This window comes from Candidatus Dependentiae bacterium (genome assembly GCA_013821315.1).
GTDB lineage: Bacteria > Babelota > Babeliae > Babelales > Babelaceae > JACDHA01.
Map to the genome: position 1 here is coordinate 1 of JACDHA010000001.1, position 57671 is coordinate 57671.

The 57671-nt window shown below is 35.8% G+C and carries 60 protein-coding genes (1 of these 60 running past the window's edge); 34 read left to right on the plus strand and 26 right to left on the minus strand.

What is annotated here, in order from left to right; genetic code table 11:
• A partial coding sequence (locus H0X48_00005; GenBank protein MBA3953688.1) for an ABC transporter permease occupies positions 1 to 1012 on the minus strand: 1012 nt, incomplete at its 3' end.
• A gap of 83 nt (positions 1013 to 1095) precedes the next feature.
• Here H0X48_00005 and H0X48_00010 point away from each other — a divergent pair.
• Both H0X48_00010 and H0X48_00015 read left to right on the plus strand, forming a co-directional pair.
• Positions 1096 to 1548 (plus strand): RpiB/LacA/LacB family sugar-phosphate isomerase, encoded by a 453-nt coding sequence (locus H0X48_00010; GenBank protein MBA3953689.1) that lies wholly within the window; start codon positions 1096 to 1098, stop codon positions 1546 to 1548.
• Positions 1549 to 1622: 74 nt separating this feature from the next.
• Positions 1623 to 1853: a hypothetical protein gene (locus tag H0X48_00015; GenBank protein ID MBA3953690.1), complete on the plus strand. Its 231-nt coding sequence runs from the start codon at positions 1623 to 1625 to the stop codon at positions 1851 to 1853.
• A 68-nt stretch (positions 1854 to 1921) separates the two neighbouring features.
• Here the strand turns inward: H0X48_00015 and H0X48_00020 are convergent, their stop codons facing one another.
• Positions 1922 to 4399: an AAA family ATPase gene (locus tag H0X48_00020; protein ID MBA3953691.1), complete on the minus strand. Its 2478-nt coding sequence runs from the start codon at positions 4397 to 4399 to the stop codon at positions 1922 to 1924.
• Positions 4400 to 4487: 88 nt separating this feature from the next.
• Positions 4488 to 6905 (minus strand): AAA family ATPase, encoded by a 2418-nt coding sequence (locus tag H0X48_00025; protein MBA3953692.1) that lies wholly within the window; start codon positions 6903 to 6905, stop codon positions 4488 to 4490.
• A 145-nt stretch (positions 6906 to 7050) separates the two neighbouring features.
• Between H0X48_00025 and H0X48_00030 the strand changes: the two genes are divergently transcribed.
• From H0X48_00030 to H0X48_00065, 8 genes are all read left to right on the plus strand, one after another.
• Positions 7051 to 8541, plus strand: coding sequence for an FAD-dependent oxidoreductase (locus tag H0X48_00030; GenBank protein ID MBA3953693.1), 1491 nt, complete (start codon positions 7051 to 7053; stop codon positions 8539 to 8541).
• Positions 8542 to 8668: 127 nt separating this feature from the next.
• Complete coding sequence (locus tag H0X48_00035) at positions 8669 to 9247, plus strand: glycoside hydrolase family 104 protein (protein ID MBA3953694.1); 579 nt, start codon at positions 8669 to 8671, stop codon at positions 9245 to 9247.
• A 129-nt stretch (positions 9248 to 9376) separates the two neighbouring features.
• A complete protein-coding gene (locus tag H0X48_00040; protein MBA3953695.1) occupies positions 9377 to 10426 on the plus strand; it encodes an alpha/beta hydrolase in 1050 nt (349 codons plus the stop codon).
• Between the two features lie 11 nt (positions 10427 to 10437).
• Positions 10438 to 10704 carry a hypothetical protein gene (locus tag H0X48_00045; GenBank protein ID MBA3953696.1) on the plus strand — a complete coding sequence of 89 codons (267 nt, stop codon included), beginning with the start codon at positions 10438 to 10440 and terminating at the stop codon, positions 10702 to 10704.
• A gap of 202 nt (positions 10705 to 10906) precedes the next feature.
• Positions 10907 to 11194 (plus strand): hypothetical protein, encoded by a 288-nt coding sequence (locus tag H0X48_00050; GenBank protein MBA3953697.1) that lies wholly within the window; start codon positions 10907 to 10909, stop codon positions 11192 to 11194.
• A 153-nt stretch (positions 11195 to 11347) separates the two neighbouring features.
• Positions 11348 to 12916: a WD40 repeat domain-containing protein gene (locus H0X48_00055; GenBank protein MBA3953698.1), complete on the plus strand. Its 1569-nt coding sequence runs from the start codon at positions 11348 to 11350 to the stop codon at positions 12914 to 12916.
• A gap of 30 nt (positions 12917 to 12946) precedes the next feature.
• Positions 12947 to 13171, plus strand: a complete 225-nt coding sequence (locus H0X48_00060; protein ID MBA3953699.1) for a hypothetical protein — start codon at positions 12947 to 12949, stop codon at positions 13169 to 13171.
• Positions 13172 to 13212: 41 nt separating this feature from the next.
• Complete coding sequence (locus H0X48_00065) at positions 13213 to 14643, plus strand: WD40 repeat domain-containing protein (protein MBA3953700.1); 1431 nt, start codon at positions 13213 to 13215, stop codon at positions 14641 to 14643.
• Between the two features lie 100 nt (positions 14644 to 14743).
• Here H0X48_00065 and H0X48_00070 read toward each other — a convergent pair whose 3' ends face one another.
• The 3 genes from H0X48_00070 to H0X48_00080 all read right to left on the minus strand — a co-directional run bounded on the left by H0X48_00070 (position 14744) and on the right by H0X48_00080 (position 17378).
• The gene (locus H0X48_00070; GenBank protein MBA3953701.1) at positions 14744 to 15541 is read right to left on the minus strand and encodes a J domain-containing protein; all 798 of its coding nucleotides are present in this window, start codon (positions 15539 to 15541) and stop codon (positions 14744 to 14746) included.
• A gap of 89 nt (positions 15542 to 15630) precedes the next feature.
• Entirely contained in the window at positions 15631 to 16602 is a 972-nt protein-coding gene (locus tag H0X48_00075; protein MBA3953702.1) for a hypothetical protein, read from the minus strand.
• A gap of 263 nt (positions 16603 to 16865) precedes the next feature.
• Entirely contained in the window at positions 16866 to 17378 is a 513-nt protein-coding gene (locus H0X48_00080) for a MepB family protein (protein MBA3953703.1), read from the minus strand.
• A 178-nt stretch (positions 17379 to 17556) separates the two neighbouring features.
• On the opposite strand from H0X48_00080, the gene H0X48_00085 reads away from it, so the two are divergent.
• Positions 17557 to 19068 carry a leucyl aminopeptidase gene (locus H0X48_00085; protein MBA3953704.1) on the plus strand — a complete coding sequence of 504 codons (1512 nt, stop codon included), beginning with the start codon at positions 17557 to 17559 and terminating at the stop codon, positions 19066 to 19068.
• Positions 19069 to 19260: 192 nt separating this feature from the next.
• Positions 19261 to 20100: an ankyrin repeat domain-containing protein gene (locus H0X48_00090; GenBank protein MBA3953705.1), complete on the plus strand. Its 840-nt coding sequence runs from the start codon at positions 19261 to 19263 to the stop codon at positions 20098 to 20100.
• A 75-nt stretch (positions 20101 to 20175) separates the two neighbouring features.
• On the opposite strand, the gene H0X48_00095 is transcribed toward H0X48_00090, so the two are convergent.
• Complete coding sequence (locus tag H0X48_00095; protein MBA3953706.1) at positions 20176 to 21105, minus strand: hypothetical protein; 930 nt, start codon at positions 21103 to 21105, stop codon at positions 20176 to 20178.
• A 132-nt stretch (positions 21106 to 21237) separates the two neighbouring features.
• On the opposite strand from H0X48_00095, the gene H0X48_00100 reads away from it, so the two are divergent.
• The 3 genes from H0X48_00100 to H0X48_00110 all read left to right on the plus strand — a co-directional run bounded on the left by H0X48_00100 (position 21238) and on the right by H0X48_00110 (position 23071).
• Positions 21238 to 22398, plus strand: coding sequence for a hypothetical protein (locus tag H0X48_00100; protein ID MBA3953707.1), 1161 nt, complete (start codon positions 21238 to 21240; stop codon positions 22396 to 22398).
• A 145-nt stretch (positions 22399 to 22543) separates the two neighbouring features.
• Complete coding sequence (locus H0X48_00105; protein ID MBA3953708.1) at positions 22544 to 22804, plus strand: hypothetical protein; 261 nt, start codon at positions 22544 to 22546, stop codon at positions 22802 to 22804.
• The gene (locus H0X48_00110) at positions 22805 to 23071 is read left to right on the plus strand and encodes a type II toxin-antitoxin system YafQ family toxin (protein MBA3953709.1); all 267 of its coding nucleotides are present in this window, start codon (positions 22805 to 22807) and stop codon (positions 23069 to 23071) included.
• Here H0X48_00110 and H0X48_00115 read toward each other — a convergent pair.
• Positions 23068 to 24072, minus strand: coding sequence for a hypothetical protein (locus H0X48_00115; protein ID MBA3953710.1), 1005 nt, complete (start codon positions 24070 to 24072; stop codon positions 23068 to 23070). The two genes, H0X48_00110 and H0X48_00115, sit on opposite strands and share 4 nt — an antisense overlap.
• Before the next feature lie 217 nt (positions 24073 to 24289).
• Between H0X48_00115 and H0X48_00120 the strand changes: the two genes are divergently transcribed.
• The gene (locus H0X48_00120; protein ID MBA3953711.1) at positions 24290 to 25810 is read left to right on the plus strand and encodes an ankyrin repeat domain-containing protein; all 1521 of its coding nucleotides are present in this window, start codon (positions 24290 to 24292) and stop codon (positions 25808 to 25810) included.
• 6 nt (positions 25811 to 25816) lie between these two features.
• On the opposite strand, the gene ftsW is transcribed toward H0X48_00120, so the two are convergent.
• On the minus strand, positions 25817 to 26932 hold the full coding sequence (gene ftsW, locus H0X48_00125; protein MBA3953712.1) for a putative lipid II flippase FtsW: 1116 nt from the start codon (positions 26930 to 26932) through the stop codon (positions 25817 to 25819).
• Positions 26933 to 27024: 92 nt separating this feature from the next.
• Here ftsW and H0X48_00130 point away from each other — a divergent pair, with 92 nt between their 5' ends.
• Together H0X48_00130 and H0X48_00135 are read left to right on the plus strand one after the other, a co-directional pair.
• Entirely contained in the window at positions 27025 to 27936 is a 912-nt protein-coding gene (locus H0X48_00130) for an ankyrin repeat domain-containing protein (GenBank protein MBA3953713.1), read from the plus strand.
• A 20-nt stretch (positions 27937 to 27956) separates the two neighbouring features.
• Positions 27957 to 28535 (plus strand): hypothetical protein, encoded by a 579-nt coding sequence (locus tag H0X48_00135; GenBank protein MBA3953714.1) that lies wholly within the window; start codon positions 27957 to 27959, stop codon positions 28533 to 28535.
• A gap of 113 nt (positions 28536 to 28648) precedes the next feature.
• Here the strand turns inward: H0X48_00135 and H0X48_00140 are convergent, their stop codons facing one another.
• The 4 genes from H0X48_00140 to H0X48_00155 form a co-directional block, all read right to left on the minus strand.
• Entirely contained in the window at positions 28649 to 29155 is a 507-nt protein-coding gene (locus H0X48_00140) for a hypothetical protein (protein MBA3953715.1), read from the minus strand.
• Positions 29156 to 29174: 19 nt separating this feature from the next.
• Positions 29175 to 29558, minus strand: a complete 384-nt coding sequence (locus H0X48_00145) for a hypothetical protein (protein MBA3953716.1) — start codon at positions 29556 to 29558, stop codon at positions 29175 to 29177.
• Between the two features lie 101 nt (positions 29559 to 29659).
• Positions 29660 to 30964: a WD40 repeat domain-containing protein gene (locus tag H0X48_00150; GenBank protein ID MBA3953717.1), complete on the minus strand. Its 1305-nt coding sequence runs from the start codon at positions 30962 to 30964 to the stop codon at positions 29660 to 29662.
• Positions 30965 to 31098: 134 nt separating this feature from the next.
• Entirely contained in the window at positions 31099 to 31314 is a 216-nt protein-coding gene (locus H0X48_00155) for a hypothetical protein (GenBank protein MBA3953718.1), read from the minus strand.
• Between the two features lie 206 nt (positions 31315 to 31520).
• On the opposite strand from H0X48_00155, the gene H0X48_00160 reads away from it, so the two are divergent.
• A complete protein-coding gene (locus H0X48_00160) occupies positions 31521 to 32225 on the plus strand; it encodes a Fic family protein (GenBank protein ID MBA3953719.1) in 705 nt (234 codons plus the stop codon).
• A 57-nt stretch (positions 32226 to 32282) separates the two neighbouring features.
• Here the strand turns inward: H0X48_00160 and H0X48_00165 are convergent, their stop codons facing one another.
• Entirely contained in the window at positions 32283 to 33683 is a 1401-nt protein-coding gene (locus H0X48_00165; GenBank protein ID MBA3953720.1) for a hypothetical protein, read from the minus strand.
• A gap of 406 nt (positions 33684 to 34089) precedes the next feature.
• On the opposite strand from H0X48_00165, the gene H0X48_00170 reads away from it, so the two are divergent.
• The gene (locus H0X48_00170; protein MBA3953721.1) at positions 34090 to 35361 is read left to right on the plus strand and encodes a TolC family protein; all 1272 of its coding nucleotides are present in this window, start codon (positions 34090 to 34092) and stop codon (positions 35359 to 35361) included.
• Between the two features lie 86 nt (positions 35362 to 35447).
• Complete coding sequence (locus H0X48_00175; protein MBA3953722.1) at positions 35448 to 36833, plus strand: hypothetical protein; 1386 nt, start codon at positions 35448 to 35450, stop codon at positions 36831 to 36833.
• A 74-nt stretch (positions 36834 to 36907) separates the two neighbouring features.
• On the opposite strand, the gene H0X48_00180 is transcribed toward H0X48_00175, so the two are convergent.
• On the minus strand, positions 36908 to 37987 hold the full coding sequence (locus H0X48_00180) for a hypothetical protein (GenBank protein ID MBA3953723.1): 1080 nt from the start codon (positions 37985 to 37987) through the stop codon (positions 36908 to 36910).
• A 423-nt stretch (positions 37988 to 38410) separates the two neighbouring features.
• Between H0X48_00180 and H0X48_00185 the strand changes: the two genes are divergently transcribed.
• The 3 genes from H0X48_00185 to H0X48_00195 all read left to right on the plus strand — a co-directional run bounded on the left by H0X48_00185 (position 38411) and on the right by H0X48_00195 (position 40898).
• Entirely contained in the window at positions 38411 to 39346 is a 936-nt protein-coding gene (locus tag H0X48_00185) for a tyrosine-type recombinase/integrase (GenBank protein MBA3953724.1), read from the plus strand.
• Positions 39347 to 39420: 74 nt separating this feature from the next.
• Positions 39421 to 40185, plus strand: coding sequence for a recombinase RecT (locus H0X48_00190; protein ID MBA3953725.1), 765 nt, complete (start codon positions 39421 to 39423; stop codon positions 40183 to 40185).
• Between the two features lie 26 nt (positions 40186 to 40211).
• The gene (locus tag H0X48_00195; GenBank protein MBA3953726.1) at positions 40212 to 40898 is read left to right on the plus strand and encodes an ankyrin repeat domain-containing protein; all 687 of its coding nucleotides are present in this window, start codon (positions 40212 to 40214) and stop codon (positions 40896 to 40898) included.
• Between the two features lie 43 nt (positions 40899 to 40941).
• Here the strand turns inward: H0X48_00195 and H0X48_00200 are convergent, their stop codons facing one another.
• Complete coding sequence (locus H0X48_00200) at positions 40942 to 41679, minus strand: ABC transporter permease (protein ID MBA3953727.1); 738 nt, start codon at positions 41677 to 41679, stop codon at positions 40942 to 40944.
• Entirely contained in the window at positions 41672 to 42523 is an 852-nt protein-coding gene (locus tag H0X48_00205) for an ABC transporter ATP-binding protein (GenBank protein ID MBA3953728.1), read from the minus strand. The genes H0X48_00200 and H0X48_00205 overlap by 8 nt, the downstream gene beginning before the upstream one ends.
• A 194-nt stretch (positions 42524 to 42717) precedes the next feature.
• Between H0X48_00205 and H0X48_00210 the strand changes: the two genes are divergently transcribed.
• On the plus strand, positions 42718 to 43128 hold the full coding sequence (locus tag H0X48_00210; GenBank protein MBA3953729.1) for a hypothetical protein: 411 nt from the start codon (positions 42718 to 42720) through the stop codon (positions 43126 to 43128).
• A gap of 10 nt (positions 43129 to 43138) precedes the next feature.
• On the plus strand, positions 43139 to 43855 hold the full coding sequence (locus H0X48_00215; GenBank protein MBA3953730.1) for a M48 family metalloprotease: 717 nt from the start codon (positions 43139 to 43141) through the stop codon (positions 43853 to 43855).
• Positions 43856 to 43858: 3 nt separating this feature from the next.
• On the opposite strand, the gene H0X48_00220 is transcribed toward H0X48_00215, so the two are convergent.
• The 3 genes from H0X48_00220 to H0X48_00230 form a co-directional block, all read right to left on the minus strand.
• On the minus strand, positions 43859 to 44146 hold the full coding sequence (locus H0X48_00220) for a hypothetical protein (protein MBA3953731.1): 288 nt from the start codon (positions 44144 to 44146) through the stop codon (positions 43859 to 43861).
• Between the two features lie 166 nt (positions 44147 to 44312).
• Entirely contained in the window at positions 44313 to 46169 is a 1857-nt protein-coding gene (locus H0X48_00225; protein ID MBA3953732.1) for a vanadium-dependent haloperoxidase, read from the minus strand.
• A gap of 143 nt (positions 46170 to 46312) precedes the next feature.
• Positions 46313 to 46528, minus strand: a complete 216-nt coding sequence (locus H0X48_00230) for a hypothetical protein (protein MBA3953733.1) — start codon at positions 46526 to 46528, stop codon at positions 46313 to 46315.
• Positions 46529 to 46606: 78 nt separating this feature from the next.
• Between H0X48_00230 and H0X48_00235 the strand changes: the two genes are divergently transcribed.
• On the plus strand, positions 46607 to 46813 hold the full coding sequence (locus H0X48_00235; protein ID MBA3953734.1) for a hypothetical protein: 207 nt from the start codon (positions 46607 to 46609) through the stop codon (positions 46811 to 46813).
• Positions 46814 to 46816: 3 nt separating this feature from the next.
• Here H0X48_00235 and H0X48_00240 read toward each other — a convergent pair whose 3' ends face one another.
• Both H0X48_00240 and H0X48_00245 read right to left on the minus strand, forming a co-directional pair.
• Positions 46817 to 47818 (minus strand): hypothetical protein, encoded by a 1002-nt coding sequence (locus H0X48_00240; GenBank protein MBA3953735.1) that lies wholly within the window; start codon positions 47816 to 47818, stop codon positions 46817 to 46819.
• Positions 47819 to 47875: 57 nt separating this feature from the next.
• Positions 47876 to 50158, minus strand: a complete 2283-nt coding sequence (locus H0X48_00245; GenBank protein ID MBA3953736.1) for a protein phosphatase 2C domain-containing protein — start codon at positions 50156 to 50158, stop codon at positions 47876 to 47878.
• Positions 50159 to 50334: 176 nt separating this feature from the next.
• Between H0X48_00245 and H0X48_00250 the strand changes: the two genes are divergently transcribed.
• Positions 50335 to 50883: an ankyrin repeat domain-containing protein gene (locus tag H0X48_00250; GenBank protein ID MBA3953737.1), complete on the plus strand. Its 549-nt coding sequence runs from the start codon at positions 50335 to 50337 to the stop codon at positions 50881 to 50883.
• 87 nt (positions 50884 to 50970) lie between these two features.
• Here H0X48_00250 and H0X48_00255 read toward each other — a convergent pair whose 3' ends face one another.
• Positions 50971 to 51606 carry a leucine-rich repeat domain-containing protein gene (locus H0X48_00255; GenBank protein ID MBA3953738.1) on the minus strand — a complete coding sequence of 212 codons (636 nt, stop codon included), beginning with the start codon at positions 51604 to 51606 and terminating at the stop codon, positions 50971 to 50973.
• Between the two features lie 197 nt (positions 51607 to 51803).
• Between H0X48_00255 and H0X48_00260 the strand changes: the two genes are divergently transcribed.
• Positions 51804 to 52676 carry an ankyrin repeat domain-containing protein gene (locus tag H0X48_00260; GenBank protein MBA3953739.1) on the plus strand — a complete coding sequence of 291 codons (873 nt, stop codon included), beginning with the start codon at positions 51804 to 51806 and terminating at the stop codon, positions 52674 to 52676.
• 19 nt (positions 52677 to 52695) lie between these two features.
• Here H0X48_00260 and H0X48_00265 read toward each other — a convergent pair whose 3' ends face one another.
• Positions 52696 to 53442 (minus strand): hypothetical protein, encoded by a 747-nt coding sequence (locus H0X48_00265; protein MBA3953740.1) that lies wholly within the window; start codon positions 53440 to 53442, stop codon positions 52696 to 52698.
• A 226-nt stretch (positions 53443 to 53668) separates the two neighbouring features.
• On the opposite strand from H0X48_00265, the gene H0X48_00270 reads away from it, so the two are divergent.
• The 3 genes from H0X48_00270 to H0X48_00280 all read left to right on the plus strand — a co-directional run bounded on the left by H0X48_00270 (position 53669) and on the right by H0X48_00280 (position 55131).
• Positions 53669 to 53875, plus strand: coding sequence for a hypothetical protein (locus H0X48_00270; protein ID MBA3953741.1), 207 nt, complete (start codon positions 53669 to 53671; stop codon positions 53873 to 53875).
• Positions 53876 to 54013: 138 nt separating this feature from the next.
• Complete coding sequence (locus H0X48_00275) at positions 54014 to 54211, plus strand: hypothetical protein (protein MBA3953742.1); 198 nt, start codon at positions 54014 to 54016, stop codon at positions 54209 to 54211.
• Entirely contained in the window at positions 54208 to 55131 is a 924-nt protein-coding gene (locus H0X48_00280) for an NADP-dependent phosphogluconate dehydrogenase (GenBank protein MBA3953743.1), read from the plus strand. Before H0X48_00275 ends, H0X48_00280 begins: the two co-directional genes overlap by 4 nt.
• Before the next feature lie 11 nt (positions 55132 to 55142).
• Here the strand turns inward: H0X48_00280 and H0X48_00285 are convergent, their stop codons facing one another.
• Entirely contained in the window at positions 55143 to 55832 is a 690-nt protein-coding gene (locus tag H0X48_00285) for a TVP38/TMEM64 family protein (GenBank protein MBA3953744.1), read from the minus strand.
• A gap of 166 nt (positions 55833 to 55998) precedes the next feature.
• On the opposite strand from H0X48_00285, the gene H0X48_00290 reads away from it, so the two are divergent.
• On the plus strand, positions 55999 to 56535 hold the full coding sequence (locus H0X48_00290; GenBank protein ID MBA3953745.1) for a DUF308 domain-containing protein: 537 nt from the start codon (positions 55999 to 56001) through the stop codon (positions 56533 to 56535).
• Positions 56536 to 56670: 135 nt separating this feature from the next.
• On the opposite strand, the gene H0X48_00295 is transcribed toward H0X48_00290, so the two are convergent.
• Positions 56671 to 57132: an ankyrin repeat domain-containing protein gene (locus tag H0X48_00295; protein ID MBA3953746.1), complete on the minus strand. Its 462-nt coding sequence runs from the start codon at positions 57130 to 57132 to the stop codon at positions 56671 to 56673.
• 179 nt (positions 57133 to 57311) lie between these two features.
• Here H0X48_00295 and H0X48_00300 point away from each other — a divergent pair, with 179 nt between their 5' ends.
• A protein-coding gene (locus tag H0X48_00300; GenBank protein MBA3953747.1) for a hypothetical protein crosses the window boundary here: on the plus strand, positions 57312 to 57671 show its 5' portion. The gene runs 99 nt beyond the window's last position; the window shows 360 of its 459 coding nt (coding positions 1-360); the start codon lies at positions 57312 to 57314; the stop codon falls past the right edge of the window.

Consider the following 57671-nt stretch of genomic DNA (forward strand, 5'->3'; position numbering starts at 1 on the left):
AGGTAGTAGCAGTAAGTGTAATACCCATGCCTAAAATTATAAACACTAACTGTAGAGAGCTTCTGTGCATACCCATAGCTTTTAAAATAGCTATATCTCGTTGTTTTTGGGTTATATACATAAATAGCAATGCCACTATATTCATGCTTGCTACAATGGTAACAAGTGTTAAAATTACCCACATAGCATACTTTTCTAAGGTCAATGCTGACACTAAGGCAGGATAGAGATCTTTCCAGGAGTAAGCTTCAAGGCCTAAACGTTTTGTAAGCGCTTGTAAAACTAGATTTTCGTTTTTATGATCTGCTAATGCCAGATTTACTTGCGTAATACCTGTATTAAAAAGCTGCTTAAAAAAATCAAGTGAACAATAAGCTACATGCTCATCAAACTCATTAATACCTGTTTTAAATATATTAGTTATGGTAGCTTCTTTGGTTGAGAGCGTAATTTTAGTACTTTCAACTTGATCATCTTCAGGCAGCAGTAAAATGACTGTGTCTCCTAATGTAACGCCAAGCTGTTGTGCAAGTTCGTTGCCTATAACTAATCCATGAGAGCTAAAGCTAGAAATCCACGTAGGCTTAGAGTGTAAAAGCATAGTATGCAGCGTGCTTACTTGAGCTTCGAGTGTAGCATCAATACCTTTAAGCGCTATGAGCTGTGGTGTAGCATGCTTAGTAGTAGCTTTAATTAACAGTTGTCCAAAGGCAACGGGGCTTGCAGCTAGAATACTGTCTTTAAACTCTTGTTTGAGTACCTGAGAAAGTTTAGAATAATCAAGAGCATGACCACGTGAGGTAAGTGTTCCATCTGCATGAATGCTTTTTAATTTTGCATGAGTAGCTTTTTCAAAGCCATTCATAATAGCTGCTACTAAGGTTAAAGCAAAAGTAGCAACTAAAATACTTATAAAACAGACTCGAATCATAAGAGAGAGGCTTTTTTCGTTAGATGAGCTTCGTATAAAACGAGTGGCTAGTAGTAAGGGAAAAAACTTTTGATAATGCATAAGACCTACTATGGTAAAAGGTAAGTAAAAAAGTATACAAAAGAGTAGTAAGACTTCAATAAGTGTAAACTAAAAAGGGTTATATGCATAGTAAGATAGCCATTGGCTCAGATCACCGCGGGTTTTTAATTAAAGAATTTTTACTGTCGTGCACTGCTTTTGATAACTGGACTGTTGAGTGGGTTGATGTAGGAGCTTACACTAGAGAAAGATCAGATTATCCCACCTTTGGTGCTCAAGTTGCACAACTTATGCTCTCTAATACCGTAGATGCTGGAGTGCTACTTTGTGGCAATGGCGTTGGTATGGCTATAGTAGCCAATAGATTTAAACATATTAGAGCAGGGCTTGTTTGGACAGAAGGCCTAGCGCGTATGGCAAAAGAAGATGATAATATAAATGTGCTCGTGCTTCCAGCTGATTGTATGACTCAAGAAGAAGCTGAGCAGTGTGTATTTGCTTGGCTTACGGGTAAGTTTAAAGGTGGTCGCTATGCTGAACGGCTAGCTCTCATAGAGTCACTTACAAATAGTTAATTTAATTATTGACTATTATGCATAAATAATTTTATACTTAGTACTAAACCTATAATTAAAAATAAAGGAGAGTTATGAAATTATTTACTAAGTTACTATTAAGTCTTATTGTTGGATTAAGCTATACTCAGTTAGCTTTCAGTTTTCTTGATAGAGCAGAACCATCAGATTGGTGGGCAGAGTCAGAGCCAAGAGATGTAAAGCCTGGAGATCCTAGACTAACAAATGAAGATTGGATGAAATACGTTGATCCTAAAGTTTTCAACTCAGGCGCTAACACTACAAAAACAGCACCAAGAGTCTAAGAATTATTAAAGAGGCGAGATCGTAATCTCGCCTCTTTTTATGCACTTAACTGTACTAGGTACTACTATTAGTTGTTATAGTATACACTAATGGTTTGTTCAGTTTCTAGTTGTTTAGCTACTTTTTCAAGTATTTCTTTATTTTCATGCAGAGAGTTTTTTGCACGTTGCGTGTACTCTTCCATAAGATGCCATATTTGAGCAAGCTTGGTGTTTTTTAGCTCTTTTGGCATATCTTGTTCGTTAATACCTTCAAATACAATCTCTTTTAGTTGAGCAAATACTTTTTGCTTTGTCTCTTGAGCAACAGCATGTGACACTGAGCCAAGCAATACTTCTTGAGCTGCAAGACCTGCAAGTTCTATAATAACTGCTTTTTCTTTATCTTGTTGCGTAGTTGTTAATGCTCTGTGATCAGGAGCATAAGTAAAGAGCGCACCTTGACGTATACCAGTTTTAGTAGTTACTGGTAATATCGTTGCTTTAACTAATTGTTCTGGCATATCAAGCGTATTATGAGCTACTATTTTACCAGCGTAATGTGCTGCAAGTACCTGTTTTTCCAGAGCCAGTGGACTGCGATGCTGAGCGCTAATGCCATACACTAAAGTATTAATACTTTGTTCAATGTCATCATGGGTTAGTGTTCTTTGAGCTATATGGGCTCTATTTAAAGCATGTTTTACTACAGCACCTAAAGTAGTCAGTGAACTGCCACTCGTCTGACGAGCTAATTCAGCTATATTAAATTCTGCTTTTGAAACACCATAATTAGCAAGTTCACGGGTAAAGAACACTGCTCTGTCTTCGTCGCTTGGTTGTCCAAAAGTAATCGTTACTCCTAGCTGAGCTGAACTGCCTAAAGCATTGGTAAGAGCTTGAGCATCTTGAGCTGTTGCTATAATAATCACGGGCTTTTTAGGATTTTTGATAGCCCCTGTCATAGTAGTAACAATGTCACCCCATACTTTAGCGTCAATTTCTTGATGGGTAAGCCAGTCAAGCTCATTTATAACAACAATAGCAGGTGTTGCTTTGTCAGCTTCTTTGATAACGTCGCCTAGCTCTTTTTTAAGCAGCGCTGAAGCATGAATATCATAGATGCCGCATTTATCGGTTTTACCTTGAGCTTTAAGTTCTTTGGTAATTTCTCCTGCAAGAGCATGAGCAAGAGCCTTACCTGCATCAACGGGACCTACAAGTAAGTAACCACGTTCTATAGCAGCACCTGTTCTATCTAAGCTAGCTTTATGTTTAAAATAGCTCGCTATTTTACCTAGTTCAGCTTTTGCTTGAGATAGTCCAATAACGTCATTAAAAGTGCTACGAGATGATTTAACGGGAGAACCAGTATCAAAACTTTCACCCTTTAGATAAGCGATACTTTTCATAGTCTGAGTTGACGCCCAACCAGCTAATTCTTTGGCATCTTTCATAATAATAGGAGCAAAGATAGCTGCAGGAGTAATGGTATAGAATGGTTTTGATGTATCAACGTTTATAAATCTACCTAAAGGATTAATCATGTTGCCAATTAAACCACTACCATTACTGGTAGTATGCGTTTGTACAGTAGTTTGATTACCTATTTGAGCACCAATAATTACCAAATCTTCACCTATTTGCTCTAGACTTCTAGAAGAGGTACTTGAAGCACCCTGTGCTAATGGAATACCTACTGGTAATTTAGGTCTGCTTTCTATTTCTTTTTTAGGCAATGAACCTATTAAATTCTTTAAATTTTGAAAAAAGTTGCCAATAGGGCTTATTGTTTTAATAGGATTGTCTTTCGTGATTTCCAAAGTATGCTTTTCTCTTTCCCCTTTTGTATTAATTATGTCTGGCAGTGGTGTACGAGTAGTAACAGTCGGTTCTGGATAATCAGGTAGTTTGTTTGGGGGTGTTATAAGCACATAATAAGCACCTAAACCAATATACGGTAGAGCACGTTTTGCAATGGTTGGTAAATTCCACTCATTAGCAATTTGTGTTGTTCTTTTGGTAAAACGGTTTAATGGCGTTGAACCAACAAATGCGTAATTTTTAGCGATATTTTTTAACTCAGCTTCATTGTGGTCTAAAGCTCTTTTAACCATGCTTGCTTTAAGCGGTGTTGCTTGATAAGAGCGGTTAACAAATTCTTGAGTTTTTAAAGTAGGAATCTGCTTAAGTCCGTTAACAAGAGAGCTATTAACCTGTTCTAAAATTGATTTATTAACGTCAAGAATTAACGGTATAGTAGCATGGCTAAGTTCAAATTGCTTGCCTTGACGTACTTCTAAAATAAAGCTTCTTAAGCTTGTAACATAATCGCGTATAGCTTTTTTGTCATCTACTTTAATACTGTTATTGTTAACTGATTGGGCAAGCTCTTCTAAAGCTTTATCTGTTGTTGCAAGTTGTTTAAGAACGCGTTGCAAGAGAGCTTCAAGAAATTTTGGATCTTGAGTTGTTGTTTGTACTGCTGGCTCTGTTAGTTGTCCATAAGTACTTATGCCTGTACTAAGAGCAAACAATAAACTAAGTGGTAACATTTTTAATCCCATGGGATTCCTTTCTTTTAAATTACAATAAGAGTTTTGGTAAAGAGTAGCAGATACTAGCTACTACTCTATTTTACCGATTTTTTGCTATTTATCTATGAGTATCTATAAGTTTTTTAAGAGACTCTGCATCAAGCGTATGTTTTTCTTCTAATTCTTGAGCTACAGAAACAAGAGCATTTTTATTATCTTTAAGTAGTTGCTCTGTTTCTAATTCAAGTTTTTGTAACATACTATAAGCTTGTTGCTTAATATCCTGTTGTGCTTGTTTTGAAAGATCTTCCAGTAATAGTCCGTCAAGTAGCACCTCTTGTGCATACTTAAGAGCTTTTTGCTTATCTTTTGTATGATGGTGCGATCCAGATGAACCAAGTACTATTTTTTCTGCTAAAGGCCCAGCAAGTTGGATCATACATTGCTTTGTTTTCTCTTGAGCATCTTGAAGCTTAAGTGCTTCTGAATAATTATAGGTAAACAAGCCGCCAAACTTTGTTGTTTGAGTTTTGTGTTGAGCTTCTTGCTTATCTGTCCATAGACGCTTTTCTATAATTTTACGATGTCTAGGGAGTATCGTTACCGATTCTAATTTGTTTTCAGGGTTAAGCAGTATGCTTGCTAGAGCGTGGCCTGCTTGGTGTAATGCAAGTATGTTTTTTTCTTGAGCAGTAAGCGGCAGTAGTGTTTTAAAACTACGTACATGAATATTAACCTGTTCTTGTAAATGCTCTTGGCTTACCCCTTTAGCTTGTGTACGAGCTACAAAGCGGGCTTGTTTTATTATAAACTCTAAGTCACCGTATGAGCATTGCTCTGTTTGGCGAGCCAGTGTATCGATACAAATTCCTTCTGTATCAATAGCATTATGCTTAAAGAGTACTTCAAAATACTTTTTACGATTTTCGTAGGATGGTTTTTCAAAATGTATTATAGTACCAAAGCGCCCTGGTTGCAGTAAGGCAAAATCAAGCATTTCAGGATGATTAGTCGCTCCAAGTAGTATAACTTGATGCTTTGCATCGCTTTCACTGTTAATGCCGCTCATGCCGGTTAAAAATTGACCTAGCACGTCGCCTCCCCACTCTTTTGTTTGCAGTGGCAACGTATGAATTTCATCTATAAACAGTACACAAGGGGCATTGTTTTTAGCTTCTTCTAAGATCTTTTGAACACCATCTTTTTTCCATACAATGTCGCTCCACTTAAGCTCTCTAAAGCCAAATTTAGTGGCAGCGTTTTTTTCTGCAAGTGCTTTGTTTATACTTCCATGGAGTGCACGTGCTGCAAAAGTTTTACCGCTACGTGATGGGCCAACAAGTAAAAGTCCTTTTTCTAAGTTAGCGTTTGAGCGATCGTATATTTCTGGTGCAGTAATATATTTTACTAATTTGCGTAACTCAGCTGTTTGACTTTCAAGTCCTACTAATTTTTCGTCATCGAGTGTCATCTTAATAGCATAATCGTAGCCTCTTTTAGTTGAGTTGCTATCAAAACCTTTAAGTTGCTCCCATTTACTACGTATTTTTCCTTTTATATCATTTTTTACTGTTTCTAGTTGATCGGGCAATGGTATTTTACTAAATGTCCACATACCTACGCCTGCAACTATAGTTCCTAATTTGTAGGTTTCTTTGTCATTATATGCTTCAGCTAAAATACCTATAATGCCACGAGTTGGTGCTGCTGTTTTGAGTTGCCGACTTAAACGTCTACATTCACGTCGTGCTGCGGGAGTTAAACGAGTACTCTTTGCTGTCTGATTTCCTGGTATATTTTCCTGTGTGTATAAGTAAGAAGTACCCATAAAGGACTTGATATCACGTAATGTACCAGTTTGAGGAAACCAATTGTTTGGCATAAAGTGAATAGCTGTTGCAGCAGTGATTGTTGCTAGCGGTATATATTTTAAAGAATTAGTAATATAAAATCTATCATTAAAAGCATCAAGCTTGCGCGCTACTATGTTTATCGTAGTAAGGCCTGCTTTATCAGCTTTTTGTTTAAGTAGATTAATAAGGAGATCATTAGAACAAGTTAGTTTTGAAATAGATTCTAAACTTGTATACTGAGCTACGCGTGTTGGAGCTGCTGTATCTAAATCAGCCACCGGTACGGATATGAATTTGTTATCTAATATGCTTGATACTTGTAAAGCAAGAACTTTAATGGAGCTGCTTAAAGTATGTAATTGAGATTCAGTAAGCGGATGCGTATACGATTTTGCCAGTCTTCTAATTGCTGCTTGATGAGCAGAAGACCAGTCAAGAGCATCTTTTTTATGCAATGGCTTTATGGTGCCCTTGCCTATAGCTTGCCCTAAATATTGAAGCGTAGAGTTAAGCTCATCAAGATGCTGTAGGTTTTTTTCAAGCAACAAATTGAGCTGTAACGCACGTGTTTCTTCAGTTACTGGTAGTATCACTTCTTCTAAATTATTAGGTACTGAAAAAGTTGTGCCAGTTAAAGCAAACAACATGACTGCTAAAGTAGATACTTTAGTTGCAAAATTCATAAGCGTTTTTACCTTTCTTGTACTGTGTAGTATACTAATGTTAATATGAATTCTCTTTACTAGTCTAAGATGTATGCTCTATTTGTCAAAAGGCCTTAGTATAAGAGTTTAAAGAAATAAATTAACTTTACAGTAAGGATATACTATGACTAGATATGTTACTACTTTAGCTGCTGTGTTACTGGTAAGTAGCGCAGGAGCTTACTGGTTTGTAAAAAGGCCGCATCTTAAGATTATCCATAAAAAAGAAGTAGGGGGTTCTGCCTATTCTCTTGCTGCATTAAAAGATCTTAAAAATATAGTGCCTGTTGTTGTTGTAGGTTCAGGTCCTGCGGGCTTGAGTGCAGCGCTTTATACGGCTCGTTCATCGCTCTATACCGTTGTCTTTCAGGGTGAAAAGCCAGGCGGGCAACTTACTACGACAACGTATGTAGAAAATTGGCCAGGTACTAAGAAAATGCTTGGCACAGAGTTGATTGCTCAAAACCGTAATCAAGCAGAAAAGTTTGGTGCAGTGCTTGCTACAGGTAAAATAGAAGCGGCAGACTTAAGCGTTTGGCCTTTTAAATTAACTACCGATGAAGGCCACGAAATCAATGCTTTAACGGTTATTATAGCTACAGGCGCAACGCCAAAGCGTCTTAACTGCCCAGGTGAGGAAGAGTATTGGGGTAAAGGAGTTACAACCTGTGCAGTGTGTGATGCTCCGTATTTTAAAGACAAAGATGTTGTAGTAATAGGTGGTGGTGATTCAGCCGTTGAACAAGCTAGCTTACTCGTTTCGTATGCTAAAAATGTTACGATGCTTGTGCGTGGTTCTGCCATGCGTGCAGCTCCTGCAATGAAGCAACGTATAACTGATTCAAAAAAAATTCAAGTATTATACAACACCGAAGTTCTCCAAATAACCGGTCAAAATCACCCTGGTAAAGAAAAAGAAGTTACTGGTATAGAGCTTAAAGATAAAGCAACCGGCAAAACAACCTCGATGTCTATAGATGGGGTATTTTTAGCTATTGGCCATACACCAAATACACAGGTGTTTTCAAAATATGTTCAGACTAATGCTGAAGGGTATATAACATTGCCTAATCGTACTCAAGAAACTTCATTGCCAGGCATATATGCTGCTGGAGATGTTGCTGATTTTGTCTATCGTCAAGCGGGTGTAGCAGCAGGTGACGGTATTAAAGCTGCTCTTGATGCTAGTATGTTTTTGCAAGAACACGGTTTTAATGACGAATTTGCCAAAACATTAGAAAAAAACTATTACGAAGCCAACCAAGATAGCGCTATTTTAAAGCTTACTCCCGTTGTAACAGTAAAAGACTTTGATGCTATTGCAAAAAAATCAGGCTATGTGGTTGTTGATGTAGGAGCTGATTACTGTAGTTCTTGCCATGCTTTACTTCCTTTGCTTGAATCTGCAGCGGCTAAACTTAAAGATAAAGCTCATTTTGTACAAATTAACTTAAGCGATAATCCTAAAGAGCTTGTGCAAAAGTTTGATATTAAAGGTAGTATTCCTCAGATACTTATTGTTAAAGATGGTCAAGTTATTAAGCGCTTTGATCATCCACCAATGACTAAACGAGCAGTTTTACAATCCATTAATGAAGCTGTTACTCAAGATTAAAATCTCTCCTTAAAAAACGTATTTTAGAGGTGCCCGTAAAATCGGCACCTCTTTTTGTTTTAATTAAAGATAAAAAAATGTATAATGAGTAATTAATAAGCAAAGTTGCTTTAATAACGGAGAAACTATGCTCAAAAAATTAATCAAAATAGCATTAGCAAGTTTGTTTAGTGCTGGATTACTTGTTTTTTTTACAGCTCCCAAAGTACGCGCACCTGTTCATCCTAAATGGGTGCTTAATCTTGAAACGCTCTTAAAAGAATCGCGCGTTAAAGCATTTTTAGATGTCATTGCTTATGCTGAAGGGACCCTACACATTAATGGGTATAATACCCTCTATGGTGGCCAGGTATTTTACGGTTATAGTGATCATCCACGTAAAGTGCTTACGTATATGTCTCGCCGACAATTGCTTAAATCAAGTGCTGCTGGACGCTATCAAATACTGCAACGCACTTGGGATATGTGGGCTCCTAAATTATGTCTGAAAAACTTTGGTCCTGAAAGTCAGGACAAACTTGCTTTAGCGCTTATTCGTCAGATGGGTGCTCTCTATGATGTTGTTGAAGGAAGATTTGAGTTAGCAATCAAAAAAGTTTCTCCTATTTGGGCAAGTCTTCCTGGGGCATCTTATAATCAGCCTATGCTTTCATTAAAAGATCTTAAATATTTGTATCATAAGCGCTTACAAGCTTATAAAAAGTAGTTGCTTATAGCTGTGTATGCTTAAGATACAATTAAACTTTTATTAAAAATATTGCAATTAGCAATTTATATATAGTAATATAAACTAAAATAGGTCGGTAGAGTTAAATAGCAGGGGTTGGGTATTTATATGAACTATTACATAAGTTACGGTATATTAGCAGCGAGCACTTTTTTTAGTTGTGCTCAAGAGTTGCCTCGTAAAGCGCAAAAATATTTAAAGCATACTTATGAAGAAAAAGTATCTTTTGATGCACGTGAAAATGTGCTTTCAGATAAAAAGATTACCCGTAAAGGCTTGCTTATTGTCAATCCTCGCGCTACTGCAACGGTATTGATTTGTCATGGTTTTATGTGCGATAAGTTTGATATTAATTTTTTGCGCCTTATGTTTAAAGATTATAATTGTATGACTTTTGATTTTCGTGCTCATGGCGAAGACAGTGAAGGGCAATGTTGCACTTTTGGTCGTGATGAGGCCTATGATGTTATTGCTGCGGCACAGTTTATTAAAAACCATCCAGTGATTAAAAATAAACCACTTTTTGTCTATGGTTTTTCTATGGGGGCCGTTGCTTCTATACTTGCGCAAGCTCAAGATCACACATTATTTGCAGGTATGGTACTAGATTGTCCTTTTGATTCAACCGATAAATTACTTGAACGCGGTATAAGCCATCTTAAAATTAGTATCTTTGGCTATGAAATGGCTATTCCCGGCTCTTCGTGGCTTAAAAGCTACGCCTATAGTCCTTACATTCAATCGTTGTTAAAAGCCATACTTAAAACTATTTCTAAAATGGATGCAACCCAAGTTAACACCTGTATTTGTCCTGTCTACCCCGAAGAGGCAGTTAAATACGTTACAGTGCCTTGTTTTATAATAGGATGCGTTAAAGATGATAAAGCTACAGAAGAAGCGGTAATGAGCGTGTATAATAATTCAGTATCTAGCTATAAGCGGTTATGGATGACAGAAGGGCGGCGCCATTTTGATTCGGTATTTTATCGTATGGATGATTATTTTCATAAAGTAAATAAGTTTATAAAAAATTGTTTACAAAAAAAATTAGCTGGTAAAAAACCAGAAAAAATTACTCACGATCCTGGTACGTTAGCGCCAGATAAAAAACTTGTAGAGTCGGCTGAAGCTGCCCCTCTTGGTAAATTATTAACCTAAAGGAGACTCGTATGAATCTAGAATATAAAGGTAAGTTTATAGCTCTGCTCTTATTACTAAGCATAGCTGTGTCGGCTCAAGCACGGTATAGGTCACGCGGCGGTAGTTGCTGCAGACCTGCGCGTCGAGCGTGTTATGGTAGTTATTACCCTGCATATGGCGGTTATTACGGCTACGGTTATGGCTATGGCTTAGGGGCTTATTGGGAGCCTTATTACCCAAGTCCTTATCCTTACCCTGTGCCCGGGGTAGCTTTTAATTTTAACTTCGGCTATTAAGCATTTGTCAGGTAGTATTTTTTTGTTCTCCTACTACCTGACAAGTTTCCTTCTTATTTATCTTCTCTTTTAGAAAATTGCGTACTTTCTCTTTTTTCAGCATGCTTGCTTAAAAGCTAAAAAATAAACTCTGCTTGACTTTTATTTATATTATAGTAAAATAAAAAGTGTAATATATAATATTAAATGAAAGGAGGCTGATTTGTTTACAGTATCTAACATATTAAAAGCATTCGCTTGTGGTCTAGTGGCATTAAGCTCAGCTGCAAGTGCATATTATCCAGTATATCCTGTGTATTATTCACGACCTGTAATACAGCGCGTTATGGTGCCAACGGTTAGACGCTACTATGTACGTCCAACACCGGTATATCCAGTTCTACGCCCTGCTGTTATACGAGCTTATCGCGCTATGCCACGTCCTCGTGTGCGTCATATGTATATTGGTGCAGCATATGCACCACGTTTTTCTTTTGGGTTTTCATTCTAAAACCTACTGAAAGGCCCCATTTAGATGGGGCCTTTTTATTGTTCTTTTGTTCTCTATTTTATTAGTTTAAAAAAGCTTAAGTGACAAATTTAAAATATTGCCTACTGTTAGTTATAATATAATAAATAATATTTTTTAATTAAAGGTGCCTCAGTGTGTACGTCGTTTAAACGTGTAATTATTCTTATAGTTAGTTTTTTAACGTTTTCTAATTCATTTTCTTGTTTGCGCGATTTGGCAGCAGATAAATTTCTTGACCTACTTTTATCGCAAACATTTCTGCAGCAAGCTATTACTCTAAAAACTTTACCTAAAGATATTATTGATATTCTGAGGAAGGATTTAATTGCTAAATATGAGATGCTACTTATCAGAACGCTTTCATTAAAGCCTAAAGAACTTAAAGGGCATAAATACGGAATAACTTCGGTAGTATTGAGTTCTGATGGCAACTATGCTCTTGCTGGCTCATTTGGGGAGAATATACGTTTATGGAATTTAAAAACATTAGAATCCCAGAAGCTTAAAGGCTATGAATGCGGGGTAAACTCACTAGCCTTTAGTCTTGATGGTAACTATGTTCTTACTGGATCAGATAATAGGACTGCACGCTTGCTGAATTTAAAAACACTAAAAATTAAGGAACTTAAAGGTCATACACATGACGTAAAATCAGTAGCATTGAGCCCAGATGGTAATTTTGCTCTTACTGGATCAGAAGATAGAACTGCGCGCTTATGGGATTTAAAAACGTTAGAATCTAAAGAAGTTTGTCGCCACAGAAGTTGGGTAACTTCAGTAGCATTTAGTTCTGATGGTAACTATATTCTTACTGGATCATTAGATAGTACTGCATGCTTGTTAAATTTAAAAACCTTAGAGTATAAAAGCCTTAAAGGGCATAAAGATGGTATAAGTTCAGTAGCATTTAGTCCAGGGGGTAATTTTGCTCTTACTGGGTCACAAGATAAAACCGCACGCTTATGGGATTTAAAGACTTTAAAATCTAAGGTTCTTAAAGGACATCGAGCTGGTATAAGTTCAGTAGCATTTAGCTCTAATGGTAACTACGCTCTTACTGGATCAGATGATGGTACTGTACTTCTATGGTATTTAAAAACATTAGATTTTGATAAAATACATGATCTTGAATATCCTGTAAATTCGGTAGTATTTAGCCCTGATAGCACCTATGCTCTTACCGCGTCAGAGAATACTCTGCGCTTGTTGAAGATCCCTTCTTTAGAAGAATTTACACTTGAACAGCTAATCTTTATTATAAGACTTACACAATCTACGATTGATTTAGACTGTTTGAAAGAACAACAGATGCTTGAATCTTTTGCTACAGCTATAGATCCGTTTTCTAAGTTACTAAGTGAAAATTATGCCACTAATCTTTTAGTAAAAGCATATATAGATATGAAGCGTAACCAGTTATTTAAAGCAGCGGCTTATGATGATGTTGAGACAGTTGCCCAATTGCTTAAAAAAGGTCTTTGTTTAAATACGTGTGATAAAGCAGGTAATAACTTATGGCACTATGCTTTTAAAGGAACTAATGGTAAAGCAAGTGAAAAAGTTCTTAATCTTTTATTAAGTTTAGAAAACATGCAATTGCAGTTAAAGAAAGCAAATAAGGCTGGCCAATATCCCTTTGTTGTAGGGCTTATTCATAACAAAGATTTTACTCAACAATTTATAACTAACTACTGTAACTAAAAAAAATATTATTTTATTCAAGGATACCTTATGATTACCTATTCTTTACGATTACTAGTTGTTTTAGCAACTTTTGCTATGACCTCTAGTACACTTTCTTGTTTGCGTGATTTGGCAGCTACTAAATCTCTTGAAATACTTTTATCACAAACGCTTCAACAGCAAGCTGCTACTTTAAACACTTTGCCTCTAGATAGTATTGATATTCTTAAAACTGCCTTAATTCTAAAAATAAAGCCTTACTTACACAAATAATCTCATTAAGGCCTAAAGAGCTTAAGGGACATAGAAGCTGTGTGAACTCAGTAGCCTTTAGTCCTAATGGTAACTATGCTTTAACCGGATCAAATGATACGACCGCACGCTTATGGAATTTACAGACATTAGAATGTAAAGAACTTATAGGCCATACAAGTTGGGTAACATCAGTAGCATTTAGTTCTGATGGTAGCTATGCTCTTACTGGATCAGATGATTATACTATACGCTTATGGAATTTAAAGACATTAGAGTATAAAGAACTGAAGGGGAATTGTACTTTATTAATACCAGTAATATTTAGTTCTGATGGTAATTATGCTCTTGTTGGATTAGATGATTGTACTGCTCACTTATGGGATTTAAAAACATTAAAATCTAAAGAGCTTAAAGGTCATGCAGATGCTGTGAGATCACTAGCATTTAGCCCTGATGGCAACTATGCTCTTACTGGATCAGCTGATTGTACTGCTCGCTTATGGAATTTAAATACATTAGAGTCTAAAGAGCTTAAAGGCCATACAGATGCTGTGAGATCACTAGCATTTAGTTTTGATGGTAACTATGCTCTTACCGGATCTAATGATAAGACTGCGCGCTTATGGGATTTAAACACATTAGAATCTACTGAACTTAAAGGTCATAATAATATTATAATTTCAGTAATGTTTAGTCCTGGTGGTCAATATGCTCTTACGGGATCAGGTGATGCTACAGCACGCTTATGGAATCTAGAGACATTAGAATCTAAAGTACTTAAAGGCCACAAAAGCTGTATAAGTTCACTAGCATTCAGCCCTGAAGGCAACTATGCTCTTACTGGGTCATGGGATAATACTGCGCGCTTATGGAACTTAGATACGCTAGGATTTCAAGAGCTTAAAGGGCACACTGACAGTATAAAATCAGCAGCAATTAGTCCTGATGGTAATTATGCTCTCACTGGATCTATTGATACTAATGCACGCTTATGGCATCTACCTTGCTTAGAAAGATTAAGTCTAGAGCAATTACTTTTTGTTATAAGACTTAACCAATCTACTTTTAATTTAGACGGCTTGGAAGAGCAAAAATTGCTCGAATCTTTTGAGATAGTTATAGGTACATTGCCTAAAATTTCTAATGAAAATTATTCAACCAATCTTTTAGTAAAAGCATATATAGATATGAAACGTAAACAGCTTTTACAAGCAGCTGCTCATGATGATGTTACTACAGTTGCCCAATTACTTAAAAAAGGTTTTTGTTTAAATACGTGTGATAAAGCAGGCAATACCTTATGGCACTATGCTTTTAAAGGATCTAAGTGCAAAGCAAGTGAAAAAGTTCTTGAGCTTTTAGTGACATTAGAAGGTACTGTTAAAGGCTTTAACAAAGTAAATAAACAAGGTCACACACCCTATGTGCAAGGCCTTATCTATAATAAAGATTTTACACAGAAGTTTATAAATGATTATTGTACCTGTTAAATAAAGATTTGCGTGTATTTTTGGTGCTATAATATCTTCTTTATAACATTAAAAAGAGCCAAGAAATACATCCTAGCTCTTTTTAATGTTAGTATAAATATTAGTCTATATTTTTATTTGCTGATGCGCTTGCTGCAGAAGGAAGACTTAGTTTAACAAAATCATCATCACTAAGCTCTTCTTTAAATAAATCAGGGTTCAGTGTACCTTTTTGATTTTTATCTTGATTGTTAATACCTAATCTAAGAGCAAGCTCATGTGCGGTATTTATAATTTTAGATACTTGTGTAGCTAAAGTCTTATTCTCCATTTGGTCTGGATGAAATTGAAATAGAAGATCTCTACGACGTTTATCTATCTCATCACGGTTTGGTGTAGCGTTAGGAGTAAAGTTTAATATGTAATACGGATAAATAGGGCTACCTGCTTTTGCTGCTTGGACTGCTCTTGGAAATACAGTGGAAATCGTTTCCTTATTAGCGGTTTTTGCTCTTAACTCCGTCTCGATTTCAGGAGTAAAAGTCCAGCCGCCCCAACCACTCAACCATCCACCGGCTAAACTACCAGCATTAATAGAGAGTACTATAGCTTTATTACCACTACGGGAAGCTAGTTGTTTTGCTTCTGAAAGATTTATCTCTTGCTGACCTATTTGGGTAAACTGTTTAAGTTGACCATAAGGTTGAATAGTAATACGCTCAACGTCATCTATATTACCAACCGCTATTTTTAAAGGGGAATTGCTTTCTAGTCTATACGGTTGTGCAGTATTACTATTGTTTTTATATACTTCTACTTGCACAGGAGCACTATATTTATTTAAAAGTTTTAATTGTACCGCTTGTAAAGCTTGAGATCCCAGAATTAACATTAGAGTAATGTATACTGTCTTTTTCATAAAAACTCCTTTTTTAGAAAATTAAATTAATATTTTATATTACAATATAATAATAACTTATTTTTTCATAATAAATCAATAGTAGTATATTACTTATGCAAACATAATCTTGAGTAGACAATAGAAAGCAAAGGGTAGGTGAGCTTATTTACGCTATTATTTAAAGCAATAAGATCTTCAGGCAAAAGTGGTGTATCCTTAGTGTCAATTGAGCCTTTATAGGTGTAGCCTATCTTGTAAAGTAACTCAGCAAGCTCATCAGTATGTACTGATCCGGTTATAACAACAATTTTATCATAACTTTGGGCACTAAGTACTTGATGAAATAGCATTATATTAAATAGACAAGAGCCTAAATCCATCAAATGCTGTCTACAAAAATAGTAGGCTAGTCTTTCACTAACTTCATTATATTCTTCTTGGAGTTTCATAACTGCATCTAAAATAGACTCGTCCTTAGACACATTATAGCGAATCAGAAATTTTTTTAAGTTCTGAAAAACTTCAACTACTTCTATAAGTTTTTCATCAAATAAAGCTTGTATTTTAGGGGGATATAGTTGTTTTATAGCTGTAATCTTTTGATGCCATTTAAAATATTCTTGTTGAACATGATCAAAGGTTAACGATATAAAAGGGTATTTTTTACCCTGAAACTCATAAAAAAAATCTGTATCTTTGTCGGGAATAGAGCAGCCAGGAAGCATTATGTCCATAGCGCCACTGATGTGTTTGCGTATTTCACTATCTGCCCAAGAGACGTGATTAAAAGAAGTCGTGTGTAAAAAGTTTGAAACTGAAAGTAGTAAGGATCTGTTATTTGTAGGGTTATTCACTTTAAAATGGTGTGGAACTTCAATAAAAACTTTGCACTTAGTGCCTTGTTGCTCAAAACAATTTAAAGCTTGCCTAATAATAGTATATTGTGGCAATACTATTTCACTATTTTCTTTATGATAATCGCCTAATAAGTATATTTCTTGTTTCTCATTTTTAAATAAAGAAAGCTTTGTTAAAACAGCAGGTAGTCTTGTAGGGGAAAAACAAATGAAAGTAATCAATAGATACTTTATATAACTAAAATAAGGAGTTTTTGACATTGTACTAGTATTTCTATGTTTACGCTGTTTTTATCTTAATCATAGCTAGTTTACAATGCTCTGTACACAGGTATACTAGCTTTAAAGGTTTTTAAAGAAGTAAATAAAGCAGGTATACCACCTTATGTACAAGGTCTTATCTATAATAAAAATTTCACCCAGAAGTTTAATAACTGGAGCTTTTATCTTTAACTGAAGAATAGTTTTGTCTGTAGAATTTTAGGCTACAGGCCAAGTAAAAGCTGAATTTTACAAATATCGAGAACAGGTTGAATCTCAAAAAAATATTTATTTTGCCATGCTTGAGTTTTCTTGGCTTGTGGACTTTCTATTTCAATCCAAGGAGCGTATACTCGTATGGCAAGTTTCCCATTTTTTTCTTTAGTAGATATAATATTTTTTTGCTCTAATATTCTTTTTGGAAAAACAAATTGACCAAAATGCTTATCATCACGCACGCTCATAATAACTACGTCAAATGCGTCGTCTAGGTGATACGGTGTAATAGGACCATTATGGATTCTTTTCCATAATGTAACAAAATGGCCTACTTTTGTTGGTGTGCTCTTGCCCACACGAAATATAACAATTTTATTGTTGAGCTTAAATGTGCAAGCGCCATATTCTTGGCTTTCTATTTCTTGTTGTATTGTGTTGCAACTAAAACCGCTTGGTGTATAAGCAAGCTCTTGTGCTGTAATAAGATCTGAATGTAGAGATACTGTTATATTCACCAATGTTTACTTCACTTGTTTTACGTAGGGTTTTTAAATAGTTTATCTATTAGATAGTTTAAAAACAGTCACTAGGGGAACTGATGCTAGTATTGTTTTTTGATTCAAAGTACACATTAAGTTTGTAACGTATTATACTTAGTGTAATTTTATTATAATTTGTTTTACATTAAGGTATAGTATGGCAAAAATTACTCTTACAACGCAGCGGGGCTTTCAAGTAGCAGCTGATGCGTATGTCTATTTTGTTGAGCATATCTTTGACTTTGCTCGTTTTAAACCCGTAGCTGATGCTTTTTTGCCTCAGTTAGAGCTTATAGCAAAACAGCGCGGTTTTACGGGAAAAGAGGGTAGCTCGCTTTTATTAAATGGCATGTCAGCGGATAACCGTCCAGTCTATATTATTCTACTTGGACTAGGGGACTTAAATGAAGGGTCTCTTAATATAGAAACGTATAGACGTGCGCTTGGTCAAATGGTGCGTATTATAGAATCTCATAAGAGTGCTGTAGTGTCTCTTAGACTTCCAGATCCTGCTCTTTTAAGCGTATCTTATGAGCGCTTGGCCCAAGAGACAGCCACGGTTGTGTATCAAGCATCTTACCATTTTGATGATTTTATAACAAATCCTGATCGCAAGGTGTATTCAGATTTTACTTTAAGTATAAGTATTCGTGATAACAATGCTGTTGAAGAAGTTCAAGCAGGTGTGGATAAAGGTATCTGTATTGGTGTTGCAGTTAATAAGTCGCGCTATTGGTGCGATTTGCCGCCGCGCATTTTAACTCCTACTGAACTTGCACGTCATGCACAAGAAATAGCAACTCAAAATGGTCTTAAAATTACTGTTTTTGATGAAGCAGCTATAAAGAAAATGGGGATGGGTGGTATTGAAGGTGTATCACAAGGATCCGTAGAAGAAGCTCGTTTAGTTATCCTTGAGTACAAGGCAGAGGATATAAATGCTCCGACTATTGCTCTTGTGGGCAAAGGTGTTACCTTTGATTCAGGCGGCTTAAGCATTAAGCCAGCAGTAAGCATGGAAGCTATGAAAGACGATATGTCTGGTGCCTCGGTTGTTATAGCTACCATGGAGGTGCTTGCACAGCTTAAACCGAAAGTTAACGTTATAGCTCTAGCGCCGTTAGCTGAAAATATGCCTAGTGGTAGTGCTATCAGGCCGGGTGATATTCTTACATTTTATAATGGCAAAACAGCAGAAGTTAAAAATACTGATGCAGAAGGTCGTTTAATTTTAGCTGATGCACTTTCGTATGCTATTGCAAACTATAAGTTAGAAGCAATTATTGATATAGCAACACTTACTGGTGCTTGTGCTCACGCTCTTGGACCGTTTTACTCTGGCCTTATGAGTCAGCACGATAGTTTAGTTGCACGTATTGTTAAAGCATCCGAAACTTCTGGCGATAAAGTATGGCGACTACCGATGGATAACGACTATAAAGCTGCAATTAGATCTGATGTTTCTGATATGTGTAATATTGGAAACTCAAAATATATGGCAGGCGCTATTACTGCTGCCTTCTTTTTGCAAAACTTTGTAGGTAGCGTGCCTTGGGCTCATTTAGATATAGCAGGAACCGCTTTTGGTGTGCCTGATAGAAGCTATTTTAGACCAGGTGCCACGGGTGTAGGTATTAGATTATTTACTGATTTACTTATGAACTGGTAATACAAGCGTCTTTTAATGTATAAGTAAGAATTTGTATACAACCCTCAAGAATAGTATCTATCTCTTGAGGGTTGTATTTTAGCATAAAGCTAGCTGTATTTTTTATTTGAGTACTTTTATTTTTGACTTATTCTAAATTTGAATTATAATAAATAATAGATAATATAAAATTAGCTTTTAGAAGGGTTTTTGATGAATATATACAAAATTTTATATGTGATACCATTTTTAAGTTTATCACTTATTTATCCGATGCACAGTAATTATAACGGTCTAGGGCTTTTAAATGCAGCACATAATGGAATGATTGCACAGATAAAAACTGCATTAGAAAGTAATACACCTGTTAACTTTCAAGATGCATCTGGCGAAACAGCACTTCATAAAGCAGCAGCAGCTGGCAAAATAGATACTGTAAATTTTTTGTTGCAAGCAAATGCTGACGCAACTATAAAAAACAATGCTGGAGAAACAGCTTTGCACAAAGCAGTAGAGAGAGGAAATATTCTTATTATAAGAGTATTATTACAATTTAAGTCTATTCTTAATGTACAAAACGTAGAAGGTGATACAGCGCTTCATAAAGCTGCTTACCGAGGGGATATGCCTATTGTAGATCTTTTTGCTAAAGCGGGTGCTCGACTTACTTTAACAAATAAAAGAAAAAGAATACCCTATGAAACAGCAATTGATAGTAGGAAACCTAGTACAGCACAAGCTCTACTAAATCATAGGGATGCTAAAAAGGAACAAGCTAAAATATTCGTTGCAAAACTTTTGACTCGTATGTTTAAACAACATGAACCTCATATACCAGCTGAGTTACTCAAAGTTATCGCTTATTTAGCCTATACTGAAGGCTGGGATTTATTTGGTGTATCTAGTCAAGATCCTGTTTGCTGTATTTGCTTAGAAGGTCATCAATTAGATGCTAAAACTTCATGTAATCATGATTTCCATACTAACTGTCTAACAGAGTGGTTAAATACCAATAGTACTTGTCCTACCTGTCGTAATCAAATTATCAACTAAATTTAAGTAGTGCTTTTAGTATAAGCCTACTTATAAATAATACTTAAAAAGACCGCTAATAGTAGCGGTCTTTTTTTATGCTGATAGCATAGTTTGTGCGTAGGGATAGGAGGGACATGCCGTTTGTGTAGTATGCCATTTGAGCACACTGAGCTCTAAATCAATATACTTTTTGCGTGTCCATGCCTCTTTTTGTGGATGTGTTTCTAACCATTCAAGCACTTTAGGTAGATGCGTAAAAAAATTGAGTCGTAAAAAGTCGCCATGTGACAGACTTTTATCTAAAACTCTCGTTTTAATTTGAATAAGTCGAGGATGCGGTTTAAAAAGCCGCTCAGAAAAGAGTGGTCCGACTCTATCGATATTATCAAGTGCATCAGCAAGCCCTTTATTGGTTAACAAACGGCCAAAGTTAGAGAGCCCTTGTGGATCCAATCGTTGCACAAAATCTGCTGAAGAATAAAATGAGTATATTTGCTTAAACCGCTCATGTTTTACTAAAGGAGCAGTTTCTTTTTGTACAGGCGTTGCAAGTAAAATAAGTTGCTCAATAGTCAATGAACATTCTTTATGTTTATCAGCTATCTGTGCAATGTTTAATGCAATATTGCCTCCATGACTATGACCAATAAGTCTGATGCACGGTTCTTCTCCTGCGGTAGCTTTATACTGCTCTTTAAGCTTTATAATTGTGTGATAAAGTTGATGAGCAACTTTTTTACGCTCACGTGCGCTTAATGCACCGCTCCAACCAAAATAATAGAAAGTATCTAAACTAAATATATGAGGTGCTCCTTGCACAACAGTAGGCGCTATATGTGCTAAGTAGTACTTCTGATCGAATTCATGAGCAGGAGTTAAGCCCGTTGGACAATAGAAAAAATTGAAAAGAAATGGCCGCAAGAAATTAAACAGTGTTCCATGTACAAAAATAGTCAGTGTAGCAACTGCCATAAGCGTTCCTAAAAAAAGTAAATCAGACTGTGCTTTTGTCTTATTAAGCATACTTTACTTTAGGGAGGGAAAAAAACTAAAATGTATTTTGTTTTAAAAAAGCTAGAATTGCTTTAACAGTTGCTCTAGCGGTAGCGTAGATTAGAGTGTTTACGCGTAATCAAAAAAGACGAAAGTGGTAAAATGATTTTTAAAATAATTATAGTTTTGCTGTTCGTGCTTACGCTTTTAGGCGTCTACTGTATGCCGGTATTTAAAAAGCTACCTGCTCCTACGGGCCGATTTGCTGTTAGCTCAACCTTGTATCATTTTGTTGATCATGCTAGAAAAGAAATGCATATAAGTAAAAAAACAGGGCAGCGAGAGCTTATGGTGCGTGCCTGGTATCCAACTGATACACATACTGATGGCATTATTGCAACACAAAAATACCTTAATGATGTGGTGCCTGTCATGCAAAAGCAGTTTACTCAAAAGACCTCTTTGCCTGGATGGTTATTAAAACCATTTATAGCAGTCAAGACACATACTCAGTTACAAAGCTCTGTGACTACCGAAAAAAAAGTTTTTCCAGTAATTATATTTTCTCATGGCTTTAGAGCGCCTATAGAATTATATACTGCGTATATAGAAGAGTTGGCAAGTCATGGCTATGTTGTTTTTGGTATTAATCACACGTATGCAACCTATACAACTGCATTTCCTGACGGTAGGATAGTCTATTTTAACCAACAACATACCCTTGATACTACTCCAGCATCGGACCATGAGCTTGAGGTATGGGTAGCTGATATACACTTTGTGCTTGAAAAAATTAAGGAGCTTAAGAGCACTGATACTGTGTTTAAAGATAGGTTAGATTTAGAAAATTGTGGTTTTATGGGTCACTCATTTGGCGGTGTCACTGCGTTAGCAGCAGCTCAGGTTGAAAGCGCTTGTAAAGCTTTTGTTAATTTAGATGGTCCCTTGAGCTTGTATAAGCATAGAAAGCAAGGAAGTAGTAAGCCGTTTTTGTTTATGGTTCAAGAGTATGCACGTAGTAACAACACAGCTGATACAAAAGAAAAAATACACAAATTAATTGAATTTTGCCATGCTAGCAAAGCTTATGGACGTATTATAGAGATTCAAGGTGCAGGCCATCAGGCGTTTGGTGATTTTGTCTTTTTGAAATATCCACTAGCTAAACTGTTTGGTTTTGATGTTGGAACACGAGGTAGTTATGCTATTAATGCATGTATACGCAAAGAAATTGTAACATTTTTTAATAATCATCTTCATACTTCAGTTAGCAATGCTCATACTAGTAATAACTGTTGTAACTGTATTATAGAACGATTGTAAGAATACTAAAGCCACTCACTGCTGGGCTCTTTAGAGCAAGCTAGCGCTGAGTTTGATTTAATACATGGATTCACCTTTATTTTTATGTACATTTATGTTAATATATAATTATACACAATGGCATGTAATTAATGAGAGGGTGTTCATGAGCATAAGAAATGATATAAGTAGAATAATAATAGAGTTACCTAAAGATCAACATAAAAAGCTTAAGGCTAGAGCTGCTATTCTGGGTAAAAGCATGCGTGAAATTGTGCTTGAGTCGTTAGAATTAACTCAAGAGTGCATGTATAGTGATCATTCTCCTAATGTAGAAACACAGAAATCTATTCAAAATATTGAAGAAGGTAAGAATTTGACTGAGTATACTAGTTTAGAGGACCTTTCCAAAAAATTAGGGTTTTAAATGTTGCAAATTCTTACTGAGGGCAAGTTTGAAAAAGATATAAAAAAAGCACAAAAGCGTGGTAAAGACATGTCTAAGCTACAAGCGATTATTGCATTGTTAGTTATGAGCAAATTGTTACCTAAAAAAAATAAAAATCATAAACTTCAAGGAGTATTTAGAGAGTATTGGGAATGTCATATTGAACCTGATTGGCTTCTTATTTATAAAAAAACAGAAAAGGCTATAGTATTATCAAGAATTGGTAGCCATGCAGATCTGTTTTAAATATGTAGTGAACTATTTTCCATTATTTGATTTGCTAGCAAATTAAGATTTACTTGAATGTCACCAGGTAAGAGCATATCATGATCGTCTAAATAATTAGGAGCTTTATAATCTAAAGCTACAATCTGTGCTTGCGCATTAGAATTTTTATAATGAGCAATAAAACCCCGATCATCGTGGCTTAGGCCAATACATATTACTAAATCGACTTCCTGTAGATTTTGAGCGCTCCATAAGTCATGTGTCTTTTGATCTCCTGCAAACAATGGTCTTATGCCCGTTGCTTCATGCAGCAAATCGATATTTTCAGTAATAATAGAAGTTTTTAAGTGCTGAGCAAGTACAGCTAATCTTTTATGTGCAAGTGTAGTAGCGCTTTCAATTGTCGAAAGTACAAAAATTCCAAAGTTTCGAGTAACCATCTCAGGATTTGAAAGCATAGTACTTACTGTTTTAAGACCATCTGGCCGTCTTCCATTACGAGCAAACCCTAGCATGTCTTCAAGCTTTTGCATACTAGGCACTGAGCATGCAGAGATCCCTGCTCCTGTATAAAAAACAACCCGTTTTTGTTTTATTATTTGACTGAGATTGTCTCCAGATATGCTGTGTGGTGCACATTCTGACTGGTAGGGCTTCGCTTTGTAATACTCTTGAGGTATAGGAGCACTTGTTGAGTCTTGCTTTATAGTTCCCCAGGTATACTCGTAAGCAAAGTGAGTTTTTTCATTTGAAGTGCAGATGAACTTGTTTTTGATATTTTCCGGCAGCTGTTTGTGGAGTGCTGTATCAATAAAAAGTGTAAAACTGGTAGTATGATCATGATAGCAAATTTTAAATTCAAATAGCGGGTCGCGCCACTTAAATGCAGTTATTTGTTCTAATTTAAACTTTTGTAACTGGCTATATTCAAGCGGTGTTATTTTGCAAGGCTCAAATAATAAAGCATTGGTTTGTAATGTGGTACAAAGTATTAGTAAGAGTATTTTTAGTTTAAGCATTGGTAGTAGAAATTCTTTTTTATAAATAAGTGTTAATTTAGCTATTTTATAGTAGCAGAAATATGAATTTTTCTACAATTTATTATTATTTAAATTAGATTTTTAGAAGATATTCTTCTTTTATTAAAATACATCCATTTTACAAGTAGTCTATATAGTGTTAATCTTAATTTTATGTAATACAATCAATTTTAAAATTTCTTAATTATAGGCCTCAATGCATACATATTCTCTAATTTATATTTTAATTGTTCTTTCATCTTTAACTACAAATATATCATTATTAGGTAAGCTAACTCGATTTGATCAGGATTTGCTTCAAGCTGCTATGGACAACAGTGAAAGTCGTATTAAAGAATTATTATCTAATAAAAACATTCATGTTAACTGTCAGGCAAGCAATGATCTTACGCCTCTTCTCATATGTACCTATCGGGGGAACATTCAATGCGTAAAAATGTTACTTGATGCTGGTGCAAATGTTAACCTAGCTGAAAATGAGGGCAATACACCGCTTCACGTAGCTGCTTATGTAGGGCATGCAGCCATAGCTGAGCTATTACTTTCTGCTGGCGCTGGTATAGATAAAAAAACAAACAAAGAAGCAACTCCGCTTCTATTAGCAGTAGAGCGCAACCAGGGTGATTGCATAAAACTCTTACTTAAAAATGGTGCTTGCGTTAATATAGCTGATTATATGGGTGTAACTCCCTTAATGTATACTGCTAGTAATGGTAATGTAGAAGCACTTCAATCTTTGATTGATAAGGGTGCACAGGTCAACGCTCAAGCTAAATCTGATCAAGCAACTCTGCATTATGCAATTGCAGCTGGTAGTTTAGACTCTGTAAAGCTTTTAGTTAAAGCACATGCTTCTCTCAACCTTCCTGGTTATGATGGTCTTACTCCTTTAATGACTGCGGTATCGGCAGGTAATTCTTCTATAGCTCAGTATTTGATTGATAGTGGAGCTCGTATAAATGCTCAATCTACTGATAAATGGACGGCACTTCATTTTGCAGCTTTTCATGCCACAGTAGACTGTATGAAATCCCTTATTAAAGCAAAAGCTCAACTAGATTTGCCGGAAGCTGATCTTTTACTTACTCCACTTTACCTTGCTGCTTCAAAAGGGAATTTAGAATGTGTTAAGCTCCTCATTGAAGCGGGCGCAAATGTTGCTAAGCTTACTAAGCGCAATGAAACATGCTTAACAGCAGCTGCTGGTAATGGTTATACCAAATTACTTGAGTACTTACTTTCTTTGCCTAGAATAAAAGCGCAGATTGATATTCCTAATTGTAATGGCTCTACCGCTCTCTTTTTTGCTGCTCAAGAGAATCATTTAGATTGCCTAAAACTGCTTATTCAAGCAGGTGCGCAAATTAATGTTGAAAGCACTATTGGTACAACTGCTTTAGGCATTGCAGCTCAAAGAGGTCATGCTCGTGTGGTAGAATGTTTGATTAACGCAAAAGCCAATGTTAACTTTAGAAATAAAGATACTGGAGCAACTCCACTTTCTCTAGCTATAATTGATGGTCATTTATCTTGTGTAAAGCTTCTTGTTAAAGCTGGAGCTTCTGTTAATTCACCTATTTTTATTAAAGGTGAAAGTTCTGCTAGAAATATACAGTCCTATGAAACGTATACCCCTTTAGCGATAGCTCAAAAGTTTAAACATACGGATATAGTTAAATGTTTAAAAGAGGTTGGTGCCGTTCTATCAGAATTTTAAGTTATATTAGAGGTCAATAGATTCTTTAGGTGTTGTAACACAATTTATAACAATACCAAGCATGCATAAGTTAGAAAGAAGTGCTGAAACACCGTAGCTAATAAAAGGTAATCCAAGCCCTTTAGTTGGCATAAGGCCTGTAGCCACCGATATATTAACAAACGCTTGTAGGCTTGTAAGTAAAACAAACCCAGCAACAACATAAAAAGTAAAGTTTGTTTTACACTGTTGAGCTAATCGTAAGCCATAGTAAAGAAAAGCTACATAGAGGCCTACAAGTACTGTTGAACCCATAAAGCCTGTTTCTTCAGCAATAATAGAAAAAATAAAATCTGTATGTTGCATAGGTAGATAAAAAAACTTTTGTTTTGAGTGTGCTATTCCAACACCCGTAAGATTGCCTGATCCTATAGCAATAAGAGACTGAATAATTTGAAATCCAGCACCTCGCGGATCAGCCCATGGATTTAAGAAAGTTAAAATGCGTTTAAGGCGGTAGGGCTTAAGTACTACTAGAATCAAGCCTATAGGAACTAACGTTCCGGCCGTGGCAGCTAAATGTTTTGGATTACAATCAGCTAAAAATAAAAGCATAAAAGCAGTAATGCATAACGTAACGGTTTGACCAAAATCAGGCTGTTTAAGTAGTATAGCAGAAGTCACACCTAGAACGCATAAAAGAGGGAGATAGCCATAGATAAGCGAAGAAAGACGGTACTGTTTTTTATCAAGTAAATAAGCAAAATAAAGTAAAAAAGCTATTTTAAGCATTTCGCTTGGCTGAAAGCTAAAGCCACCAAGTTTAATCCAACGGTGAGATCCATGAATTGATTGCCCAATTTTAGGAACCAACGTAAGGCCTGTAAGAATCAGTGATGCATAAAAAGCTAGTGGAGTACATTTTTTTATAAAATGTAAAGGTAAAAAACGGAAAGACAATAGTCCAACAGCACCTAAAACGCATCCCATAAGTTGTTTTTTTACAAAATAATGACCTAGTCCAAAACGCTCACCAGCATATACTGAGCTTGATGAATAAATAAATACTAGTCCTATAAAAACAAAAATAATGATAAGCGCTACAAAAACAGTTAAACCAGTATGTTTTTTGTTTTCGATCATAAACGCCCTTTATAATATAAAAAAAGTTAAAGCTTTGCTATACTAAAGTACATTAACTAATCTATAATTAGCAACCAATGGAAAATATCACTATGAATAAATTTTACTTTTTATTGTGTAACATGGCTATAATAAGTACTTCTCAAGCGGTTATTAACTTATCTCCATCGTCATCTTACATAGAATTAGCGCATAAAGGTAATGCACTAGCAGAAGCTGTTAAAGAGGGGGATTACAAAAAGGTTATGTTATTGTTGAATTATCTGTATGACATTAATAGCGCAGATGAATCAGGATATACACCGTTACATTGGGCAGTCGGCACACAAGATGAATCTATAACGCGTTTACTTCTTGAGCATGGTGCTTTAATAACTCCAAGTATGTCTGGTCTTACGCCCCTTCATCTAGCTGCCTTTAAAAAAGACATAGTATTGCTAAAAATGCTCTTACATTATCCTCTATCTCTTGACTATAAAGACGCCTCTGGTTGTACTGCTTTGTACTATGCTGCTTGTACAGACGATCAGGCAACAGTTGCTTTACTATTAGATGCAGGTGCTTGTTGCCATTGCATTTCAGCGGAGCTTTTAGAAACAGTATCAAGTAATACAATAAAAAGTAGCATAAAATTGTATAGAGCGCTTCTTGAGGCTTCGTATTGTAATGTTAAAGAGGTCAATCTTTTATTGCTTAAAGGCGCTCAGCTTACTCCTTTAATAGTAGCTAATTTAAAGAACTTAGCTCAGGTTTTTGATGTTGTAGAAAAAAAAGATTGCTTAACTTTAAAAAGCTTATTGGGTTCTGGAGTCTCTATTAATGCTAAAGATATAACAGGTGATACATTGCTTCATAAAGCTATGAAAACACAAGATACTTCTTTGGTAAAGCTATTGCTTGATAATGATGCTGATATGACTCTTAAAGATGCACAGGGAAAAACACCTATTTATTTAGCATCTACGGCTGAGCTTCTGCGACTTTTTATTTATACTAATAAATAACAGTAGAAAGAAACAAGTATATGGAAAATGTTATTATATATCTTATTGGTTTTGCAGGAACTGGTAAATTTACCATAGCTAAAGAGTTGAGTTTAAAAACAGGTGCTCATATTGTTGATAACCATCTTATTAACAATCCTATTTTTAGTGTAATTCATACTGATGGAAGCACGCCCATTGCCCGAGCAGCATGGCAAAAAGTTAGTGTAATACGAGAAGCTGTTTATACTACCATTGAAGATATCTCACCAAGAAAGTGGAGCTTTGTTTTTACTAATGAGCTCATAGAAGGATCAGCAGTAGATCAAAAAATATTTAACCGCGTAGCGAGTATTGCAGAAAGTCGTAACAGTATATTTGTTCCTATACGTCTTGTATGTGATTTAGAAGAACTATACCGCCGTGTAGAAAGCGTTGAACGATCAAGCCGTTATAAATTAACCGATCCTAAAGTTGCGAAGTCAGTATTTGAACATGCAAGTGTGCTGAAAATTTCTCACCCCCTAGCCTTAACTTTAGAGGTAACTTGCTTGTCTGCTCAAGAAAGCGCAGCAAAAATCATAGAATATATAAACAACTTGTGTCTAACTATTGCTTAGTGGCAGTTTTTTGGGCAAATGTTACAGAGTACTTGGATAAGCATGATTTTGCAGTAAAAGGCCCAGATTGTTTAACCTGGGCCTTTTACTGTATATTTACTAAATGTATAATATTACTTTTTTGGTATTGCTGTTAAATACTGGGTTGTACGTGGTGCAACTTCTTTATAAGAGCCAGCTTTGCCTGTTGGTTTATAATCAGCTGCTAAACGCTCATACTTAATGCCCCATAATGTACCAGGCACAATTGAGAAAGAAAGCGTTTTTGGACTTCTTTCTTTTGCATCTGATAAATTGGTAAGCGCTAGCGGTTGCTTGTCAACAGTAATAGATTCAGCCATAGGATGCACTTGCTTTATACGTAATGTTGCCCCGGGCCTTATGGCTTTTATGGTAGTGCCAAGCCAAATAGGTAGATCTTGTATAGTTGAGCTGTTGCGTACCCCTTCTATTGATTGTTTATCAAGGGTAAGAAGATCTTTCGCTCTTGTTGCTTCAGTTTCAATAGTTACTATAACAGGCTTGCGTGTTGTATTGGTAAGTTGGACATCAAGTCCATGCATAAAGAATGCAAAACACAGCGGTAGAATACCTATAGTAATCAGTAAGTAGTTTTTCATGAAAATGCTCACTTTTAGCTTACTCATTTGTTGTTTTTATATTACCTTGTTCATCTATAGTAATAGTAGCATTGCTTAGCAATCCAGGCAGGAGCTTTGTACCATTTTTTGTAGCTAATACTCTATGTTGATTATCTTGATTTAATGAGAAAGGCTTCTTGGTTTTAGCTTTTCTGGTGATTACATAAGCCGCTGTTGCTTTATAAGATGGCTCTTCCTTTTGCATAATGGCTTGTTCTAGGCTATCTGTAACTGCTACGCCCTGCCTACCTAAGATATAACCTTCGGGAGTATACTCAATAAGATAGGCATTTTGGTCAGAGTTATTAATAATCTCTTTTATTTGATCAGCTTGAGTAGAGGAAACTGCAAATAGTGTAAGGGTAAATAAAAATTTATTCATAAAATATCTCCTGTTTTTGATTAATATAAATTTAAGTTATATTAGTAATTATATATTAAAAACATACCTAAAATCAATAATGGATAATTTTTTTAGGATATTCAAGAAAAAAGAGAGGCATAGTGGTTTTTAAAATACTCTTGATTTTGAGCAGTAAAACTTCGGAAAATACCTTTTAGCTCCTCAAGCTGAGCCTTCTTGAGTGTCAACAGGTTAATTTTTTGGGTGTTGATACTACAATCGTGTAAAAATTGTATAAACAGAAGCTGATCTAGAGTAAGTTGGCCCTGAGTATACTTATCCAAGTCATCTAAAAGGGTTATATTCCACATTTCAATAGACCCAGTTTCTCCTGCAGTTAGAATTACGTTATGCTCTTTGTTCCAGGTACCATCAAAGAGCACTGCGCTATTGTTTAGATAAACAGCACAATGAGTTTGCTTATAATGGGTTATGTGAGCCGTTTTATCTGTTGAAACGCTTAAAATATACTGTTTGTCGGGACTCCAGAGACAGTTGTTAACGTTGTCTGTATGTTTTGTAATAAGGGTTCTTTTTTTAGTCTGTGGATCATACAACAAGGTTGTTCCATTAAAAAGACCTACTACTAGTTGCTGAGTGGTACTATTATAAGAAATACTTGATGGGAAACTTTCAAATTTGATAGTTTCATAAGGTTCAGATGCTGCTTGATTCCAAAAAGCAATTTTAGATCCAAAGCCAATTATAAGTGTGCTATCGGTGTCGGCAAAACAAAGCACACTTATAGTATCGTTAAACAAGCCATATTGCAGATCATTACAGTTACCTACTAATTGAACAACTGGTTTAACCGAGTTAAGATTAATAGTATATACGTTTCCATTCCAATCGCCGACAGCTAGCTGGGTGTTAGCTGAGTTATAGGCCAGTGCAGTAATATGTTCAGTGCCGCATTGGATAATCTGATCAATTGCTTGCTTTTCTAAAGAATATATAAGTAAATAGCCACTTTTGCATCCGAGTGCTACATAGTTACCGCAAGAACTTAATTGAGCTTTCAGCATTGTATATGGTTCAGGTAAAGTGTAACTGTTCATAATGCAGTAAGTATTAATACTACCTATATGTATTATATTGTTATCAGAAATAGCAATAAATTGATCGCTCGTAGGTCGAAAAAACACAGCTTTAACTGCTTTAGTATCTATAGGTATTGTTTTAGTGGGGTGTTCTATAACTAAGGGGAAAAAAACTTCTGAGTTTTTACGGATATATTTTTTTGCAATTATGTACTGTGTCTCTTTGGGTAAATCAAGAAAATGTGTATTTATACCATAGAGATCATATAAAATATGTGCTTTGATAAGTATACTTGCACTGAATACTATTATACCCACATAATATTTACCGTTTTTTTTATACATGTGAAGCCTAAGAGATTTACTGTTGTATTAGCTGATACTCTTAGTTAGTATACTCAATTTTAAGATATATAAAATAAGCATAAGGCAAAATGTCTAGTCTTGCCTTATGCTTTGGTAAAAATAATGTGATATAATTAAGCTTCTTCTTCCAGGTTCATATCTTCTTGGAAAGCTTGTGAGTTATCTAAATCGGTGTCTGAAAAATCTTGTTCACTAGGCATCATTTGAGCTCGAGGAGCATTTTGATACTGTTGGCCTTGATACGATTGTGTATCTACCATTTCACGATTAGGACAAGCAAAAGCAGCTGAGATTGTAAAAACTGATAAAAGTGCTAGTAATTTGTTCATAAAACTCCTTAATTAGTATTATTAATTTTGATATTCTTTAATGAAAATAACATAAGTAATATTATAAAATCAATAAATATTAATAAATGCTATTATTAAGTAAATAATAATAGTTCATTATTTTAGTATCCTATGTCTTGAAATGGCATAAAATAGTTACGTATACTACCATACAGATAGCTATATCTTGTAACCGGAGACAGTGTATGATACGTATTCTTACTTTTAAAAACTTTGTGTTAGGGGCTTTTTTACTAAGCTCGACTTTTTTACCTCAAACTTACAGTGAAAACCCATCAAAAGGAGAAATTAAAAGAGCTCTCAGAGATTTTAAAAAAGAACTTCGTGAGAAGTTTGAGCGTCAAAATCAACAGTATGCGTGGTCATATGCGAGTATGCTTACTACTAAAGATCGTAAAAATATTACTTTACAAGATCTGCTGCATACTCATTATTTAATTTTAAGAAATATTGATAATGTTAATGCAGGCCGCCTACGTACTATGAACGTTAAGCTATTATCACAACCTCACATTAAATTTCCCAACTACCACGATGTTCCTGCGCAGGTCAATAACTTTTTTAATTGGTTACATGCTGTTGAAGGAGATCCTGTAACTATAGCTATTAGAGCTTTTTGTAAACTGGTATTAGAAATACATCCTTTTGCTGATGGTAATGGGAGAACTTCACGTCTTTTAATGAATGTGCTGTTAGTTCAAGCAGGTTATCAGCCTGTTAATTTTCATAAAAAAACGAACCCTCACGAATACTATAAAATATATATTCCCGCATTAAATAAAGTTTTATTTTATAAAGACTACACAGAATTTGATGCCCTTATTCGAAGCCGTCTTAAAAAAAGAACAAGAGCTACTCAGAATAATGAGCAGCTCCTTGAGTATTTTTAGTAGTTAGTTTTTTTATAGAAGCAGGTGATATACTACCTGCTTCTAGCGTTAGCTTTTTTACTCTATAATTTTGTTTTCTTTTATAAGTACATGGTTTTTTGCGCCTACATATACTGCTGCTACAAGCCATAAGCCTATAAGTCCTAAACTTATAAAACTGCCATATACAAGAAGTTCAGATAGGTCATCTTTAAGTTTATTATTTACTTGTGCTCCTCCAGCTTTAGCGAATCTGCTACCAAACGTGTCTATCCAGCCTTTAGATTTAAACTTTGCATCTTTACTTGTAGGAATATACAGCATTTCTTTTATAGGGTTATTAACAGCATAACCTAGGCCTTTAATAAGTACCATCATGCCAAAAGTAATCCATAAAAGCTGTGTAGCCGATGGTAAAGCAAGTTTAAAATAAATGACAAAACCCAGTATAAGTAAGGCTACTGCTAATGGATAGATTACCAAACTACGACGCAGACCAAAGCGTTTAATAACGTAACTAGTGCCAAGTAATGCTACAACAAATGAAAGTATATTAATGGATACGCCATAGATCCCCTGAAAACGGGTAAAAGCAACATCGCTTACATACAAAGGTGATAACGTTGCTTGAGCTTGCATTTGATATTCAACTATTTGAGAGATAGCTTCATAAAAAGTTGATATCACTAAAACGCCCAACAAATAAGGACGAGAAACTAGCAATGTAAACCCAGAGAAAAAGCCTTCAAAAAATCCTTCTTTTTTCTTTTCTGTTTTAAGTGCAACTACATTGCCCTTTAGCTCATGGGCAGGTATAGTAGCCATAAAGTAACGAATCATAGGAATAACTGCTGCTACTAATACACTTGCTAGCGCGAGGATAGGCCATAAACTACCAATTGAATCTGAAAAGACAAGTACAGCTGAGCCTGCTACTGCACCAAGCTGTGCTATAGCTACGATAAGAGGAAAACCACGCTTAGCTGAATCTGAGGTAGTAATACTATTGGTAAACGACCAAAAAAGAGCCACTACCAATGAACCAAAACTTTCAATAGCAAAATAGCTTACCCAGCCAGTTGTGGCAAGAAGTGTTCTTCCAACAGCTTCTACTCCATACCACTCTTTGAAAAACAGTATGGCTGCTAGGCTACTAAAAATAAGCGCATAAAAAGAGCAAATAATATAAAATAACTGATGCTTTTTAAAAATATCAATAAGCTTTGAGTATACAAGTACAAGGCCTAGAACAACAAAAGGTGACCAGAATTTAGCCGTAGGCTGAAAGAGACGCCCTTGATGGGCAAGCCAACCAAGACTTTCAGGAAAGGCTACTTTTAAAAAAAGAGTGTTTTTAAGTAGTCGTAGCAGCCAATAGGTGCCAATAATTAAAAATAGCGTATAGGAAAGCAACTTGAATTTTTTAATTTCATCTGATTGCAAATCAGGATAGAAATACGAAATAACATGAGTTAACATGAAAATACCCCTTTCTACGGGCAAAAATATAAATAAGGTCAAAAAATATATGAGAAGCTCAAGAGAATAGTTTTTTTAGTGGTTAAGCGCAGTAGTATATCTAGTAATAATATATATAAGCGTAGCAAATCAGAGTTTATTGTCAAAGTTGCTTGATTTTTTCAAAAGCTATTTTTTATACTATGTATACTTACAATGGTAAGTGCGCGTATAAGCTAAAGGAGGCTTGGATGAATTGTTCAGTATGTACTTTGGTAGGAATTGCGGCTCTTGGTGCAAGTATCCTGGTTGTTTTTTTTGTATTTTTAATTTTTAGGCGGCGTTAAAAGTTGACAAGATCTTTATTGCTATGTAATGCTAAGCTCTTAAATTAAGCGTACAAGAAAAATTTTTAAATAAGAAGTTTATGAAAAAAGTATACACCGGTCTGCTTATACTAGGTTTGCTGCTCATCTCTGGATGTCAAAGGGTGACAGTAACAACAGAACATCTACAGCTAAAAAATGTAGCGTGCCAGAATTTGGGGAGCTCATTTGTTGTACCTGAGTGTAGTATGCGTCGTCCGCTTAAAGATTGTCTTTCACGTGATGAAGCTTTTGCATTAGCAATTGCTAACAATCAAACGTTACAATCGCAATTGCAAGATATAGGGGTAGCTAAAGCTGATTTAGTACAAGCTGGTCTTTATACTAATCCGTTACTAGCAATAGTAAGCAATCTGCCTTTTCAAAAACTCAATGTGCCTAATTATAGTATTACAACTTCATTTGCCTTAGCAGATTTGTGGCAGACGCCACTACGAAAAAAGATATTTCATGCTCAAGTTCAATCTGCAATTTATCAGATGATACAAAATATTCTTGACCTTAAAGTGCAGGTGCGTAAAGCCTATGACGCAGTTGTCTATGCGCAAAATCAATTAACACCAGCACAGCAAGCAGTTAAAGAGCTTATGCATGATGAAGCTTATACAAGTATAGATGCAGCAAAAGCTCAAGTAGACGTTGAAGCTGCGCAGGTAAGAGTCTCTACAGCTTTTATTACTTTATATACTATTTTAGGCATAGATGACTTTGCTTTACAAACAAAACTTTGTGATACTTTAGAAATGGTGCCACCTATTCCTGCTTTAGAAATACTTTGCTGTTGGTCGCAAGAAAGTCGGCCAGAAATTGCTAATGCACGTTGGAAAATAGAGCAATATAAAGCAACAGTTACGTATGAAAAAGTACGTGTTGTTAAAGACGTAAACATGGGTTTTAGTTATGCACAAGATTTTACACTAAATACCGGTCTTGGCCCAGAGTTTGACACCCATGTGCCGTTGTTTGACCAAAATCAAAGTGCTATTGCACGCAATCAGTTTTTACTTGAAAAGTCTTTACGTGAGTATGAAGCAGTGCAGCTTAAAATTAAAGCTGAAGTATACCAAAACTATCAAACTTTTATAAGCATTGCTAAACAGTTAGATAGTTACCAACATCAAATAATCCCTGGTTATAAAGCGCTGATGCTGTCTAAGCCACAAGATGATACTGTAGCTAAAAACTTGCAAGAAAGCCAAAGTAAACTTATAGATTTATATTATAACGCACATACTGTTTTTGCTGACTTAGAACGAGCAGTAGGTCGTGAGATAGCTGTAAAACCTAAGCTAGTGCAAAACGTAAGCTGTTGACAATTATTACCCTCTCATTACAGTTAAATAAACTAGCTAAACATAGTTACTTGTAGTTTATAAGCGTAATTAGATAAAGGTAATCTATGAATATTCGATTTTATTTTTTAATGGTAGGCGCTTTAGCTGGCTTAAGTCAGCCTAGTTTTTGTCCTCCAAATACAGTGTTAATTGATGAGCAACAGCAGATTGAAGTACTTGTACATAGAAACTTACATGAGCTCTCTAAATCTGATGGGGTAAGTCTTGGCGCGGTACAAGACTTTATGCAACACATGTTCTCTGCACCAGAATCAGTAAAAGAGTCTTTAGCGGCAACATTTAAAGATGTCTCTCTTCCTCTTACACAAAAGTTTATTTATGTATTAAAGCAAAGTACTTCTGCTGTTTTAAAAACTAAAACGACACAACGTTATATGCAAGCAGTAGCTCAAGCCACGCTTAAGGCTTCGCTTTCTACAGCTCTGCTTAGTAGTCTTTCAACATTAACGGGTAATATGGGCGCCGATGTAGCGTTACAAACAGTTATAGCGTATATGTTGCTGTATGGCACTGAAGCTATGGCGCAAGTAGCTTTACACGATACAGTAGCGCTTGCACCAAGCTCTCCTGTAAGTGCAGCTTTAGCTACAAAAAATAGAATGCTTGCTCAAAAAACAGTTACTCTTTTACCCCAGGAAAGAGATGCCTTTTGTCAGGGCGTTCACTCGTTGGTTGCAAAAGAAACAGCACGTTCAGTTCTCTCTACAGGCCTTGAAGCTGCTTGTTTTTCTCTTATATCTACTCAAGTAATAGCAAAAATAATTGAGGCTGAAGGTGGACTGCAAAATATAGGTCTTAGTATGCTCCATAATGCTCAATGGGTTGGTAGTTTACAATCAACCACAACAGGAGAGCTAGCACAAGAAGAAAATCTTATGTGGATTTTTGGTAAGTTACAGCAGAACTTTCTCTGTAGCAAAGAAAAGCAGCAGTTTTTGGCTGCTGTTGTGAGCTCTGCATTACAAGGTGCTCTTGTAGCACTTATAATACAAAATCTTGGCTGTGGCTTTTATTTTGAAACAGGGCTCATTAATGCTGTAGGTAATGCTGCTCTAGCCGGAGCTGCTGAAGGGCTTATACAATACCTAACCTATGGTACTAAAAATGTAGGGCTATTAAGTGATTTACTTACCGGTGGAGCTCTGTGTGTAGGGCGATTGCATTCTCTTGGCCTACAACCTACATTAGCTACCACAACTTCTTTTGTAATGCAAAAAACACTATCTAACGTTATTGACCAAACAGTGATCAAACAAGGTGGTTGGCAAAATGTGGCTAAGCGAATTTTAGCTCCTACGCTTCCTGTTGGTCTATTTTCTTGGTCTTCACCTAGCTCTTGGTTTAATTCTATCACTACAGGTATACAGTCTAAAGTAACTGATTTTAAATCTGTAATAAGCCAATTAAGCTTAGGTGGTTCAACTGTATAAACTTTTAATTGCGTGTTAAATACTCAGTAAAAAAGGGGACTTGCTTATGCAAGTCCCCTTTTTGTAATTAAAAATTACCGTCTTTTGCGGTTAGTGGTTCTAGTAGTTCTTTGTGAAGATCTTTTATTAAGAGTTCGTAAAGCTAGAGCTTTTTTCTGTAGTTGTGCTCTTCTAGTGCGCGTTTGTTGTGCACGAGCAAGCCTTAAACGAACTGCTGCGTTTCTTACAGAAGGAGCTTGGCGACGTTGTGGTTGTTGACGACTATTTAGTGCAACTCGTCTTGCCCTCTGTTGCGGCTGTTGGCGTTGATTTGGTGCTATTCTTCTTGACGGCTGTTGTCTTATACTAGGTCTAGGGTTACTTGTAGGCGCAACTTGAGGCGTATGCACAGGTTGAAAGTGTGGCTTGTGTGGAGTAGCAGCTCCGCCAATACCAAAGTGCTGACATAAATAATCAATATGCTTTTTTATTGGTGTATGTTCATGTATAGGCTCGTTCATGTTATCGCATACATGGAGCTCTCTGTGTCCATCAGCACGCTTTACTACTGATGCCAGGACTGCGTGGGGTACCCCACGAGCACTATGAACACTACACATAAAATGAGCAAAATGTGATTGTCCTAAAGGAGCTCTATCAAGCTCTTGTTGTAGGTGAGAAATAGTTTCTTCGCCTCTGCGCTGATGTGCTTGATTAATGAGCAATTTTACGTGTGCAGCATCATGATGATTACCAACTGGTACAGAAAGAGACTTACTTATTAAAGGGCTTACTCCATAATCTTCAGTACGAAGGGAAAGCCATCGATTAAGTCCTAAATGAGGAGCCAAGCCTTCAATAGTAGTGTTACTTGCACCATGGTTAGGTGCTATTCCTTGTTGTTGTAATCGTGGCAAACAAGTGTTTTTAAAGCGGTTTACATCGCTGTAAGCATTATGTTTACCGTTAGAACTCTCTAAGCTGCAGGCATTATAAAGTGTGTTATATCCACAAGACCAACCGTTAACTTGTTGTACTTGGTGATGGTATACGGGTTTATTATTTAAGCTTGCAGGTAAAGGTAACGCTTGTACTGTTGTATGAATGAAAAAGGTTAGCAATAAGTTTGTAAGCATGAAAGCTTTATGGTTTTTAAGATAAGTAACGTAGTGCATAAAAGCTCTCCCTAAGTATTATATAATTATATAGTATATTATTATATTACTAAGTATAATTAAAAAGTCAAACTGAAGTAAAAAAAGAGCTTGTGCTTTAATAACTAGTAATATAGCCGACTTTTAAAAGTCGGCTATATTTTTTTATTTTTATAAACTGGAGATAGCTGCTATCTTAATGGCTATCGGTGCCTTTACGTATCAGCGTTATGCTAAGTCTGTATAGTATTGGGGCTGTTGTAGCCCTATAGATCAGCGCCAGCATTCATAAGAAGTTGTGCTAGCTCTTTATACAGAAGCTAACTATTTTTGCACTATTTGGCAGCTATTAGTTTAGTGTAGACCAATACTAGAGTTTAGTTTTGCAAAACCCTATACTAATAGTAGAGAGCATACATTACAGCAAAGCGCAAAGGAGCTGCTATGTTTGAAGTGGTTATACAACCTGACACGCTACATAATTTAGATTCATTTGTTTTACCTTTTTTAAAATCCTTGGATATACGTCAATCATCGCGTGACACGTATCATAGACAGTTGCGGGAGTTTATGGTGTGGCGTCTCCAGACACAAACCGGTACGCTTGTGCGCCAAGATTTACTTGATTATAAAGAATATCTTAAATATGATAAAAATCTTACAGCGTTTACTATAGGTGGGTATTTAACTGCCGTACGCCGTTTTTTTGAATGGCTTGAATCTATGCAGATTTATCCTAATATTGCCAAAGGCATAAAAGGGCCAAGGCGAAAACGTGGTTTTAAAAAAGATGCACTTACTATAGATCAAGCAAAGTTATTGCTCAGCACTATTGACAGATCAACACTGAGTGGTAAACGTGATTTTGCTATGCTTAATCTTATGGTTCGCACCGGTTTACGTACTATCGAAATCATTCGTGCAACACGTGAAGATATAGGCAGGCAGGGCGGTGAACCCGTGTTGTTTATTCATGGTAAAGGTCGTGATAGCAAAGATGAGCTTGTATTGCTTACTGAAAGCACACTTGTGCCAATACGGGACTATTTTGTTGCTCGTGGGCGTGTCCGTGATCAAGATCCGGTGTTTGCTTCTCACAGCACTAAAAATTGGGGTAAGCGGTTAACTACACGCTCTATTTCTCGTATTGCTAAAAATCACTTAAAAGCTATTGATATAAATGATGCTCGTTTAACTGCGCATAGTTTGCGTCATACCGCTATAACATTTAGTTTGCTTGCTGGTGCTACGCCCCAAGAAGCGCGAGCAATGGCACGACATTCTGATATTAATACAACACTTATTTATGCTCATAATATTAATCGTATAAGCCAAGCGCCTGAGCGTAAAATTGATGCATTTTTAGATGATACTCTTTAAGCCTAACTGGTAAAATTTTATTGTTTATGGTATACTAAATAGAGTAAAATAATTAAAAAAATGGAGTGCAATTCATGACATTAGCAAAAATAAAAAAAAGTTCTGATACTCTCTATGACCTAGAGCTTATTAAAAATACGGTTGCTAAAGGTGCTACAGAAGAAGAGCTTAAAACGTTGATTTATCTGTGCAAAGAATATAACTTAGACCCTATTAAAAAAGAGATCTATTTTTTAAAGTATGGTGGTAAGGCAACTATACTTACCAGTCGCGATGGGTACTTGAAAATAGCTAATCTTAATGAGCAGTTTGATGGACTTGAAAGTGATGTTGTCTATGTGGGAGATAAGCTTACTAAAAAAGATGATGGTAGTTTGCATATAGAATATAGCCCCGAGCATTTGTCATTTGATAAAACTAAGCTCATGGGTGCTTTTTGTAGTGTTTTTAGAAAAGATCGTAGAAAAGCAACTACCGTGTTTGTAAGCCTTAAAGATTATTATAAAAAAGGTGCTCCTATTTGGGAGCAGTATATTAATGCAATGATTCTAAAAGTAGCTGAAGCAATGGCTCTTAAACGTGCTTTTTCTATAAGTGGTCTTGTTACTCGAGAAGAAATTGAAAAAGAGCATTTTGAAACTGATATAGAGCCAGAGTTGATTGAAGAAAAGTTAGTAACCGAAGCACAGCGTAAAGCAGTATTTGCTATAGTATCTTCTAAATCGTTAACAGAAGAGAGCGTAAAAGAGCTGATGTTAAAAAACTTTAATAAAACTGCCACGAAAGATCTTACTAAAGAAGAAGCGCGTAGTTTAATTTCTTTTCTTAATAATTTATAAGTTTTAGGCATTAGTTAATGTTTTTGGTGAAAAGTTTTTTGTTTATTTTTGGATTAGTAACTATGAGCCCGCTGTGCTGCATGGACTGGGGTGCAATGGCTGATAGCTTGCTTATACATGCTGCTATAAATAATTCTCTAGAGCTAGCTCAAATAGCATTAAAAGATCATGCTTATCTTAATGCTCAAGATACTCTAGGTTGTACTTCTGTCTATCATGCCGCACTGTATGGGCACAGCGAAATGCTTGAATTTTTGCTTCAACATGGTGCTGATCCTAATATTAAAGATGCGTTTGGTAATTATCCTATTGGCAAAGCTGTAGAGGGTAATCATCTAGAAGCAGTTAATTTACTTATTGAGTATGATGCTTATTTGTATGTAAAAAACGCACAAGGGTTAACTCCTTTAGACCTTGCTACACTAAGTGATTCTACGGATGTACTTATGCTATTGATATCTACCGGATTAGATTTAACGAGTATTGATACTACTCCTACAAGTGCTATTGAGCACTATCAGAAAAAAAACAGAGAAGTTGCTTGTGCTATTATTAAGTTGTATAGTCAAGCGCTTAATGCCTACGGACAGGCGTCTAATAGTAATTCTCAGAGAGCACAGTTTGCTCTAAATGCTTTGCGTAGTATAGTGCCTAGTATAGCTACTAGGCTGCTTTCTCTTTTACAGCATAGATTAAAAAAATCGAGTAATTAACTGAGTAAGCACTTTTGATAGTATTTACTCAGTTAAAGTGTAACTATTCAGTTTGTTTAAAAGTAAATGAAGCAAGTACTAAAAAAGCTATTACAAACAAGCCTAAAGCTCCTAAGTTTTTAATCATATCCCAGTTGTCAGCAGTTCCTGCTATAAGCTTTAAAATAATATTATTGGCGTAGTAAAGCGGTAAACCATGTGCTGTCCACTGAGCCCATACTGGTAGTTTAGCTACGTCTACTAGTAAGCCTGAAGCGAAAATTGAGGGTAATGCTACTAGAGGTATAAAAGGAAAAATTTGTGCTTCAGTACGCGCAAAAGTTGATATAAAAATACCAAACATAATAGATACCAAAGAAAGAAGCCATATTACTCCAAAAAGAGCCAGCACTGTCTGCCATGAGTAATGTAAATTAAAAAGGTATATAGTTTCACCTAAAGCTACAATAGTTACCAGCAGTGCTAAAAAGCTGTAGCCTAAGGTGTAGCCACTCATAATATTAGTACGTGTAACGCCGTTTATAAACATACGTTCAAGAGTGCCTTGTGTCCTTTCTTGTGCAAGAACAATAGCGCATAATAAAAACGATAAAAAATAGACAACAAAAGCAGTTATAGGAAGGGCATAGCGATCTACGGGTATTGTCGCTGGCAAGGTATCCATAAATGTTTTAAGAAAGTAAATTACTATAAAAGGTGCTAGTAAGGTTGATATAAAAAACTTTTTATCCCTTTTAAGCTGACTGAGTACGCGGGAAGCTATAATAAAAGCATTATTCATGGTGTTTTCCTAAAAGATCAAGAATAATTGTTTCAAGTGAATCTGCATGTATAGAAAGTGCCTTTATAGTACTAGGAAGGCCCACAGGATGAAGAGCCTCAGCTAGATCTTCTGGGCGCCCTTTAACTGTTTTTTCTATTGTTTCACCGCTTTCTAATGTAACAGAAAGATGTATATGGCCACGCTGTAAAATAGCTTTTGGAGTATCGACAGCAAGTAAGGTGCCTTGGCTAATAATAGCTAATTGATCACATAATAGAGCTTCATCCATAAGGTGAGTACTTACAAAAAGAGTTATACCTTGCTGTGATAATCGCCGAAAAAGCTGCCACGTTTTAACTTTTAAATGGGGATCAACTGCTGCTGTCGGTTCATCTAAAAAGAGAATAGTTGGTCTATGCAGAAGAGCACAAGCAAGTGATACTCTTTTTTTCATGCCGCCAGAAAAAGTATAAATTTGATCGTTAGCTCGAGCACTAAGTTCGGTGAAAGCCAAGATTTCGTCTATTTTATGTTCTAAGTTGTCGGTATTTTGAAGTTTGCCAAAAAAACGTACATTTTCTCGTGCTGAAAGATCTTCATATAACGCTGGTGCTTGAGGCATGTAGCCTATTTTGGTGCGTACTATTTTTCTTTGTTTAAGGGGATCATGGCCAAGTACTTCTACGTAACCACTAGTAGGTTTTAGTGATCCTACAAGTGATTTAATAAGCGTGGTTTTGCCAGCGCCATTAGGCCCTAATAAACCAAATATCGTCCCTTGAGGTATAGTTAAGCTAATATTTTTAAGAGCTTCACGTGTACCATACGTTTTAGAAAGTTTTTCTATTTTTATAGCATTCATTGATTTCCTCGCTCTACTGTATAGAAATAGCCTGTCACACACAATAAGTGTAGCTCTACACTTAAAACAATTTTGTTATTAGCCTACTTTGTTTGTAATTTTTTTGTAAGTAGAAGTTAAATTACTTGTTTAGCCTGTACAACTATTTTATACTATAAAGAGATACTATTTTTATATCACTTAAAGGAGAAAATATGTTATATCGTACAGCTTTATTTTCAATTGTAATGACAGCTTCTAACTTACTTGCAGTTTGTGGCTGTAATCAACAAACACCCCTTAAAACTGCATTAAATCAAGCGCAACCACTTGTAGCAGCTTATATACAGCAAGCTAGTGTTCAAGAGAGACAAAATCTTGCTCGTTATCTCACTTATTACCGTTCTGAGGGTGGTTATCAAGCCGTAACGCCAGCACCTAAAGAAGTGCGTGAAGCATTAACTCCAGCATCAGCTACTTTATTTAACAAAATTAAAGAACTAGCAGCACCATTTGTGGCTCCAAGCACAACGAGGCCGGGCGCAAGTAAGTTATCTGCTGCAGGTAATACTTATTATCAAGAACTTATTAAAATGGTACAAGCTTCTTTAGTTACTACAGCATAACGTATTGTGTATGTTTATACAAAAAAGTACAGCTGTCTTTTATGGTACATTTTTGTTAATAAACTTCTGTGTAACTATCACCTATGGTCAAAAACAAGCGTTAGGCAGCAGCGCTTGTTTTCAAAAACGCGTCAATGAGCTTATAGCTTTTTATACGTGGCCTACTGCTCAATTACCTGCTATTGCTGTACGTATGCTTTCGCCCTTAGAATCGAAAATACGCTCAGTAGAAGCAGCAACTATTATTTTGCCTTTATACGATGAGCAGCCTATTTTGCTAGTAAACCACGAAGAAATGGCTACCTATACTGCTACGGTAAAAGATTTTGTTTTAGCTCATGAAATTGCACATTATCATCAATTGTGTACTAACTATACACCTGTCATATGGATAAAAAAATATAATCTTATGTGTAAAGCAAAAACTACTTTACACTCTAGCGCTATGCAACGTTTACCTGTGTATGAGTTGCCGCATAGGTGGTTAAGTATTTCTGTCCTTAAGCTTTACTTAACTAGATGTGTAGAGTTAGATGCTGACAAAAGGGCTGTGTGCGCTCTTAAGACTTGCATTGGAGGTAATCGCTTTTTTGATCATTGGATCACTCACCAACCAGTTAAAACAAGCTCTCGTATACTCGCAGTACTTCAAACTTGTTTTACTACGCATCCTACGGATTATGAGCGTAAAAGAAGTCTTGCAATGATAGAAAAACTCAAGATATAAATGCTAATCTTGGCGATAGGTAGTGATTACCTCGAGCACTTGCGATGACATATCAGCTTCGCCCCAATGACGTGATTCTTTATATTTTTCTTGAGCGTACTGCAGTGCAGTAACACCAGCCATGCTACGTGCTTGCAAATCGGCTCCTTGCTTGAGAGCTTGCTCTGCTGCTAGTGCATTGCGGCGTGTAATAGCGCCAAAAAGAAGTTGTGTTTGTTCTGATAAGTCCATGCCTGCTATATTACTTATGCCTAAACTTAGTAGACTAAGAAAACTAAAAGTATACTTCATTGTACTTCCCATTTAAAAAATCCATTCTCAATTTTAAGTAAACTATAGTAGAGATAGCTTTGTGTTGCAAGGCTTTACCTTGAGCATTGTGTGTTTAATACAAGAAAAACTATAAGTATTATAAGACGTAAGTATACGTGCGTATGCCTACGTCTTATAATACTTATTAACTAAGAACTGTTATGCCCGTTGCTGTAACTTTTATACGAGTGCCATTGCGTTTAGTAAGGCTAAAGCCAGCAAATGTCTGTTCGTTGTAGCTACAAGCATGATCTTGTAAAAAGGCTAACGCAACCTGCTCGCCTAATTCAATACCAGCCGCATCAGACCGGTAATGGACACCAGCGAAATTGCGAGCAAGAGCTATATTTGAGGCAAGTTTATCAAGCTCAGATGCTACAGTCATCAAGTCTTCTCCCTCATTTCGTAGTGGTAGCAGTTGAGTAACGTCTTGAGGATCTACTTTTACTGGAGTGATTTTGCTTTTTAAAGGTAAAGTATCTTCAAAAAGAGCTTTAATTACTGTTACACAAGCACCAGCTATAACAGCATGGCCTGCAGGGCAGCTTGGATGAGTAGGTGAGCCCTCGGGGTATACTTGACCCAGTAAGTAGGTAGAAGCTTGTGTAGGTGTAAGTAGCTGCTCAGGATCTACGGCTTTTGTAGATTGAAGTTCATTACGCTCACGAATAAGTTCTAGAAGATCGACTCCTGCATGGGAAGTAAACAAAAGAGCATTTAAATTAAATTGATTATGACCAGTGGCTTTAGCTGTATGGACTAGCCCTGCAAATGCTTCAGGCCTTAAAGTACGCAATACACGCCACTTTTGAGCCCAAGAAGCTTTTAGTGCTTCAAGCGCTACAGCCCCAACTAGGCTGTACGCATCAGCCATACCCATAGACACAAAGGGTGCTTCATTGGTTATTGATGTATTGCCATAAGGAAGGCTAGATGAAAAGGGGAACCCATAACCAAGCAAAATAGTAAGAGCATTATAATATATTTGGTAAGGGGTGTCATAATGGCTATAATTAGCCAAATCACGTCCTGTAACTATATAACGCTTTGTAGTTTGATCAAAGTCTTGAGCAGTATACTTTTTAGGTATTTTGCCATTTTGTAGATCAACAAAATCATGAAATGAAACACCAAATTCTCTTTTGCTTGCAATAGATCTAAGTTGATTTTGTTCTTGGGTGACTAAACTACCTGTAGTGTTTATTCCAATTCCTCCAGGATAGATTGTTGGTATAGAAAGTAATAAAAATTGAGATAGGTAGTTGCCAATTAGATCTCCTTGAGAATTACCTCTAAAAAGCACACTAATATCAATAAAACCTTGTTTGTTACGTTGCCCAGTATATGCTGAGCCTAAATCTTCTAAAATTGCTGCGGCAAGGAGCGTTAATGAGCCACCCTTTTCGTTAGTATCTGTTTTTGTAGCTAAACCGTAGTCGTTAAAATTAACATCACGACATAAGGCTAACAAGTAATTTTCGATCATTAAAGCGGCAGCTTCAGGTGTTGAGAGTTCTGGAAATACACTATTTTTAAAAAGAGAAGAATCTAAGCCTTGGAAGCTAAACATAAAAGCACCTTGAGGATTAGCCAGCTTGAGCGTAGCGCCAGGTGCACGTACAATAGCGTTAAAGTCATCTTGTTTACCACTATGTAGGCTTTTAAGGAGTTGTTTATAGCTTGCTATGCCGGCTGGAGTTAATAGTCCGCTAGTATAATCATGTTCCAGTGTTTTAGTGAAATTAGCTGCAAAGAAGGGAGTAGATTTTTCATCGTGGGTATCAATGCTAGTGGTTTGGTGTAAGGTATTATACCGCGCTCTGTCTAGTCTTTTTTTAAAAGCAATTACTCGTTCGCTAGAGCCACTAAATCGTGATAATTTACATCCTGAAGTTGAGTATTTGTTTTGTAATGCTTGAGTTGTTAAAGAGCTATAGGATGCTAAGCTTATATCTGTTATAACACATGCAAGCAAGCTTAGTAAGTAAGTTAATTTTTTCATAGTTGCCTCATAAGGATAGTGCTTGATTACTTTTACAACACTACTCTATAGACATTCACGCTCATAAACAAGTATATCTATATGAGACACTTAATCTTTATAATTTATTTTATAGTGGGATAATATTAGTTTAACCGTTCAATTCACTTACTTTTTGAAATAGTAGATGTTTCTATATCTTCCTCGTAGTGACTATCAGATGGATCAACAAGTCTAGGTGCTTTGCCAGGAATTCTTTTATGTAATGACCTAGTAGGTATATGATTCATGCTAACATCAGCCATAGTAGGCTGAGATATAACAAGTGATTGTATAGTTAAAAGGCAAAGGGCCAACACCAGTTTTAATTGTAGGTTCATAAAACATCCTTTAAATTTTAATTAAATAATAGTATTTATTTTTAAGTATAAAACAACTTATAAGGTAAAAACAAGGGATTGCTACAAATTGATAGTACTGCGTATCTTATGATAGCTTTTGTAACGACTACGTGGCAAGGTGAACCTTATAACAAAGAAGAGTATAAACATGCCATGGGAAATTGGTTTGCTTTAGAACAGTTACCTAAGAATTTGACACCTTACGCGCACGAAGTAATTAGTGCGTATCGACAGGGAGTACCCTACAATCAGTATGGCTGGTAAAGCTTAAGTGAGTTTGCAATAAGCTAATAATATTTTAAATAAAGAAGTATCTTTGTATACTACTCTATCTTTAAAAAACTGATAAGAAAAGTTTTGAAGGTCCTCTTGTTGTAGAGGTAGTAGATCATCTTTATCGCCAAATATATGCTTAACAGAGTATCCTAGTTTGTACAAGCAAGATAAGAGTTCATTTGTATGAAGGCTTCCTGTAGCAATAATAATTTTTTGTGTATCTTTATTGGCTATAATTGAATATAACAGAGCGAGTTCAAAAAGAGGTGCGGAGATTTTATAGATGCGTTGTGCTAAAGTTGCACATATCTTTGCTGCTGTTTGAGGATAAGTAGTATATAAATGATCAATGCTTGATTGCACCGTGTCATTTACAGCTAGTAGTAAGCCTTCGAGTTGTGCTTGAAGCAGGGCTACAGCCTTTTGGCTTTCATGTAATTTTTCTGAAACTAACTTTTGAGCAAGAACATTGTCAAGTTTGTTATAGAGGGTACTTAAAAGTGTAGTATAATGCATATATTCTTGATAAACATCGTGATACGTAAGAGTAGTTACATTACATGAAATACCTCCCAGTGTATACTCGTCAGAAATAAGCATACTTGTTGGACTAGAGCGTCGTAATAGGTAATAGGCAGCCATGGAATAACAACGTATTTCTCCGTCTTGTATACTAAGAGAAGAATCTGAAATTACATCAATACCTAGATCTGCAAGTACTCGTGGAGAAGGATCAAGTATTTTTACTAAAGGAGTAGGTCTTTCGATAACTATTTTACAACTTAAAGCTTTACTCTTTGCTTGATTACAAAGATCCTTAAAAAAATTTACTTGCTCTTGCTCAGCTTTAATAGACTTAATCGTATTATGTCTGTCGCCTAGAAGGTAGACCTCTTGCTGCAAGTTTAATGGTACTTGATAGATTTTAACCAAAGTAGCTTGTGTAGCATAAGATAATATAATTAAAAAAAATATAAAGAAACAATGATTCATAAGAAAATACAAGTGTAAAAATAAGCACTCGTATAATTACGAGTGCTTAAAGTAATTCTATTTTTTAAGTAGTATAACAAGTGCACTTAAGTTGTCGCCACTGCCATCTTTATAGGCTTCTTGAACAAGTTGTTGTGCAGCTTCAGTAGCAGCTTTAGGGTTTCCTTGATATTTTTTTAGAGCATTACGCACAATAGTAACAGCACGTTGACGATCAATGTTTTTTTCAAAAATACCATCACAGGCAAGTAATAAAAATTCGTCATTAGGTTGTAAAGCAGTATGCACTAATTCTGGTGTAGAAATAAGGCCTGCCGCACGTAAGGCAAAATCTCCAATAGAGCGAGTCATAGAAAGACAACTACCCTGCATGCTATTTTCAGTATTAATTCTTAAGGGTGCTTTGCTTTTGTGCCAGAATCTTTCTGGCAGAAGGCGAGGTTGCCTGTGGTGATTTAAACCTATTTTTATAATATGGCCACCAGCAGCTTTAATACGAGTAGCTTCATCAGGTCGCTCTGGTTTATGATCATCTGATAAAGCAATAGCTTCACCTTCACGGCACAAAACTGCTCGAGAATCTCCTATATTTGCTACAAACAGGTCATTGTTTTTAATAAGCGCTACAATAGCTGTAGTACCCATTTTTTGTGCTATATCTTTAAGCTTAGAATTTTCTAAGCTTGCCGTAGTCTTTTCAAGTGCTTCTTGAAGTGTCTGTTGAGGATTGTCAGAGTTCTGTAAAGTTGACTTTAAATTAACTGGTAAATGATCAGCAACATACTCAGCTACTGTATGACCTCCGTGGCCATCAAAAATAGCAAATAAGCTTGTATCATGCGTAAAAGAGGGTGCTAGTATATGAGCATCTTCCATGGTTGGTCGTCGCCCTATATTTTCACTAAATCCATACTCTAAACGATCAGGTTGCTGGTCAACCTGTGGTTGTGTAGTTGAATAAGAGCTCTTTAGAGTAGTGCTAGAATTTGAATCAGATAGCATTACAACAGATACAGGTTGAACTTGACGCGCTGGTGTCATCTGTGATGTAGTAAACAACACTACAACAGCAGTACAATTATCAACGCTTCCTCTTCGAGTAGCTTCATCAACTAATACTTGAGCGGCCTGATGTGTAGCTAATGGATCTTGAGCATTGTCATTTAAAGCACCTTTAACAATATCAACAGCATCTTGACGACTTAGTCCACTACCCTCAAAAACACCTTGACTTGCTAATATCAAAAACTGGACATTGGTATTTAAAGAAATCGATAAAATCTCGGGAGTCGAAATAATGCCTTCTGCGCGAAGATTATGGGCACCAAGAGCTCTTGTTGTAGTTAAAATGCTCTCTTGGTTATTGTTTTTGCTAGCATTAATCCGAGCTGTCTCATCAGGTCTTGTTATACTTTGATCAATTGAAATAGCACGAGCTTGCCCATTAAGGCAAAGTATAGCGCGTGAAGTTCCTACGTTAGCTACATAGAGCTGGTCTCTGTTAATAAAAGCAACCAAGGCCTCTGTGCCAGATACTTGAGCCAATTCTTTAAGCGGAGCTGAGCTAGCTAAATCAGTATCAACTTTTTCTATGCTCTCTTGAAGTGCTTGTTTTGTATGAGAAGATAGTAGTGGATGCTGACTAAGATTAGTTGATAGCTGCCTAACACAATAATGAGCTATCTCGTTACCAGAAAAACCATTAAAAACACCAAACAAAGCCATTTGAGGGTTATTTGCAAAGGGCATAACAACCGTATGGGCATTGTTCATAGAAGGGTTTGACCCTTGCGCTATACTTATACCATACGAAATAGGCAAAGTGCTTACTGACCAATTTGGTTTTCTAGGATCATCTATGTTTACTAAATTAAGATTTTTTGTAACTAGTGTAGGTACACTTATACCTGTATCTTCAGAATCTTCCAGTTGTAAAGGTCGAATAGTAAAAGTATTAACATAAGGAGCTGTGTCAATTATAACTGCTATATCTTTATTTGGATCTGCTTGAGCTAGTTGCTGTGCATCTTGTATATTTACTTTAGTTATTAAACCTGTGTAATAACGTAGACTTGAAGCAAGTCCAATTTTTTCAAGACTTGTGCCTTCGATAGTTACATCTTTAATAAAGAAAATATCACCAAGATTAGTTTTTTGATAGTTATTAGAATTTGTTCCAGCTGGGTTTAATAACAAAACGGTTGGCTTCTTATGAGTATGAGTATAATAAACTGTAACTTTAGCTTGCCAATTGCTAGCGTTTGTTATTAATAAATCTGATGCGTTAACTAAAGGGACCAGATTAAAGGCTAAGAGGCCTAACAATAATAATTTTTTCATAGAGTATCTTTCGCAGAGGTATATTAAAATATACTATTTGTTATTATACTATATAATTATAGTTGCAATTCGGAAATTGTCAACTGGGGTGGTTTTAAAACTTTTACTAGTTATTTTTTTTCAAAAGGTTAGATACTTAAGGTAGTGTAAAACAGATTACAATACAAGGATACCAAATGATGAAGTATATTTTTATAGTAGGTATGGCAATTGTACCTCCTACTAGTTTGTCTATGAGTTATGATCAACAGCTTTTATATGCTGCTAAGCAGAATAAAAGAAAAGTAGCTGAAGTATCCCTTAAGTATGCTACAGGTAATAGCTGTAATAACTGTAGTGATACGTCACTTCATTACGCTGCATCTCATAAGCAAAGTGATATTACCTGTCTATTGCTTGCTGCAGGAGCTAATCCTAATGTTTGCAATAGTATTAAGTTGACTCCTCTTCATGAGGCAGTTATAGGTGGCAATAATCAGACTGTAAAGTTATTATTAAACGCTGGTGCAAACCCAAATGCTCAAGACCATAATGGAAATACGCCATTGCATTACGCAGTTAATCAGGGATTTACTAAAATTATAGAACTATTACTTCAGTTTGATGCTCATGTATTACTTAAAAATAACGAATTAAAAACAGTATTTGATCGAGTACGTGAACTTAAAAAACCAGAATTAATAAAGCTTATAGAAAACTATCAATTAGAATTTGAAATCCTGTAACTCAAACATGTTGTTTTAGTGTTTGAGATAATAAAAAGAGGCCAGTTAAAACTGTCCTCTTTTTCTATTGTTAACTTAGTTGTAGATTTAGTAGTAATTGTTTAGTTGATTGCCTGTAAGATCAAGCGTATGCATTCGTTTTAATCTATCAAATATACCCAAAGGCACAGTAGTTAAGTCATTAAATGATAAGTCTAGAGCATTTAATTTGCTGTTTTTATCAAATATGCAAGCCGATAGGTGCCGTAAACGATTATTTGATAGTCTTAATACGCGTAGTTGATCATTTTTATAAAATATATCTGTTGGTAGCGTGTCTACTCTATTATAAGAAAGGTCAAGCATTCTTAAACTTTTAAGACAATCAAATGTCCAAGGGCTTACTGCTTGTAACTTATTATGAGAAAGGTCAATTACTTTTAAACTGGTAAGCCTATCAAAAAGACCTAACGGTAAATCCGCTATATTGTTGTGGCTTATATAGAGCTCCTCCAGATGAGTAAATGCATCGAAAGAAAAAGAAGACAAGCTTTCTATATTGTTATGAGAAAGATCAAGAATTCGGACTGTATGAGGATGATGTATATGATGAAGTTCGTAAAGGCTTGTTAAGTTTTTATATGAGAGGTTTATAATTTCATCGACATATGAGTGAGCCGTAAGCGCTAGAGGAGTGCTTGCTATTAAAAGCAAAGTAAAAAATTTAGAGTTAAAATAGATCATAAACTATCCTGTGGTTAAGAATTGTACTAGTATACACGTTTCTCATCACCCATTAGTATAGAGTAGATAATTGTTAAATCAAAAGGCCTGTGAAAGATGCTTGTTCTGTTTTTCTTTGACGCAAGGATGCTCTAGCGTATACTAATTAAGACAGTTAAAACAGCAGATTAACAAGTATTTTGGGATTAAGTGCGAACATGTGTATAAAAGAAATAGTAATTACTTCTCTGTTATTGGTAGCCATTTGTAGTAATGTAGCTAACGCTATGACAGAACATAGTAATAAAGTTAATAAAAGAAAAAGACAAGAGCGCTATGAGCAACGTCAAGCAAAGCACCAAGAGCGTGAACAGCAAAGGTATAGTACTAATGAGCTTATTAAAGCTATTAGCGAAAAAAATGTAACAAAAGCACAAGAGTATCTTGATCAAAAAGCCAATCCTAATGCTAGTAAATATATTGACGATAAAGAAGAGCTATTGCTTCATGTGGCTTTGCGTTCTAATCAGCCTGATATGGTATTGCTTTTACTTAAGTATAAAGCCCTTACTCAGTTGCGCTGCCATTGTGATTTTACTGCACTTCATTCAGCTGCTCAAGAAGGCAAAGTGAATTTAGTTAAACTTATACTTAACTATGGAGGTTTAGTAGATGCAAAAGCAGAAAATAAAATACCTGTTATGGTCTCAGGCAAGTCTCCAGCAACGGACTTTTTAACCACTTATGCTGTACTAGAAAAAAACGTAGAGCTTAGCCCAACGCGAGAACTGCTCTGTCAGGCACTTGAGAATGGCTATGTTAAGTTAGCAGCTCGTTTGCTAAGAGCTGGTATTATACCAACTCTTGCAGGCTTACAATTAGTTAAAGATTTCTATTTTAAAAGCCAAATAGCTGGTGATTGTGTCGATAGCGATGCTTATAAAACTCTAGGCCGTATGCTTAAAGTCCATTTAGGTATGTTTGAACCTGTCTCTGGTGTAGCAAGAACAGGTATTAGCCAAGGTCTTAATGCTCAAGGAATACCTGTAGATATTCAACACATTATTGCTCAATTTTTGCATGATGTTTAATACCTGTCTCGTATGCTTACTATACAATACTTTTATTAGAAGCCATTCTAGGTTCATAATAAAAAGTTGTATTTTGCGGGATGTTTAGCGATGCTAAAGTTGCCTTGGCATCTGTTTTAGGAATAGTTTCATGCTGAGAATTACGTCGATAAGTTAAGTTTATTTCTTCCTCAGATTTATTAAGAACTTGGGCTGCAGCTTGATATATCTCGCTTACGGTTGGATTATTAGTTTCTAAAACAATGTGATAAGCATTTCCTATCCTATTATCTATAGTGTAAAAATTCATGTTTTGCATAACCCATTGATATGCTTCAGGAATATTAAGTTGCTCAATTGCTTTTTTTATAACAGGAAAGAAAGTTCTAGTATAATACCTTTTTCCATGAGTATTTTTGACAAAGTTTTTAACGTAAGGCACAAGTAGTTTTTTAAGATTTATAGGGTTATTAATAACAGTAGTGACTGCGGGGTTTAATAAAGTAACTGTTTTCAGTATTTTCCCTACTTGCTCAGGTGTATTGTTAGAAGGTATCACTTGTAAAACAAGGGAGAATAATGATTGAGGATCTTTAATCATGCTAGTAAATTCTTTGTTTACTAAAGCAAAATTTTTTAAGTTTTGTACTGCCTCTTGAGGTGTATTTGCCGAGAGCAGTTGAGAAACTATAAGTGGTTTTAAGTCTTTTGGTAAGTTAGTTAAACTATTTTTTTCCATCGCTTGCACTGTTGATCCAAGCATAAGTATTATAAGCTGTTTTTTCATAACGTCCTTTTTTGGCAATGGCTAAGTAATTACTTTAAAAATAATTATTTTTTTTATTTACACAGTAATATTAATAAGATATCATAATTAAATTTCAAATGTAAATAAAATTATATTCGAGTTAAAGGTTCTGTTTTTTCTTTAAAGTGCTTCTTCTTGACAATTAAAGTTCCAGAGAAGTAGGTTTATAAAGTAAAAGATACACACCCCATCAGGAGGCATTATAATGGCATTCAGCGTTAAATCTAAAAAAAGTGGTAAAACATACTATTTACACACTCAAGAGGTTGAATTAAGAAGTGGGCGCAAACAAAGAATTTATTTCTTTGCTGGTGATAAACGTGAAGGCGTTCTTCTTGAACTTCCAGAAGGTTACGAAGTAACTGAAAATGCTCGCACAGGGCTTCCTATGTTACGTAAAAAACAGAAGTAATAGTTACTGCTGTTAACGAAAAGGCGTTTATATAAACGCCTTTTCTTTCTTTAAAACGGTACAACTCTTGTGTTGAGAAGCTTAATTTTGTTATTTTTATAACTAATATATAAGTTGTAAAATAATAAAGGAGCTGCTATGTCTGACAGAGAAAAAAATAAATTTTATGAAAAACCAGAGCACAAGCCTCAAGTAAAGCATTGGGTTGAATCACAGAGTGATACAACACCTTCTGGAGGTGTAACTCAGGCACAAGCAGGTGCAACGGGTATTTTAAAATCTATAGACTCTAAAAAAATAGAGCCTAGATTAAAAAATCAGGCAGATAAGAAATGAAAGTAGGCGTTATTGGCCTAGGGCATATGGGTGGCCCCATCGCGCATAAATTTTATCGTGAAAACAAAGACCTCGTTGTTTTTGATAGCAATCCTGCGGTAAGACAACTATTTAGTAATGCCGGATTAAGAGTAGCACATACTATAGAAGAGCTTAGCGACGACGTTGAGGTTATTTGGGTTATGGTGCCTGATCAGGTTGTAGACAGTGTTCTTGATCATTTGTGTGCATGCATAAATCCTCATACGGTTATTATCGATGGAGGTAATAGCCATTTTAGGGACACTGTAAGAAGAGCTGCTGCCATGAATGCAAAAGGGTTAGCTTACCTTGATTGTGGTACTTCGGGAGGATTATGGGGTGCTGAGCATGGCTTTAGTATGACTATTGGTGGTGATCAAAAGGTATTTGATCGTGTTAAAGAAGTGTTTAAAACTCTTGCAGCGTCTCCAAGCTCTTATGCCTTAGTGGGATCTTCAGGTGCAGGTCATTATGTTAAAATGGTTCATAATGGTATTGAGTACGCTTTGCTGGAGTCATATGCTGAAGGATTTTTCTTACTTCATAACAACAAACACTACAACCATTTTGATCTGGCTGCGATTAGCGCTGTTTGGAATGATGGTGCAATTATTCGCTCCTGGTTACTCTCGCTCTTTCATGATGTTCTTATGCATGATCAAAATCTCTCATTAATTAATGGTGCTATAGGTGAAAATGGTACTGGCCGCTGGATGGTTGAAGAGGCAGCAAATGCGGATATTTCACTTAAACTTATAGAACATGCTTTAGCTATTCGCCAACAATCACGTGACTTTGGGGGTGATTACCGTACTAAACTAGTAGCTATGGTGCGTCATGTTATGGGAGGTCATCCTATTTCTCAAGAAGCATGCTCTGTTTGCCAAGAAGTAAAATAGGTATTTTCAGCTTAGAGTCCCTTAGGGTCATTTTTGTGGCTAAAAATTACTGGCACTAAAGCAAGAGCACCCAGAAGCGTAAACGCGCCTAGTAGTGGAAGAGAAATAATATCCTTAAGTGACTCTATAGTGCCAAGTTGTTGTCCTGCAAAGCAGTAAGCAAAGCTGCCCGGAATAATACCTACACCTGTTGTAAGTATAAAAGTTTTTAATGTAATAGGTAATGCGCCTGCAAGTATATTAATCAAAAAAAATGGAATAAATCCCATAAGTCTGAGCGCAAGCAAATAATAGGCCCCTTTTGAGGCTACATTTCTCTTGAGAGTTGCTAGTTTTGCTCCATAGTTATTTTTAATCCAAGAGCCCAAAAAATAGCGTGAAATCAAAAATGATCCTGTTGCTCCAGTTGTTGCTGCGATAACAGTAAAAAGCGTGCCTGGTAGTACACCAAATAAAAAACCACCAGCAAGAGAAAACAAGACTGCTCCTGGTAACGATGCAGTAGTAAAAAGGGCATAGCTTGCTATGTATATAAAAACAGCGCGTATATAATGTTGATGGACAAATATACTCAGAGCATCTTTGTGATATTTTAAATTTTCTAGACTAAATAATCCTGAATGACTAATGAAATAGCCTAGTAACACAAGACACATTAAAAAAAACATTCCCAGTACCCATTTTTTAGGCGCATATTTCATGATAATCCTTAGGTAAATAAAATATCTACCTTACACTATAATTAAATTTTACCTAGTTAAGAAAGTAAAATGTTGTAATTAAAAGTATTTGTGCGCTAAAATAAACGTACAACAAGTATTGTATGTTATGTAAGAACAATAAAATTATAGTTTTAAGGAGAATCGTATGCAATATGCAGTGCAATCTATACATCGTAACTGGTTTATATATTTTATTCTAGGATTATTATTTACGTTTATAGGTTTTTTAGGACTTATATTTGTTGGCACTTCCACTTTAGCATCGGTTATTTATTTAGGAGCAATACTTGTTAGTATAGGAGCTCTGGAGGCGATTAGATCTTTTAAGCTAGGTTTTTCGGGTAACGCCTTTGTGCATTTGATTATGAGTTTGCTCTATGGCGCAGTTGGCATTTTTATGATATTAAAACCTGAGGTAAATGCTTTAACTTTAACTTTGGTGTTAGGTATTGGTCTTACGGTTGTTGGAGTTGCACGTACTTTTTTTGCTGCTACACACTCTTTGCCTAACCGTAACTGGTTGTTGTTTCAAGGCTTGGTGACAATAGCTTTAGGACTTATTATTTGGCTTCAATGGCCAGTGTCAGGAACTTGGGCTCTTGGCACCATAATTTCAACAGATATTATCTTAAATGGCTTTGTGTGGATGAAGGTAGCATTGCAAGCGCGTTATGCCCGCTAGTTGTTAACTGAAAATATAAATTTATACTATGCTTGAAATAGGTCTATTATTTTGATGCTAATTTAACAATTGGTAATTAAAAAGGGGAGCCTCTAGAAATAGAGATTCCCTTTTTATAATTTAAAAGCCAGATTGCTAAAGGTATAGTTCTTGCGCTTGTTGAGGTTTTAAAGAAATTGTAAGCTTGGGTTTACTAAATACCTGTTTTAAGCCTTTAAGTAAGAGAGAACGTCTTAGTATGTTAATCAACTCTTTATTGTTTTTTTCTTTAGCTAAAGCAAGCGGCGTTTGGCCTGCATTATTGTTAATAGCGGCTTCAGCGCCCTGTGCAAGTAGTAGCCGTACAGCATGATAATTTTCGCTTTCAACTGCTGTATGAAGCAATGTTGAGCCTTCTGTATTTTTGTAGTTAATAAGAGTAAGTTTGGATAAAAAAAGATTTATAGTATTGTGCCTTTGTTTTACAATAGCCTCAGAAACTATATTCCAGTATATAAGTTCTGCAGTACTAGAAATTGTCTTTGTTGTTTGATACATAGATTGTGTAGGAAAAACAAAAAAAACACCTACAAGTAGAGCGCAGATAGTTTTAGACATACAAATTCTCTTTCATTGCCTTGTTTTTACCATTTTAGCATTGTGTATACTAACAATAATTTTAAAATAAAACTACTATGACATTTATTTATTATTGACTATTTTAAATATATTTTGATATTCTAAGACTAGGGTGGCATATTATTTTGCTAAAAATAAAATTAAAAAAAGGAGTTTTTATGAATACCAAGCTTATAGCATTATTTGGTTGCGTGATGCTAGCGCCAACGTTGTTTGGTTATTGTGTTTATTTTAAAGAGGGATCTACAGGTAAAATAGGTGTTGCTATTTATAAACAGGATCAAACGAAAGCTCTAACTGCAGTACCTATCGACTACGCGCGGTTAGGTACTGCATCTGCTGAGCATAGAGATATGTCTCCAGGCAGTAAAGCTTGTTGGAATTGGAAAGAAATAAACAAAAAGCTATTTTCAAATAAGGGCAATCAAAATACGCCGCTATTTTTTGCTGTTTTTAATGCCACTATAACAAAAGGTGCTCCTCTGAATGTAGAAATTTTAGCGACAGGTAGTTTGCCT

Excerpts from the sequence above, each read along its gene's own strand:
- H0X48_00180 (MBA3953723.1), bottom strand. The coding sequence starts at position 37,987 with ATGCACTACGTTACTTATCTTAAAAACCATAAAGCTTTCATGCTTACA.
- H0X48_00225 (MBA3953732.1), bottom strand. The coding sequence starts at position 46,169 with ATGAAAAAATTAACTTACTTACTAAGCTTGCTTGCATGTGTTATAACA.
- H0X48_00205 (MBA3953728.1), bottom strand. The coding sequence starts at position 42,523 with ATGAATGCTATAAAAATAGAAAAACTTTCTAAAACGTATGGTACACGT.
- H0X48_00095 (MBA3953706.1), bottom strand. The coding sequence starts at position 21,105 with ATGCTTAATAAGACAAAAGCACAGTCTGATTTACTTTTTTTAGGAACG.
- H0X48_00290 (MBA3953745.1), top strand. The coding sequence starts at position 55,999 with ATGCAATATGCAGTGCAATCTATACATCGTAACTGGTTTATATATTTT.
- H0X48_00270 (MBA3953741.1), top strand. The coding sequence starts at position 53,669 with ATGGCATTCAGCGTTAAATCTAAAAAAAGTGGTAAAACATACTATTTA.
- H0X48_00145 (MBA3953716.1), bottom strand. The coding sequence starts at position 29,558 with ATGAATAAATTTTTATTTACCCTTACACTATTTGCAGTTTCCTCTACT.
- H0X48_00175 (MBA3953722.1), top strand. The coding sequence starts at position 35,448 with ATGAATATTCGATTTTATTTTTTAATGGTAGGCGCTTTAGCTGGCTTA.
- H0X48_00070 (MBA3953701.1), bottom strand. The coding sequence starts at position 15,541 with ATGAAAAAGACAGTATACATTACTCTAATGTTAATTCTGGGATCTCAA.
- H0X48_00150 (MBA3953717.1), bottom strand. The coding sequence starts at position 30,964 with ATGTATAAAAAAAACGGTAAATATTATGTGGGTATAATAGTATTCAGT.
- H0X48_00280 (MBA3953743.1), top strand. The coding sequence starts at position 54,208 with ATGAAAGTAGGCGTTATTGGCCTAGGGCATATGGGTGGCCCCATCGCG.
- H0X48_00135 (MBA3953714.1), top strand. The coding sequence starts at position 27,957 with ATGGAAAATGTTATTATATATCTTATTGGTTTTGCAGGAACTGGTAAA.
- H0X48_00295 (MBA3953746.1), bottom strand. The coding sequence starts at position 57,132 with ATGTCTAAAACTATCTGCGCTCTACTTGTAGGTGTTTTTTTTGTTTTT.
- H0X48_00030 (MBA3953693.1), top strand. The coding sequence starts at position 7,051 with ATGACTAGATATGTTACTACTTTAGCTGCTGTGTTACTGGTAAGTAGC.
- H0X48_00265 (MBA3953740.1), bottom strand. The coding sequence starts at position 53,442 with ATGAAAAAACAGCTTATAATACTTATGCTTGGATCAACAGTGCAAGCG.
- H0X48_00275 (MBA3953742.1), top strand. The coding sequence starts at position 54,014 with ATGTCTGACAGAGAAAAAAATAAATTTTATGAAAAACCAGAGCACAAG.
- H0X48_00230 (MBA3953733.1), bottom strand. The coding sequence starts at position 46,528 with ATGAACCTACAATTAAAACTGGTGTTGGCCCTTTGCCTTTTAACTATA.
- H0X48_00115 (MBA3953710.1), bottom strand. The coding sequence starts at position 24,072 with ATGCTTAAACTAAAAATACTCTTACTAATACTTTGTACCACATTACAA.
- H0X48_00210 (MBA3953729.1), top strand. The coding sequence starts at position 42,718 with ATGTTATATCGTACAGCTTTATTTTCAATTGTAATGACAGCTTCTAAC.
- H0X48_00110 (MBA3953709.1), top strand. The coding sequence starts at position 22,805 with ATGTTGCAAATTCTTACTGAGGGCAAGTTTGAAAAAGATATAAAAAAA.
- H0X48_00120 (MBA3953711.1), top strand. The coding sequence starts at position 24,290 with ATGCATACATATTCTCTAATTTATATTTTAATTGTTCTTTCATCTTTA.
- H0X48_00160 (MBA3953719.1), top strand. The coding sequence starts at position 31,521 with ATGATACGTATTCTTACTTTTAAAAACTTTGTGTTAGGGGCTTTTTTA.
- H0X48_00220 (MBA3953731.1), bottom strand. The coding sequence starts at position 44,146 with ATGAAGTATACTTTTAGTTTTCTTAGTCTACTAAGTTTAGGCATAAGT.
- H0X48_00185 (MBA3953724.1), top strand. The coding sequence starts at position 38,411 with ATGTTTGAAGTGGTTATACAACCTGACACGCTACATAATTTAGATTCA.
- H0X48_00010 (MBA3953689.1), top strand. The coding sequence starts at position 1,096 with ATGCATAGTAAGATAGCCATTGGCTCAGATCACCGCGGGTTTTTAATT.
- H0X48_00285 (MBA3953744.1), bottom strand. The coding sequence starts at position 55,832 with ATGAAATATGCGCCTAAAAAATGGGTACTGGGAATGTTTTTTTTAATG.
- H0X48_00260 (MBA3953739.1), top strand. The coding sequence starts at position 51,804 with ATGTGTATAAAAGAAATAGTAATTACTTCTCTGTTATTGGTAGCCATT.
- H0X48_00035 (MBA3953694.1), top strand. The coding sequence starts at position 8,669 with ATGCTCAAAAAATTAATCAAAATAGCATTAGCAAGTTTGTTTAGTGCT.
- H0X48_00090 (MBA3953705.1), top strand. The coding sequence starts at position 19,261 with ATGAATATATACAAAATTTTATATGTGATACCATTTTTAAGTTTATCA.
- H0X48_00245 (MBA3953736.1), bottom strand. The coding sequence starts at position 50,158 with ATGAAAAAATTATTATTGTTAGGCCTCTTAGCCTTTAATCTGGTCCCT.
- ftsW (MBA3953712.1), bottom strand. The coding sequence starts at position 26,932 with ATGATCGAAAACAAAAAACATACTGGTTTAACTGTTTTTGTAGCGCTT.
- H0X48_00100 (MBA3953707.1), top strand. The coding sequence starts at position 21,238 with ATGATTTTTAAAATAATTATAGTTTTGCTGTTCGTGCTTACGCTTTTA.
- H0X48_00025 (MBA3953692.1), bottom strand. The coding sequence starts at position 6,905 with ATGAATTTTGCAACTAAAGTATCTACTTTAGCAGTCATGTTGTTTGCT.
- H0X48_00040 (MBA3953695.1), top strand. The coding sequence starts at position 9,377 with ATGAACTATTACATAAGTTACGGTATATTAGCAGCGAGCACTTTTTTT.
- H0X48_00170 (MBA3953721.1), top strand. The coding sequence starts at position 34,090 with ATGAAAAAAGTATACACCGGTCTGCTTATACTAGGTTTGCTGCTCATC.
- H0X48_00060 (MBA3953699.1), top strand. The coding sequence starts at position 12,947 with ATGATTACCTATTCTTTACGATTACTAGTTGTTTTAGCAACTTTTGCT.
- H0X48_00045 (MBA3953696.1), top strand. The coding sequence starts at position 10,438 with ATGAATCTAGAATATAAAGGTAAGTTTATAGCTCTGCTCTTATTACTA.
- H0X48_00190 (MBA3953725.1), top strand. The coding sequence starts at position 39,421 with ATGACATTAGCAAAAATAAAAAAAAGTTCTGATACTCTCTATGACCTA.
- H0X48_00085 (MBA3953704.1), top strand. The coding sequence starts at position 17,557 with ATGGCAAAAATTACTCTTACAACGCAGCGGGGCTTTCAAGTAGCAGCT.
- H0X48_00215 (MBA3953730.1), top strand. The coding sequence starts at position 43,139 with ATGTTTATACAAAAAAGTACAGCTGTCTTTTATGGTACATTTTTGTTA.
- H0X48_00105 (MBA3953708.1), top strand. The coding sequence starts at position 22,544 with ATGAGCATAAGAAATGATATAAGTAGAATAATAATAGAGTTACCTAAA.
- H0X48_00165 (MBA3953720.1), bottom strand. The coding sequence starts at position 33,683 with ATGTTAACTCATGTTATTTCGTATTTCTATCCTGATTTGCAATCAGAT.
- H0X48_00200 (MBA3953727.1), bottom strand. The coding sequence starts at position 41,679 with ATGAATAATGCTTTTATTATAGCTTCCCGCGTACTCAGTCAGCTTAAA.
- H0X48_00020 (MBA3953691.1), bottom strand. The coding sequence starts at position 4,399 with ATGGGATTAAAAATGTTACCACTTAGTTTATTGTTTGCTCTTAGTACA.
- H0X48_00250 (MBA3953737.1), top strand. The coding sequence starts at position 50,335 with ATGATGAAGTATATTTTTATAGTAGGTATGGCAATTGTACCTCCTACT.
- H0X48_00140 (MBA3953715.1), bottom strand. The coding sequence starts at position 29,155 with ATGAAAAACTACTTACTGATTACTATAGGTATTCTACCGCTGTGTTTT.
- H0X48_00130 (MBA3953713.1), top strand. The coding sequence starts at position 27,025 with ATGAATAAATTTTACTTTTTATTGTGTAACATGGCTATAATAAGTACT.
- H0X48_00255 (MBA3953738.1), bottom strand. The coding sequence starts at position 51,606 with ATGATCTATTTTAACTCTAAATTTTTTACTTTGCTTTTAATAGCAAGC.
- H0X48_00240 (MBA3953735.1), bottom strand. The coding sequence starts at position 47,818 with ATGAATCATTGTTTCTTTATATTTTTTTTAATTATATTATCTTATGCT.
- H0X48_00155 (MBA3953718.1), bottom strand. The coding sequence starts at position 31,314 with ATGAACAAATTACTAGCACTTTTATCAGTTTTTACAATCTCAGCTGCT.
- H0X48_00015 (MBA3953690.1), top strand. The coding sequence starts at position 1,623 with ATGAAATTATTTACTAAGTTACTATTAAGTCTTATTGTTGGATTAAGC.